The 57,671-nt window shown below is 41.3% G+C and carries 54 protein-coding genes and 2 pseudogenes; 33 read left to right on the top strand and 23 right to left on the bottom strand.

What is annotated here, in order from left to right:
* Nucleotides 1–100 precede the first annotated feature (100 nt).
* Complete coding sequence (locus FTU71_RS05970; RefSeq protein WP_180111698.1) at nt 101–1,042, top strand: hypothetical protein; 942 nt, start codon at nt 101–103, stop codon at nt 1,040–1,042.
* 210 nt (nt 1,043–1,252) lie between these two features.
* Here FTU71_RS05970 and FTU71_RS05965 read toward each other — a convergent pair whose 3' ends face one another.
* From FTU71_RS05965 to gatC, 5 genes are all read right to left on the bottom strand, one after another.
* Nucleotides 1,253–1,858 carry a hypothetical protein gene (locus FTU71_RS05965; RefSeq protein WP_180111660.1) on the bottom strand — a complete coding sequence of 202 codons (606 nt, stop codon included), beginning with the start codon at nt 1,856–1,858 and terminating at the stop codon, nt 1,253–1,255.
* Nucleotides 1,859–1,860: 2 nt separating this feature from the next.
* Nucleotides 1,861–2,937, bottom strand: coding sequence for a hypothetical protein (locus tag FTU71_RS05960; RefSeq protein ID WP_180111658.1), 1,077 nt, complete (start codon nt 2,935–2,937; stop codon nt 1,861–1,863).
* Between the two features lie 61 nt (nt 2,938–2,998).
* Nucleotides 2,999–4,474: an Asp-tRNA(Asn)/Glu-tRNA(Gln) amidotransferase subunit GatB gene (gatB, locus tag FTU71_RS05955; protein ID WP_154320433.1), complete on the bottom strand. Its 1,476-nt coding sequence runs from the start codon at nt 4,472–4,474 to the stop codon at nt 2,999–3,001.
* Nucleotides 4,474–5,952 (bottom strand): Asp-tRNA(Asn)/Glu-tRNA(Gln) amidotransferase subunit GatA, encoded by a 1,479-nt coding sequence (gene gatA, locus FTU71_RS05950; protein ID WP_004975402.1) that lies wholly within the window; start codon nt 5,950–5,952, stop codon nt 4,474–4,476. Before gatA ends, gatB begins: the two co-directional genes overlap by 1 nt.
* 52 nt (nt 5,953–6,004) lie before the next feature.
* Nucleotides 6,005–6,319 carry an Asp-tRNA(Asn)/Glu-tRNA(Gln) amidotransferase subunit GatC gene (gene gatC / locus FTU71_RS05945; RefSeq protein ID WP_004975405.1) on the bottom strand — a complete coding sequence of 105 codons (315 nt, stop codon included), beginning with the start codon at nt 6,317–6,319 and terminating at the stop codon, nt 6,005–6,007.
* Between the two features lie 137 nt (nt 6,320–6,456).
* Here gatC and FTU71_RS05940 point away from each other — a divergent pair, with 137 nt between their 5' ends.
* The 6 genes from FTU71_RS05940 (at nt 6,457) to FTU71_RS05915 (ending at nt 11,218) form a co-directional block, all read left to right on the top strand.
* Entirely contained in the window at nt 6,457–7,503 is a 1,047-nt protein-coding gene (locus FTU71_RS05940) for a rod shape-determining protein (RefSeq protein WP_004975408.1), read from the top strand.
* A 16-nt stretch (nt 7,504–7,519) separates the two neighbouring features.
* Complete coding sequence (mreC, locus tag FTU71_RS05935; protein ID WP_180111656.1) at nt 7,520–8,377, top strand: rod shape-determining protein MreC; 858 nt, start codon at nt 7,520–7,522, stop codon at nt 8,375–8,377.
* Nucleotides 8,364–8,870, top strand: a complete 507-nt coding sequence (gene mreD, locus FTU71_RS05930; protein WP_154320436.1) for a rod shape-determining protein MreD — start codon at nt 8,364–8,366, stop codon at nt 8,868–8,870. The genes mreC and mreD overlap by 14 nt, the downstream gene beginning before the upstream one ends.
* Nucleotides 8,858–9,424 (top strand): Maf-like protein, encoded by a 567-nt coding sequence (locus FTU71_RS05925; RefSeq protein WP_004975413.1) that lies wholly within the window; start codon nt 8,858–8,860, stop codon nt 9,422–9,424. Before mreD ends, FTU71_RS05925 begins: the two co-directional genes overlap by 13 nt.
* A gap of 39 nt (nt 9,425–9,463) precedes the next feature.
* Nucleotides 9,464–10,918: a ribonuclease G gene (rng, locus tag FTU71_RS05920; protein WP_104852376.1), complete on the top strand. Its 1,455-nt coding sequence runs from the start codon at nt 9,464–9,466 to the stop codon at nt 10,916–10,918.
* Between the two features lie 129 nt (nt 10,919–11,047).
* Nucleotides 11,048–11,218, top strand: coding sequence for a PA1571 family protein (locus FTU71_RS05915; protein ID WP_004975418.1), 171 nt, complete (start codon nt 11,048–11,050; stop codon nt 11,216–11,218).
* Between the two features lie 59 nt (nt 11,219–11,277).
* On the opposite strand, the gene FTU71_RS05910 is transcribed toward FTU71_RS05915, so the two are convergent.
* Nucleotides 11,278–12,657 carry a wax ester/triacylglycerol synthase family O-acyltransferase gene (locus FTU71_RS05910; RefSeq protein ID WP_179994117.1) on the bottom strand — a complete coding sequence of 460 codons (1,380 nt, stop codon included), beginning with the start codon at nt 12,655–12,657 and terminating at the stop codon, nt 11,278–11,280.
* Between the two features lie 178 nt (nt 12,658–12,835).
* A complete protein-coding gene (locus tag FTU71_RS05905; protein ID WP_179994118.1) occupies nt 12,836–13,567 on the bottom strand; it encodes a phosphoadenylyl-sulfate reductase in 732 nt (243 codons plus the stop codon).
* Nucleotides 13,568–13,757: 190 nt separating this feature from the next.
* Between FTU71_RS05905 and thrH the strand changes: the two genes are divergently transcribed.
* Complete coding sequence (gene thrH, locus FTU71_RS05900; RefSeq protein ID WP_096901782.1) at nt 13,758–14,375, top strand: bifunctional phosphoserine phosphatase/homoserine phosphotransferase ThrH; 618 nt, start codon at nt 13,758–13,760, stop codon at nt 14,373–14,375.
* A 72-nt stretch (nt 14,376–14,447) separates the two neighbouring features.
* Here thrH and FTU71_RS05895 read toward each other — a convergent pair whose 3' ends face one another.
* The 6 genes from FTU71_RS05895 to FTU71_RS05870 form a co-directional block, all read right to left on the bottom strand.
* Nucleotides 14,448–15,668 (bottom strand): OmpP1/FadL family transporter, encoded by a 1,221-nt coding sequence (locus FTU71_RS05895; protein ID WP_180037853.1) that lies wholly within the window; start codon nt 15,666–15,668, stop codon nt 14,448–14,450.
* A gap of 309 nt (nt 15,669–15,977) precedes the next feature.
* The gene (locus FTU71_RS05890; RefSeq protein WP_180111654.1) at nt 15,978–17,525 is read right to left on the bottom strand and encodes an outer membrane protein transport protein; all 1,548 of its coding nucleotides are present in this window, start codon (nt 17,523–17,525) and stop codon (nt 15,978–15,980) included.
* Between the two features lie 355 nt (nt 17,526–17,880).
* Nucleotides 17,881–19,503, bottom strand: coding sequence for an iron ABC transporter permease (locus FTU71_RS05885; RefSeq protein ID WP_180111652.1), 1,623 nt, complete (start codon nt 19,501–19,503; stop codon nt 17,881–17,883).
* Nucleotides 19,504–19,590: 87 nt separating this feature from the next.
* Complete coding sequence (locus FTU71_RS05880; protein ID WP_180111650.1) at nt 19,591–20,607, bottom strand: extracellular solute-binding protein; 1,017 nt, start codon at nt 20,605–20,607, stop codon at nt 19,591–19,593.
* A gap of 21 nt (nt 20,608–20,628) precedes the next feature.
* Entirely contained in the window at nt 20,629–21,747 is a 1,119-nt protein-coding gene (locus FTU71_RS05875) for an ABC transporter ATP-binding protein (RefSeq protein WP_180111648.1), read from the bottom strand.
* A 283-nt stretch (nt 21,748–22,030) separates the two neighbouring features.
* Nucleotides 22,031–23,386 carry an amino acid permease gene (locus FTU71_RS05870; RefSeq protein WP_178867000.1) on the bottom strand — a complete coding sequence of 452 codons (1,356 nt, stop codon included), beginning with the start codon at nt 23,384–23,386 and terminating at the stop codon, nt 22,031–22,033.
* 321 nt (nt 23,387–23,707) lie between these two features.
* On the opposite strand from FTU71_RS05870, the gene prpF reads away from it, so the two are divergent.
* Nucleotides 23,708–24,898, top strand: coding sequence for a 2-methylaconitate cis-trans isomerase PrpF (prpF, locus tag FTU71_RS05865; protein ID WP_180111646.1), 1,191 nt, complete (start codon nt 23,708–23,710; stop codon nt 24,896–24,898).
* A gap of 157 nt (nt 24,899–25,055) precedes the next feature.
* Complete coding sequence (locus tag FTU71_RS05860) at nt 25,056–25,991, top strand: polyprenyl synthetase family protein (protein WP_180111696.1); 936 nt, start codon at nt 25,056–25,058, stop codon at nt 25,989–25,991.
* A 124-nt stretch (nt 25,992–26,115) separates the two neighbouring features.
* Here FTU71_RS05860 and FTU71_RS05855 read toward each other — a convergent pair whose 3' ends face one another.
* Entirely contained in the window at nt 26,116–26,472 is a 357-nt protein-coding gene (locus FTU71_RS05855; protein WP_004975444.1) for a hypothetical protein, read from the bottom strand.
* A gap of 440 nt (nt 26,473–26,912) precedes the next feature.
* On the opposite strand from FTU71_RS05855, the gene ndhC reads away from it, so the two are divergent.
* The 16 genes from ndhC (at nt 26,913) to FTU71_RS05775 (ending at nt 43,788) form a co-directional block, all read left to right on the top strand.
* Nucleotides 26,913–27,458 (top strand): NADH-quinone oxidoreductase subunit A, encoded by a 546-nt coding sequence (gene ndhC, locus FTU71_RS05850; RefSeq protein WP_004975445.1) that lies wholly within the window; start codon nt 26,913–26,915, stop codon nt 27,456–27,458.
* A gap of 6 nt (nt 27,459–27,464) precedes the next feature.
* Nucleotides 27,465–28,142, top strand: coding sequence for an NADH-quinone oxidoreductase subunit B family protein (locus FTU71_RS05845; RefSeq protein WP_004975447.1), 678 nt, complete (start codon nt 27,465–27,467; stop codon nt 28,140–28,142).
* Between the two features lie 85 nt (nt 28,143–28,227).
* On the top strand, nt 28,228–30,015 hold the full coding sequence (nuoC, locus tag FTU71_RS05840; RefSeq protein WP_180111644.1) for an NADH-quinone oxidoreductase subunit C/D: 1,788 nt from the start codon (nt 28,228–28,230) through the stop codon (nt 30,013–30,015).
* 14 nt (nt 30,016–30,029) lie between these two features.
* Nucleotides 30,030–30,539 (top strand): NADH-quinone oxidoreductase subunit NuoE, encoded by a 510-nt coding sequence (nuoE, locus tag FTU71_RS05835; protein WP_004975451.1) that lies wholly within the window; start codon nt 30,030–30,032, stop codon nt 30,537–30,539.
* Nucleotides 30,536–31,873, top strand: coding sequence for an NADH-quinone oxidoreductase subunit NuoF (gene nuoF, locus FTU71_RS05830; RefSeq protein ID WP_180064450.1), 1,338 nt, complete (start codon nt 30,536–30,538; stop codon nt 31,871–31,873). Before nuoE ends, nuoF begins: the two co-directional genes overlap by 4 nt.
* Nucleotides 31,874–31,884: 11 nt before the next feature.
* Nucleotides 31,885–34,569, top strand: a complete 2,685-nt coding sequence (nuoG, locus tag FTU71_RS05825) for an NADH-quinone oxidoreductase subunit NuoG (RefSeq protein ID WP_168418691.1) — start codon at nt 31,885–31,887, stop codon at nt 34,567–34,569.
* 3 nt (nt 34,570–34,572) lie between these two features.
* Nucleotides 34,573–35,592 carry an NADH-quinone oxidoreductase subunit NuoH gene (nuoH, locus tag FTU71_RS05820; RefSeq protein ID WP_004975457.1) on the top strand — a complete coding sequence of 340 codons (1,020 nt, stop codon included), beginning with the start codon at nt 34,573–34,575 and terminating at the stop codon, nt 35,590–35,592.
* A gap of 18 nt (nt 35,593–35,610) precedes the next feature.
* On the top strand, nt 35,611–36,153 hold the full coding sequence (gene nuoI / locus FTU71_RS05815; RefSeq protein ID WP_004975460.1) for an NADH-quinone oxidoreductase subunit NuoI: 543 nt from the start codon (nt 35,611–35,613) through the stop codon (nt 36,151–36,153).
* Nucleotides 36,153–36,671, top strand: a complete 519-nt coding sequence (nuoJ, locus tag FTU71_RS05810; RefSeq protein WP_171062597.1) for an NADH-quinone oxidoreductase subunit J — start codon at nt 36,153–36,155, stop codon at nt 36,669–36,671. Before nuoI ends, nuoJ begins: the two co-directional genes overlap by 1 nt.
* Complete coding sequence (nuoK, locus tag FTU71_RS05805) at nt 36,671–36,979, top strand: NADH-quinone oxidoreductase subunit NuoK (RefSeq protein WP_004975463.1); 309 nt, start codon at nt 36,671–36,673, stop codon at nt 36,977–36,979. Before nuoJ ends, nuoK begins: the two co-directional genes overlap by 1 nt.
* Nucleotides 36,976–38,871, top strand: a complete 1,896-nt coding sequence (nuoL, locus tag FTU71_RS05800; RefSeq protein WP_096901802.1) for an NADH-quinone oxidoreductase subunit L — start codon at nt 36,976–36,978, stop codon at nt 38,869–38,871. Before nuoK ends, nuoL begins: the two co-directional genes overlap by 4 nt.
* A 1-nt stretch (nt 38,872) precedes the next feature.
* On the top strand, nt 38,873–40,486 hold the full coding sequence (nuoM, locus tag FTU71_RS05795) for an NADH-quinone oxidoreductase subunit M (protein WP_180062190.1): 1,614 nt from the start codon (nt 38,873–38,875) through the stop codon (nt 40,484–40,486).
* Nucleotides 40,487–40,489: 3 nt separating this feature from the next.
* Nucleotides 40,490–41,983, top strand: a complete 1,494-nt coding sequence (gene nuoN, locus FTU71_RS05790) for an NADH-quinone oxidoreductase subunit NuoN (protein WP_180111642.1) — start codon at nt 40,490–40,492, stop codon at nt 41,981–41,983.
* Nucleotides 41,984–42,109: 126 nt separating this feature from the next.
* Nucleotides 42,110–42,745 (top strand): uracil phosphoribosyltransferase, encoded by a 636-nt coding sequence (upp, locus tag FTU71_RS05785; RefSeq protein WP_004975475.1) that lies wholly within the window; start codon nt 42,110–42,112, stop codon nt 42,743–42,745.
* A gap of 81 nt (nt 42,746–42,826) precedes the next feature.
* Nucleotides 42,827–43,120 carry a cold-shock protein gene (locus FTU71_RS05780; RefSeq protein WP_004975478.1) on the top strand — a complete coding sequence of 98 codons (294 nt, stop codon included), beginning with the start codon at nt 42,827–42,829 and terminating at the stop codon, nt 43,118–43,120.
* A gap of 86 nt (nt 43,121–43,206) precedes the next feature.
* Nucleotides 43,207–43,788: a cold shock domain-containing protein gene (locus FTU71_RS05775; protein WP_179994129.1), complete on the top strand. Its 582-nt coding sequence runs from the start codon at nt 43,207–43,209 to the stop codon at nt 43,786–43,788.
* A 34-nt stretch (nt 43,789–43,822) separates the two neighbouring features.
* Here the strand turns inward: FTU71_RS05775 and gigC are convergent, their stop codons facing one another.
* Complete coding sequence (gene gigC, locus FTU71_RS05770) at nt 43,823–44,704, bottom strand: LysR family transcriptional regulator GigC (RefSeq protein ID WP_004975482.1); 882 nt, start codon at nt 44,702–44,704, stop codon at nt 43,823–43,825.
* Between the two features lie 85 nt (nt 44,705–44,789).
* On the opposite strand from gigC, the gene FTU71_RS05765 reads away from it, so the two are divergent.
* Together FTU71_RS05765 and FTU71_RS05760 are read left to right on the top strand one after the other, a co-directional pair.
* Nucleotides 44,790–45,551 carry a ferredoxin--NADP reductase gene (locus tag FTU71_RS05765; RefSeq protein WP_179994130.1) on the top strand — a complete coding sequence of 254 codons (762 nt, stop codon included), beginning with the start codon at nt 44,790–44,792 and terminating at the stop codon, nt 45,549–45,551.
* A 58-nt stretch (nt 45,552–45,609) separates the two neighbouring features.
* Complete coding sequence (locus FTU71_RS05760; RefSeq protein ID WP_179994131.1) at nt 45,610–46,116, top strand: hypothetical protein; 507 nt, start codon at nt 45,610–45,612, stop codon at nt 46,114–46,116.
* 199 nt (nt 46,117–46,315) lie between these two features.
* Here FTU71_RS05760 and FTU71_RS05755 read toward each other — a convergent pair whose 3' ends face one another.
* Nucleotides 46,316–46,738 carry a hypothetical protein gene (locus tag FTU71_RS05755; RefSeq protein ID WP_004975486.1) on the bottom strand — a complete coding sequence of 141 codons (423 nt, stop codon included), beginning with the start codon at nt 46,736–46,738 and terminating at the stop codon, nt 46,316–46,318.
* A gap of 201 nt (nt 46,739–46,939) precedes the next feature.
* On the opposite strand from FTU71_RS05755, the gene FTU71_RS05750 reads away from it, so the two are divergent.
* The 4 genes from FTU71_RS05750 (at nt 46,940) to FTU71_RS05735 (ending at nt 49,797) form a co-directional block, all read left to right on the top strand.
* Entirely contained in the window at nt 46,940–47,218 is a 279-nt protein-coding gene (locus FTU71_RS05750) for a hypothetical protein (RefSeq protein WP_004975487.1), read from the top strand.
* Nucleotides 47,219–47,472: 254 nt separating this feature from the next.
* The gene (locus FTU71_RS05745) at nt 47,473–49,194 is read left to right on the top strand and encodes a mechanosensitive ion channel (protein ID WP_179994132.1); all 1,722 of its coding nucleotides are present in this window, start codon (nt 47,473–47,475) and stop codon (nt 49,192–49,194) included.
* 95 nt (nt 49,195–49,289) lie between these two features.
* A complete protein-coding gene (locus tag FTU71_RS05740) occupies nt 49,290–49,460 on the top strand; it encodes a hypothetical protein (RefSeq protein ID WP_004975491.1) in 171 nt (56 codons plus the stop codon).
* Between the two features lie 169 nt (nt 49,461–49,629).
* Nucleotides 49,630–49,797 carry a hypothetical protein gene (locus tag FTU71_RS05735; protein ID WP_004975492.1) on the top strand — a complete coding sequence of 56 codons (168 nt, stop codon included), beginning with the start codon at nt 49,630–49,632 and terminating at the stop codon, nt 49,795–49,797.
* Between the two features lie 179 nt (nt 49,798–49,976).
* Here FTU71_RS05735 and FTU71_RS05730 read toward each other — a convergent pair whose 3' ends face one another.
* From FTU71_RS05730 to FTU71_RS05710, 5 genes and pseudogenes are all read right to left on the bottom strand, one after another.
* On the bottom strand, nt 49,977–51,173 hold the full coding sequence (locus tag FTU71_RS05730) for an NAD(P)/FAD-dependent oxidoreductase (protein WP_167846177.1): 1,197 nt from the start codon (nt 51,171–51,173) through the stop codon (nt 49,977–49,979).
* Between the two features lie 53 nt (nt 51,174–51,226).
* Complete coding sequence (locus FTU71_RS05725) at nt 51,227–52,099, bottom strand: 1-aminocyclopropane-1-carboxylate deaminase/D-cysteine desulfhydrase (protein ID WP_131261522.1); 873 nt, start codon at nt 52,097–52,099, stop codon at nt 51,227–51,229.
* A gap of 67 nt (nt 52,100–52,166) precedes the next feature.
* Nucleotides 52,167–52,359, bottom strand: a pseudogene (locus FTU71_RS05720) (HlyD family secretion protein); the annotation flags it as partial.
* A pseudogene (locus FTU71_RS05715) lies at nt 52,354–52,740 on the bottom strand (IS4 family transposase); the annotation flags it as partial. The pseudogenes FTU71_RS05720 and FTU71_RS05715, both read right to left, overlap by 6 nt.
* Before the next feature lie 135 nt (nt 52,741–52,875).
* The gene (locus tag FTU71_RS05710; protein WP_087545413.1) at nt 52,876–54,498 is read right to left on the bottom strand and encodes an oleate hydratase; all 1,623 of its coding nucleotides are present in this window, start codon (nt 54,496–54,498) and stop codon (nt 52,876–52,878) included.
* A 356-nt stretch (nt 54,499–54,854) separates the two neighbouring features.
* On the opposite strand from FTU71_RS05710, the gene FTU71_RS05705 reads away from it, so the two are divergent.
* Nucleotides 54,855–55,478 (top strand): LysE family translocator, encoded by a 624-nt coding sequence (locus tag FTU71_RS05705; protein ID WP_180111640.1) that lies wholly within the window; start codon nt 54,855–54,857, stop codon nt 55,476–55,478.
* 57 nt (nt 55,479–55,535) lie between these two features.
* Here FTU71_RS05705 and FTU71_RS05700 read toward each other — a convergent pair whose 3' ends face one another.
* Entirely contained in the window at nt 55,536–56,504 is a 969-nt protein-coding gene (locus FTU71_RS05700; RefSeq protein WP_179994135.1) for an MBL fold metallo-hydrolase, read from the bottom strand.
* Between the two features lie 28 nt (nt 56,505–56,532).
* Nucleotides 56,533–57,492, bottom strand: coding sequence for a hypothetical protein (locus tag FTU71_RS05695; protein ID WP_179994136.1), 960 nt, complete (start codon nt 57,490–57,492; stop codon nt 56,533–56,535).
* Between the last annotated feature and the right edge of the window lie 179 nt (nt 57,493–57,671).

Here is a 57,671-nt window from a genome sequence, read left to right as displayed (position 1 = left end):
AATCAAGGTGTTAGATTTGTTATTTTCCGCTAATTCATATATTTTCATTCCTATAAAAACAATTGAGAATTGAAACGTGACCTGCAAAAAAATACTTTTGATGGGGGGGGTGGGCAGCCTATTATTTGGTTGTGCAACAGTCGATCAATATAGCCCAAATTCGGTGAAGCATTTTGCATCTGCACAAGAACTGATTGTTCAAAAAAACTTAAATCAGCCCAGTGGTGCCGCTAAAGAATATGTCTATTATTGGGGGCCACAGCGCAAAGATCAGCCTGCTGAATCTATGATTCCACGTAAATATATGGGCAGCTATTGTCAGTCACAACATGGACGCTTAACGCTGGCCTATAAAAGCTCAATGAGTTTAGTCAAAAATGCATGGTCTAAAAAACTACTCAATACTTATCGAGATGTAAAACAGGGGATTGGGGCATACCGCTGTGTAGGTAATCAGGGCGAAAGTTGGATTGTATCGATTGAGCCAGTGGCGGAGCGCCAGTTGGAACAGCGTGGTGAAGCGCGAGTAGTGAGTTTGGTCACTAAAATAATGTCTGAAGATGAAGCACGACGTTTTTACCGCGCGGTTTCTACACCTGCAAAGGCTGCACCTAAAGCAGCTCAAAGTAATCCAAAAACAACAAATGCAACCAAAGTTGCTGAAATGAAAGAAAAACCTGAAGAGAAAAAAGAGCCTGTAGTTGCGCCAGTAAAAACAGCTCCACCACGCGTGGTTGAGACACCACAACAGCAACAGACACGTTTATATGTGGCGGCACGTCGTGATTTAAACAGTGGGCGTAATCAAATTAATGCCTGTAATAATGCGCAACGTGCTTATAACTATGGCAAGTTACAGGGCGCAGAGGGTACGCGTATTTATACAGAATCTGGCATGTTGGTGGCACGTTGTTTAACCAGTGTGTCGAGTTATCGCAGTCGTTTTCCAAACGCAGAAGTGCAAGCCAAGCGCATTTTGCAGAATTTAGCCAAAAATTATAATCATGCAGGGGCTAAGAATATGTTGAGAGGCATGAAATGAGGAGCGCATAATTTCTGATCTGCTCTTCATTTTAAAATTTAAATATTTATCTCTCCCTTGCACCACAGTGCAGTTTATCACTAGTGCTTGTTTTAAAGACCTTTCCAATATTAAAGTTTTGATGGCATTTAATTTGTAATGGAAGCTCCTTCTCCCACTTGGATGAGCAGTACTGCTGCGCAAGGGGGAGGGGTAATTTAAAAGGTAAAACTAAATAAGATCAGGATAAAACTGCTCAAATTCTTTATTTATCGCCTCACCACGTAATAAATAGCCTTTGGGCTGAATATAACTATAAATTTCTCGTGCAGGCTGTTCATGCCAGCCAATATTAAATGCACAAAGTTTTGGGAAAAATTGTAGATGGTTGTAATTCAAATTATTATGAATCCAATAGGCGAGTTGTTGCCAATTGACTTGATCTTTTTCATACAGTGCTAAAAATGATGGAATGACAATACACGCCGTTGCCCCATAACCTTTTGCATCGGGATAGTCCCAAATGTGACTGGCAAAGTTTTTCTCATTACTTGCGCAGTTATGTCCTTTTTCATTTCCGAGTTGGTTCACGCTTGGTGAGCGATAAGCGGAGCGAATCGCAATTCGTCCAAATTTATCTTGGAGTGGTTCGAGCAGTTGTTGGCAGAGTTCTTTGCCTGTGTAGATGGCTTTTTCAGGATGGTCGGGGAAGTTAGGTACTCCATACCAATTGGCGATTTCGCTATACAGAAAGTCACGCATAAAAAAGGACTTGGAGAGTTTGATGCGTCCTAAGTCTTCGAGTTGGGCGATGGAGGATACTTTTTTGATAGTCATATTTATTCTTTTAATCTCTTAATTATGGTTAGGCCTTTATATTGATCAAATTGGAAATAATAAGAGGGTAAGTTAACATTGAAAATGCATTCCGAAATCTGATTTTTGATGTATTGATTTACTGATTTAAATAGTTCTTCTTGAGGATTCTTAATATCTGTCAATAAATTAGAATATTGTTGTTCTAGATCTTGAGTGATAGCTTTAGTACCTAAAATTGCAATTTGACCTTCGGGTAGAAGATGCTTTTCTGCAATTAATTTTCCATTAGGCACTCCAAATTCATTCTCAATAAATTTCGGGCGATATACATATATTTCATTTTTGTTCTTGGATGGGCAGTATATAGTTACTGCAAACTCAGCAATAATATCCTTTTCTCTTATAGCTGTATTGGCTTTTAAATTACTTAGATTTTTTCTAATCCTTTCATATCCTGCATTAATAGAGTGTTCAATAAATTCAGATACTTGTTCTCCTGTATATAATATTTTTTCATTATAGTTTCCAAATAAACTTTCGTCCCAACCTGTTGTGTCAGAATTTACTTCTAAAGGGTTGTTTTTATCACAATGTTTTCGAATGTTATATTCAATAGGATGAAAATCCTTACAAGAAATACGTAATTGTTCTAAATGTTCTCGTATATAAGCTATGCATAATTTAGCTAAATTTACATTTCCAGCGAATCCTATGGCAACCTTTCTAGTGAGATATACAGAATTATAACTGTGAAAGTATTCTCCTACAAAATATGGTTGATAGAGTTTTAAGTCTATACTTTCAACTTTGAAAAAATTGTCGATATATGCCAGATTATTTCCGACAGAAATTCCAGAATCACATAAATAAAATGTACTTTTATAATAATCATCTAAAACTAATTCATAATTTTGATGATTAAGCTCGGGTCTTTCATATTTTTTTCGCCTAGACATATCAGCTAATTCATTCCCATCAGCATCTATAATTTTTCGATCCTGAAATGACCATTGCTCTTTATTTACCTCAGACCAAATTTGCGCATAGTCAATTTTTTCTTTTAGCTTATGTGTGTATCCACAAACAATAATTGTCATACAAAAAACCCCGCATTAAGCGAGGTTTTTATAACATAAAATCAATTAATTATCGAATAAATTATCCAATCAATTTCTTCATTAATTCATTCACTTGAGCAGGGTTGGCTTTACCCTTAGATGCTTTCATCACTTGACCGACTAAACCGTTGAAGGCTTTGTCTTTACCAGACTTATATTCTTCAACCATTTTTTCGTTGGCAGCAAGCACTTCCTTAATAATTGCTTCAATCGCACCTGTATCAGTTTCCTGTTTCAAGCCTTTTTCCGCAATAATTTCGTCTGCAGTTTTGCCTTCATCCCACATAAAGCCGAACACTTGTTTTGCAATCTTACCGCTAATGGTGTTGTCTACAATACGTGCGATCATACCGCCAAGTTTCTCGGCAGATACAGGTGAGTCTGCCAAATCTAAACCTGCTTTGTTTAAAGCACCTGAGAATTCACCCATCACCCAGTTTGCTGCAATTTTACCGTGTGCCGCACCACCTGCTGCAGCAACTACAGCTTCGTAAAATTCTGACATTTCACGAGTCAATGTAAGCACGTGAGCATCGTACTCAGTTACACCAAAGTCCGCCACGAAACGTGCACGACGTGCAGCAGGAAGCTCAGGCATAGTCGCTTTAATGGCTTCAATTTGCGCATCAGGAATAATCACAGGCAACAAGTCTGGATCAGGGAAGTAACGGTAATCGTTGGCTTCTTCCTTCGAACGCATTGAACGCGTTTCCATCTTCACAGGGTCAAACAAACGTGTTTCTTGGTCAATCGTACCATCCCATTCCAAGATTTCCATTTGACGTTCAATTTCAACATTGATTGCCTGTTCAATGAAACGGAATGAGTTCAGGTTTTTAAGTTCACAACGTGTACCGAAGGGTTGACCCGGACGACGTAACGACACGTTACAGTCGGCACGGAATGAACCTTCAGCCATGTTGCCGTCAGAAATACCTAACCAACGAACCAGTGTATGAATCGCTTTAATATAAGCTACGGCTTCTTCAACCGAACGCATATCGGGTTCAGATACGATTTCCAATAAAGGTGTGCCTGCACGGTTGAGGTCAATACCTGACATGCCTTCAAATTGATCATGAATCGACTTACCCGCATCTTCCTCAAGGTGTGCACGGGTTACGCCAATGCGTTTGGTTGTGCCATCTTCAAGTTGGATGTCGATATGACCCAAGCCTACAATCGGGTTATCCATCTGGCTGATCTGGTAGCCTTTTGGAGAATCCGGGTAGAAGTAGTTTTTACGTGCAAATACAGAGGCTTGGTCGATGTAGGCATCAATACCCAAGCCAAAACGGATTGCCAAATCCACCACTTCTTTATTCAACACAGGCAAGACGCCCGGCATAGCTAAATCAACAAGGCTGGCTTGCGTATTTGGGTCTTGACCAAATTCGGTTGATGAGCCCGAGAAAATTTTAGAATTGGTTGCAAGCTGAGTGTGAATCTCAATACCAATTACGACTTCCCAGCCATCAATCAGGTTTGATTTGGGTTTAGCAGTATTCTTCGCCATTATGCGTTCTCCTCAGCAATTGCAGCGCGTTGAGTATGCCAATCGGTCGCTTGTTGATACTGATGTACCACAGATAACAGTTGTGATTCAGACCAGTAATTGCCAATCAATTGTAAACCTACAGGCAAGTGATCTTGGTCAAAACCAACAGGCGCACTAATTGCAGGTAAGCCCGCTAAGTTCACCGCGATGGTGTAAATATCACCCAAATACATTTCAACAGGGTCTAAAGACGCGCCAATTTTGTAGGCAGTTGTTGGTGCAGTTGGTGCTGCAATCACATCGACCTGTTCAAAGGCTTTTAAGAAGTCTTGCTGAATTAAACGACGGACTTTTTGTGCTTTCACGTAGTAAGCATCGTAATAACCCGCAGAAAGGGCATAAGTACCAATCAAGATACGACGTTGCACTTCTGCACCAAAACCTTCAGAACGCGAGCGTTTGTAGAGGTCTAAAATATCTTGAGGATTTTCTGCACGGTAGCCATAACGCACACCATCGTAACGAGAAAGGTTAGATGATGCTTCTGCAGGGGCAATCAGATAGTAAGTTGGCACGTAGCTTTCAGTCATGTTGAGATCAATCTCAACCAATACTGCGCCCAATTCTTCTAATTTTTTTAGTGATTCTTCAACACGTGCTTTCACCGCAGCATCTAAACCAGCCACATTGAAGTATTGTTTCGGAATACCAATGCGTAAGCCTTTGAGCGTTGTTGCATTCAGGTTCGCCACATAATCTTCAACCGCTTTATCCATAGAGGTTGAGTCTTTGGCGTCATGACCAGCCATTACATTCATTAAATATGCGCAGTCTTCTGCAGAGCGTGCCATTGGGCCTGCCTGATCTAAAGATGATGCATAAGCGATGATGCCGTAACGTGAAACACGTCCGTAAGTTGGTTTGAGACCAGTCAAACCACAGAAAGACGCAGGCTGACGGATTGAACCACCTGTATCTGTACCTGTAGCAAATGGTGCAAGGTCAGCCGCCACGACAGCAGCAGAACCACCTGACGAACCACCAGGTACGTGATCTAGCGCCCATGGGTTTTTGGTCGCGCCATAGAACGAACTTTCAGAGGTTGAACCCATTGCGAATTCGTCCATGTTCACTTTACCCAAAGTGACCAAACCTGCATTTTTACCTTGTGCCACCACAGTTGCGTCATAAGGCGAGATAAAATTGTCCAGCATTTTTGAACCCGCAGAGGTTTTAATGCCTTGGGTACAAAAAATATCTTTATGTGCAACAGGAATACCTGTCAGTGCTGTCGCTTGACCCGCCTGACGTAATGCATCGGCTGCATCCGCCTGTGCCAGTGCTACTTCATTGGTCACGGTGACATAAGAGCGCACTTGCGGATCAATTTTGGCAATACGTTTTAAATAATGTTCTGTTAGTTCGCGAGAGGAGAATTTGGCTGCCGCTAAACCCTCAGAGATTTCACGAATCGATAAGCGATGTAAATCTGTCATGAGAAAAATTCTTTTACCTTTTTATGAAGTCAAAATGTAACAGCCGAATAAATTATTCAATCACACGTGGAACAAGGTACAAGCCATCCTGAACTGCAGGGGCAACAGCTTGATATTGCTCACGATGATTCTGTTCGGTTACGACGTCTTCACGTAATGGTTGAGGGTGGTCAAATGGGCTTTTTAAAGGCTCAACGTCATCGGTATTTATGCCTTTTAAGCTTTCCATCATGCCTAAAATTTTATTTAGACTTTGAGCATACTCAGCAGATTGCGTATCATTGAGTTTAAGACGAGCAAGATGGGCAATTGCTGAAACTGTTTGTGCATTTAAATCTGCAGAATGCTGAGCATCCGAGGTAGACATAACATCACCTAAAATCAGTATTAATAAAAAATTTCAAAATATCGTGCGTTATAATAAGCGATTGACTTGTTCAACGCACCACATTTAGTTAAAGTTGCCAACTTGCGTCCACATAAAGTTTAATCGAGAACGACTCCGTGATTCTAAAACGACTAATTGGCTTGTTTTCGCCAGACCTAGCCATTGATTTAGGTACAGCAAATACACTTATTTATGCGCCAGGACGAGGCATTATATTAAATGAACCGACAGTTGTGGCAATTCGTCACAGCGGTTCACAGAAAATTGTTGCCGCAGTCGGTCTTGATGCCAAACAAATGTTGGGTCGTACCCCTGCAAACATTTCTGCAATTCGCCCAATGAAAGATGGTGTTATCGCTGATTTTGAAGTGACTGAAACCATGCTGAACCAATTTATTGGCAAAGTGCATGAAAAACGTTTATTCCCACCTGCACCGCGTGTAGTGGTGTGTGTACCATGCAAATCTACTTTGGTAGAGCGCCGTGCCATTCGTGAAGCCGTGTTTAATGCGGGCGCACGTGATGTACGTTTAATTGAAGAGCCAATGGCAGCAGCAATTGGTGCAGGTATGCCTGTCGAGCAAGCTTGTGGTTCAATGGTGGTAGATGTTGGTGGTGGCACGACAGAAATCGCGATTATTTCATTACAAGGTTGTGTTTATTCAGATTCATTGCGTATTGGTGGCGATGTGTTTGATGAGCAAATCATTAACTACGTGCGCAAGGCACATGGTTGTGTGATTGGTGAAACCACAGCAGAAACTATTAAGAAAGAAGTTGGCATGGCATTGCCAGATGAAGGTGCTAAACCACTGGAAATTGAAGTACGTGGTCGTAACTTGGCAGAAGGTGTGCCACGTGCCATTACTGTAACTTCTGATGAAATTACCCAAGCCATTTCTGATCCGTTACAAAGCATTGTATCGGCAGTAAAATCTGCACTGGAACAAACTCCACCAGAACTTTCTTCCGATATTGCAGAGCGTGGAATTGTGCTCACCGGTGGCGGTGCGTTATTGCGTAACCTAGACAAGCTTTTGGCACAAGAAACTGGCTTGCCTGTGGTAGTCGCTGAAGAACCATTAACTTGCGTTACCCGTGGTGGTGGCAAGGTCTTGGAATTCTTTGATAATCCAAACCACGATATGTTATTTGTTGGCTAATACATAGGATTCGGCGGTGCAAACAAATCTGTTTTCCAGACAACCGCCATCTTTTCGCTCTTTTATAATTGCGGTCATTACTTGCTTGGTCATCCTGTTCTTTAACTGGCGTGTCCCGCATGTAATTCAACCTGCACGTGATGTTTTGTATGCGGCATATAATCCAATTTATGCCCTTGCAAGCTATCCTGTATTGTCGCGAGAATGGCTAAGTCAACAAAGTAAGTCTGAGGCTCAATTGCGTCGTGAAAATACCGCGATGCAGGCAGAGCTATTACAGGCTCAAGTCCGTTTGCAAAAATTGTCTGAACTCTCTGCAGAAAATACCCGCCTGCGTGGTCTACTCGATACGCCTCTAATCATTGATGGACGCATGGAAATTGCTGAAGTAATTGGTACCGATGCCGATCCTTTGCGCCACATTATTGTGATTAACCGTGGTTCACAAAATCAGCTCAAAGTCGGGCAAACCGTTTTGGATGATAAAGGCATTATGGGGCAGATCATTGCGGTGTATCCACACAGTAGCCGTGTCATGTTGCTTTCTGACAAAGAACACTCACTTTCAGTGCGTTTGGAACATACAGGCATGCGAGCCATTGTGTCGGGTACGGGCGATTTAGGGCGTTTGAAAATGGAATATGTACCGACCAGTGCCAATATTCAGGTTGGAGAGAAAGTCTATAGCTCAGGCTTGGGCGAGCATTTCCCTGCAGGATATTTGGTTGGAAGCATTGCCAAAATCAGCCGACATAATTCTGGTGAGTTTGCACAAATTGATGTGATACCTGCAGCACAATTGGCGGGTGGTCATCATGTGGTGGTGCTGTTCTCAGAATCTTTAGCGAAGGAGCAGCCAAATGCCAATCGCTAAAATTGGACAAACCCGACTCGGACAAAACAAGAATAAAGATCCACTATTTCCGATTATTTTTTCTGTAATTGCTGCATCTGTACTCATGGTGTATCCGCTGTCTTATACAGGCTCGGGTTGGCGACCATTGTTTATGTTGATGGTGACCTTGTTTTGGGTGCTTGGGCAACCAACTTGGTGTGGTATTTGGTTTGCCTTTGGTACAGGCTTGTTTGCAGACTTGCTCCTCGATGCACCTTTGGGCATGAATGCCTTGAGTTTTGTGGTGATTACTTTTGTGGCGCGTTTCCTGACTCGTGAGCGCCGTATTATGACGTTTGCGAATTTATGGGTCATTAGTGTAATCGCAATTTTGGCTCACCTCGCCCTGATTTGGGTGATGCAAGTCATGGGTGGGATTCAGTTCCCATTTGCCCGTCATTGGCAACCTTTGCTGAGTAGTATTTTGCTCTGGCCTGTGCTGTATTATTTCTTGCGAAAATGGCGCATTTAATTCTTGCCTCAAGTTCACCGCGCCGTCGGGAACTCCTGCAACAGCTTGGGCTGGAATTTGAAATTTACAGTCCAGACATCGATGAATCTATTTTAGCGGGCGAAGATGTTGCCGCGTATGTTGAGCGGTTGGCATGTGCCAAAGCCGATGCGGTTTTACGGCTATTTCCTGATGCTATTGTGATTGCTGCCGATACCAGTCTAGGCGTAGATGGGCAGATTTTGGGCAAGCCAGAATCCAAAGCACATGCCTTTGCCATTTGGTCACAACTTTCTGGTCGAAAACATGATGTTTTTTCAGGGGTTTGTGTGCGTACAAAACAGAAAAAATCCAGTATAGTGGTACGTACACAGGTTGAATTTCAATCGCTTAGCCTAGATGATATGGAAAGCTACTGGGCAACAGGTGAGCCGATTGGAAAAGCGGGTGCTTATGCGATTCAGGGCATCGCAGCACGTTATATTCCGCGTATTGAGGGCAGTTATAGCAATGTTGTCGGCCTGCCACTCTATGAAACCGTACAGTTATTACAGACAGTTAAGGCACTAAATTAACTGCTGCACAAAAATTTTTATAATGTTTTGAGTTTTATTATGTCTGACGAGTTGTTGATTAACGTCACACCGATGGAGTGTCGGGTGGCGTTAATTCAAAACGGCACGGTCAATGAACTATTCGTTGAGCGTACAGCCAAGCGTGGTTTGGTGGGCAATATTTATAAAGGCAAAGTGGTGCGCGTGCTGCCAGGCATGCAAGCCGCTTTTGTCGATATTGGTTTATCGCGTACTGCTTTTTTGCATATCAATGACATGATTTGGCCGCGCAGCCAACCTACACCGAATGTCTTTGAATTATTGCAGCCTGGGCAAATTCTAACCGTGCAAGTGATGAAAGATATGCTCGGTACTAAAGGCGCACGACTGAGCACTGATCTTTCCATTCCTTCGCGTTATTTGGTTCTAATGCCGTATGGCAGTCATATTGGCGTATCACAACGCATTGAATCGAGTGAAGAACGTGAGCGTCTACGCGGGATCATTGAAACCATTCAGGCTGAGCATAAATTACCAGGTTCAGTGATTGTACGCACAGCAGCCGAAGGCGTCGATGAAGCGGCCTTAGTGCAAGATATGTGTTACTTGGCAAAATTGTGGGAATACATTCAGCGTAAACAAAAAAGCATTGCTGTGCCTTCTTTGATTTTTGAAGAGTTGCCGTTACCGCAACGCGTAATTCGTGATTTGGCGAATGATAACACCGCCAAAATTTATGTCGATTCACGTGAAATTCACGCCAAATTAAAAGAATTTGTGGATGAGTTTGTGCCCAATATGCACAATCGCCTGATTCATTACCCAGGCGAGCGCCCACTGTTCGATTTATACAATGTCGAAGAAGATATTCAAAAAGCGTTGCAAACCCGTGTGGCATTAAAGTCAGGCGGTTATCTGATGATTGATCAGACCGAAGCCATGACCACCATTGATGTGAATACGGGTTCTTATGTCGGTGGTCGGACTTTAGAAGACACTGTTTTTAAAACCAATATGGAAGCGACACAGGTCATTGCCCGCCAGTTACGTTTGCGTAATTTGGGTGGCATCATCATTATCGACTTCATTGATATGCAAGAAGTACAGCATCGTGATGAAGTCTTGAGTCAGTTTGAGCGTATGCTTGAACGAGATCATGCCAAGACCAAAATTACCCAAGTGTCTGAACTGGGCTTGGTCGAGATGACCCGTAAACGCACCCGTGAATCATTAGAACATTTACTTTGTGAAGCCTGTCCAACTTGTCAGGGACGGGGATATGTCAAAACAGCAGAGTCAGTATGTTACGAAATTTTTCGAGAAATTTTAAGATATGCACGCGCATTCGAATCACAACGTGGCTTTACTGTCGTTGCGCACCCATCGGTGATTGACCGATTGTTAACTGCCGAAGCGCCAGCAGTGGCGGATTTAGAGCACTTTGTCAGCCGTGTGATTAAATTTCAGGTGGAAAATTTATATACGCAAGAGCAATACGATATCATTTTGAGCTGAAATTGTAACAGGATATCGCTAAACAGTTGTTACATCTGAAATTTTACTTTTTTGAGCGAATTCTCAATACTAAGCATACAGAGTAGCCAAAGCCGAACATCTCCCTCGGTTTAGCAAATGAGGTATGCCATGGGTATGAGTAAAGTTGTGATTCAAAAGAGTTTAAAAGTATTAGATCGTAAAGTGACACATAATGGTTATATTGTGGATGAGCAAGGTAAAGAAACTCAAATTACCACTGCAATGGTTAGTGCAGTTTGTCAGCAATTATTAAAACAGTGTCGTACTATTCAAAAATAAGGGGCAGCAATTGCCCCTTAATTGATTCTATTGAATTGTTTTTCTAATGGATTGACGTATCAATCCACGATTTTATTGACCCCTTCAGGCGCATCAATAATCTGTTCAAAACGCTGAATTTCATCTTCCAAGTGTTGCAATAAGTTTTGCATTTTCGGTAAGGCATGACGACAAGCAGTTAAACCAACTTCTAATTTGTCTAAATAGCTGGTCATGGTAATGTTTAAAGCTTGTCCATCTAACACGATTGAAGCAGGGTATAGTGCATCTAGCTTTGCACCATTCCAATACAAAGGTTCACGTGGGCCAGGTACATTGGAAATCACCAAGTTAAAGGCCTGACGCTTTGGCATAATGCCTGACAAAATATTTAAACCAGCAGCGCCGTAAACAAAAGCACTATAGTTCATAATTTGATTGGCATTCATGCGCTTAAAACGCTGCTTGGCATTTTGTACACTGCGGCGCACAATTTTTAAACGCTCAAGCGGATCTTCTTTGTGCGTACCTAAGTTGGCTAAAATCATGGTGATTCGATTGGATACTTCAGAATCGTCATCACGAATAGAGGCAGGCACCATTGCAATAAGAGGTTTTTTAGGTAATGCATATTGGCTGAGTAAGTACTCACGCAATGCGCCTGAGCAAATTGCCAGCACCACATCATTAATAGTTACACCCAAAGCTTTAGCAATACGGTGCAAACGTGCAAACTCAAAAGATTGAGCGGCAAAACGACGTGAGGCGCTCACACGTTGGTTTAAGATGGTGCTTGGTGCTTGGAAGCTGGAGACATAATCAGGATTACGTCCCATATCTTTGGCAACAGTTTGTGATACTTCATAAACTGCGCGAGGGGTTGCTTCAACATGACCTTTAACCCCACCAAAAATTTTCTTTAAACGGCTGACTTTCGGTTCTTTCAGACGTTTAGCACGTGGGCCTTCCACACACCAAGGCGGTACAATTCTTTTTGCATTTTCGTCATGCGATAGGGATTTTTCCACCAAACGCATGCCTGCAATGCCATCTACCATAGCATGATGAATTTTAAAGAACATCGCAAAACGATTATCTTCAATACCTTCAATAATATGGCAAGTCCATAAAGGTTTGGCGCGATCAATCAGTGAACTGTGTTCTTGTGAAATATAAGTTAATAATTCACGAATGCGACCCGGTTTTGGCAAGGCAATATGACGGAAGTGATGATCGAGATCGAACTCTTCATCTTCATCCCAAAACAGACCATTGAGCTTATTGTTAAATGGTGCAATAGGCATCGACTTTGAATTGCGAATATCGGCAACCAAGTCTTGAATAAAAGTGGCTGGCGCATGTTCTGGAATTTGGAATAAGAATAATCCACCCACATGCATGGGCTGTTGACGTTTTTCGAGTGATAGGAAAATAAAATCAATAGGGTGTAATGGACGCATATTGTGGATTGCCTCACTGCAATTTCTACGCTTGTTCTTATCTGAACAAGGTTTTTAGAGTTATATAAGATTTAATTCAGTATATCTTTTTTATCAAACAAATATAGTGATTTTTGCGCCATCGCAAGTCAATAAAAATCACAGTAAAACTGTGATTTTTATTGTAGTAACAGATTTGTTATTTTAAATTTCCAGCATGTAGACCGCATTCTTTGTGCGTTGCTTCTTCCCACCACCAACGACCTTCGCGTTCATGTTGGTTTGGGAGCACAGGGCGGGTGCAAGGTTCACAGCCAATAGAAATAAAACCTTTTTCATGCAAACGATTGTATGGAATTTCCATCATGCGAATGTAATTCCACACGTCACTGCTTGACCAGTTTGCCAGTGGATTATATTTGATTAATTGCTTGGCTGGACCTGAAAAGCCTAAATCTGTTTGTATGACAGGAATATCTTGGCGTGTACCCGGGCTTTGGTCTTTACGTTGTCCTGTAATCCAACCATCTAAAGTTGCCAGTTTTTTGCGTAAAGGTTGAACTTTGCGAATTCCGCAACATTCCTGATGTCCATCTTCAAAAAAGCTAAACAAGCCTTTTTCTTGAACTAATTGTTGTACCCCTTCGGTTTCGGGAAAGCAAATCTCGATCTCAATATTATAATATTTGCGTACAGTTTCTAAGAATTGATAAGTTTCAGGATGCAAACGTCCTGTATCTAAACTAAATACACGAAATGGCAAACCTAAATTGGATGCCATATCAATTAGCACCACATCCTCTGCACCTGAAAATGAAATTGCGACTTCACCTTGCTGACTCAAAGCAAGCTTTAAAATGTCACTTGGTGATTTATCTGCATATTCAGTCGCGAGTGCATCAACAATGTCTATGGTGGGAATGGTATGCATAAGTCTTCCTGCAGTCGGCTTGAGGGCTAATCTTTATACTTGAGTGGATTATTTTAATGGAATTCCTAATAAGGTCTTATCACTAAAAAATAAATGCTTATGAATGAAATAGATTTAAAAAAGATCAAGGCAAATACCAAATCTTCGGCTATGATAGGGAAAAATTTTTACAGGTATTTTGGGAGAGCCCATGGAAATCGTATGTCTTGATCTTGAAGGTGTGTTAGTTCCAGAAATTTGGATTAACTTTGCAAAAAAAACTGGCATTAAAGAACTTGAAGCAACTACACGTGATATTCCTGACTACGATGTGTTGATGACTCAGCGTTTAAATATTCTAAAACAGCATGGCTTGGGTTTGAATGATATTCAAGCGGTGATTGCGGATATGGGGCCATTTCCTGGCGCGAAAGAGTTTGTAGAGTGGGTGAGCACACACTTCCAATTGATTATTCTTTCAGACACGTTCTACGAGTTTGCACATCCGTTGATGAAGCAGTTGGGTTGGCCAACCATTTTCTGCCATAAGCTAGAAACAGATGAAAATGGCATGATTACAGCATACAAATTGCGTCAACCCGACCAAAAGCGCCAGGCGGTTAAAGCATTACACGGTTTAAATTTCCGTGTAATTGCTGCAGGTGATTCGTATAACGATACAACGATGCTAGGTGAAGCGGACAAAGGTTTCTTATTTGATGCACCTGATAATGTGATCGCAGAATTCCCACAATTCCCTGCAATTCATGGTTATGCAGCATTAAAAGAAGCAATTCGTGGTGCTTCGGTACGAGATATTCCTGCTTAATCTGAAGCTGAATACAATAAAGGGCATCATTTGATGCCCTTTGTTTTTATGCAATATTAACAGTGCATTGATTTAGAAGCGGTAGCCAATATTTAATCCATATGCAACAGCGTAATTATTTTCAAACTTGCCTGCTTCCGTGTGTGCACCTGTGACGGCATCAGCATCACCTAACCAGAAGTATTTAAATCCTGCACCAATGAAATAATTTTCGGTAGGTGAGTAGCGAACACCTGTACCCACACTCCAGTAGCCTTCAGTTGGACCTAAGGTCGTAACAGGGTTGCCGGCACCAGAATCCCAGCCTACAGATACATTACCACCCCAACGATCATTGAACTTACGTCCTACACCAACAGTTGCAGAAATTTGGTCATCTTTATAGTCAATAAGGTTAAATCCATTGGGTTTGGTGGGTACATAACCAGCTTGGCCTAATATTTGAGTAAGCTTGCCAAATTTGTATGGTTGTACTTTAAAATTTGACCAGTCCACCCAGCGAAGGTTTGCAAATGCAACGGTGTTCGCCATAATTCCCGTTTGGAAATCTAGATTGACAGATTGTGGTGTTGTTAGTTGTGTTTTACCTGGTGTAGAACTAATTTGCGTCATAGTTGCATCTAGTGTAGGGATTTGGGTAAATCCTATTGCACCAAAGTTTTCATAAGCAGTCATTTCATGCTCAATTTCAGAGCGGTAAGTAACAGAAGCTTTAAGTGCGATTTCAGGGATTTGATAAGCAACACCCGCTAACCAACCCACAGACTCATCTTCACCTGTTTTAAAATCATAACCATTAAAGGCTGAATATGCAGTACCACGTAAAATAACAGTACCATCTACTGTCTGATATACAGCACCAGCATATAGATTCCAATTTTCATTAGGTTGATAACCCACTAACAGGTTTAAATTTTGGGTATCAACCACAACAGAAGTACTGCCTTGAAATGGTACAGGTCTACTTTCAACAAAATTATTGTTCCCAAAATATTCAGCATCGGCGCCAAAAGGTTGATCGTAAATTAAACCAATCGACACTTTGTTAGTTGCTTGAACTTTTAATGCAGCGTGTGGGAAGTAATAATCACCTGCCATGTCATCTGCTTGATGTTTATCTTTGTCTTGACCAGATACATTTGGATCTAAAATAGAAATACCTGCTTCTGCATAATTACCCGGTTGTAAAAATGCAGCAATAGATTGACCGGAACGGTCTAAACCAGCAGCAAGCGCAGGTGTAAGTGGGAGAGTGCTAAGTAAAATAGCCGAATAAATTCTATTGAGCTTCATGGTCGTTCCCTGATGCTTTATGTAACAAAAAGTGCAGGAAAAGTAACACATTTGAAAAAAGAGTAAATGCTCAATTTCGCAGAATAAATGAACTGAATAAGTTATAAATAGCAGTTGATTAGAGTAAAAGTACTATTTTAAAGTCTTAAGTAAATGAATTTTATTAAATAATTTATTAGGGTGATGTTTGGGTAAATATGAGTTTAATTGCTTTAAATTTAAACATTAGTTAACACTTGTATAAAAACGAGTAGTTTTAAGTGCAAAAAAGCCACCCCCGAAGGGTGGCTCTTTTGAAAAAAAATTGAATTAGAAGCGGTAACCGATTTTTAAACCGTATGCCCATGCATCGTTGTCTTCAAACTCTGCAACATAATCAGAATCGCCTGCTTGAGCACCAGTTTGGGCTTTTGCATCACCTAACATGAAGTATTTTACACCACCTGCAATAAAGTAGTTTGGAGCAGGTGAGTATTGAACCCCTAAGCCAACGTTCCAATAACCTTCAGTAGGACCAAGAGTTGATACAGGGTTACCTGCGCCAGAGTCCCATCCTACAGACACGTTACCAGCCCATTGGTCATTTAATTTGCGACCAACACCTACAGTTGCAGAAATTTGGTCATCTTCATATTGAACTAGATTAAAGCCATTAGGACGTTGAACTAGAGGACCTACAGCCTCACTTACAAGACCAAATTTATGTGGGCGGATCGAGAATTTAGACCATTCTACCCAGCGTAAGTTTGCAAATGCCACAGTATTTGCCATGATTCCAGTTTGTAATTCTAAATTTACAGACTGTGGCGTAGTAATAGTGGTTTTACCTTCTGACGCTGCGATAACACCTGCTGCTGCTGTACCATTCGGTAATAAAGCTAATGCCCCAAGCGTTGGTAGTTTTTCTCGCACATTAACATCGTGATCAATTTCTGAACGATATGTCAAAGATGCTTTTAAGGCAATTTCAGGAATTTGGTATGAAACACCAGCTAACCAGCCCATTGCACTATCTTCAGGGATTGATGCATCATAACCATTGAATAGGCTATATGCTTGTCCACGAAGTGCTACATTACCTTTAATGGTTTGGTAAACGGCACCACCATAAATATTCCAATTTTCAGTAGGTTGGAAACCAGCAATAAAAGAAAGGTTTTGTGTATCAACTTCTACGCTAGTATTTCCTGTTCCTAATAGGCCATTTACGTTAGCCAAACCAGCATCAACTGCTTGAGTCACCGCATTTTGAACATTTTGAGTGATTGCAGCTGTAACGCCATTTTCAATCGTTGTCATCGCAGCAGTATTACTACGAATTACAGACTCTGCAATTGCTTGAGTAGGGGCAGCACCACTTGCAACAAGTCCAGCAGCTTGGGCAGAAACAGTACTATCTATGCCTGCTTGTAGATTTTGAGCTAATGCTCCAGGAAGATTGGCAGCAACTTGTGTATCAATGGTGGTTTGACGAATCCCAGCCAAAGCTTCAGGCGCTAGAATTGTATTGGTCGCATCTGAAACGAAAACATTGCTACCAGTATATGCAGCATCAGCACCGTATGGTTGATCGTATAAAATACCAAATGAGAAGTTTTTTGTTGGTTGAAGTTTTAGGGCTGCGCTAGGGAAATAATAATCGCCCGCCATATCACCAATTTGACGATTTGTTGTGCTTGAGCCAGCTTCCTGTCCAGATACATCTGGGTCTAATACAGAAATACCTGCTTCAAAGTAGTTACCCGGTTGTAAGAACGCAGCCATAGATTGACCAGAACGATCTAAAGCTGCAGCAAAAGCACCTGTCATTGGTACAGTTGCTAGAATCATTGCTGTGCTAAGTGCTTTTAATTTCATTATTCATTTCCCTTGGGCTATAAAGTCTTTTATGACAGTTTTTGTTGATGCTTTAAGCTTTCATTTAGGATGATTTCGGCTTGTATTCACCGAGACCATTTGTTACTCCATGTGACAAAAATATCACAATTAAAATAAGAGTAAATGCTCTAGAAAAAACTATTCAGTATAAAAATTAAACCAAATAGAGTATTTGTTCTAATAAAGAGGTGTTTTTTATCTATTAGTATTTGATAAATAAGAAATAAAATTAATAAATTCGCATTTGGTAGGGTGTTTTTGATTGGTTAAAAAAAATACTATTTTTATTCTAAAACCCATTGTTGCTCTGCATATTTAGCAACAATGGGACAGATCAACGTGTGGTTTTTCCAAGCTTTGCCAATAAAATAACAGGAATAAGACCGACCAATACAATTAGCAAGGCAGCCACAGCACCATCTTCATAGGTTCCTCTAGAAGCTTCTGCATACAATTGGGTAGCGAGTGTTTCCATATTTAGAGGACGGAGCAATAAAGTTGCTGGCAGCTCTTTCATACAATCTACAAAAATTAATAAAGCTGCAGAAATAATGGCAGGACGCAATAATGGCAAGTGCACACGCCATAAAATCGCAAAGCTGTTTTGTCCTAAATTACGTGCAGCATCATCAAAAACACCATGAATACGGTTATAGCCTGACTCAATGCCACCTACTGAAATAGCTAAAAAACGCACAGCATAAGCATAAATAAGGGTAAAACTGGTGCCGAGGAATAATAAACCTGTGTGTATCCCTAATTTAAATTCTAAAAAGTCGGCAATGGTATGATCAATTTTACCCAAAGCCAGCATGAGACCAATCGCTAAAACGGTTCCTGGAATGGCATAACCTAAGCTAGAAATGCGGCTAAACCAGTTATGTTTGCTAAAACGTGCCGCACTGACAATAAAGAAACCAATCAAAATAGTTACCACAGTTGCAAGACTGGCAAGGATTAGTGTGTTGATTGAGGCTTGAAATAGGAAATCTGAAAAGCCTGCATATTGAATGCGTTTATAAGATTCTACAAGTAAGTGACTGGTGGGAATTAAAAAGCCAATACAAACAGGAATTAAGCCCAAGCCTAGTAACACAAGCGCTTTAAGCCCTTTGACCGATTGTGCAGGCATTAAACGGCTGCGTTGAGCCGAGTTCATATAGCGCTGTTTACGTCGACCTAAACGTTCCACCAAAACCAATAAGGTAATGATCATCAACATGAAAATGGCAATTTGCGCTGCGCCAGCCAAGTCAGATTGATTAGTCCAGGTTGAATAAATCGACAAAGTTAAGGTTTTAATGCCTAAAAATTCTGTTGCACCAATATCATTAATGGTTTCCATTAAAACCAGACTAGTACCCACAGCAATCGCAGGACGTGCCAGTGGAATTGCAACACGTAAAAACACTTGATCGGGTTTTAATCCTAATGTACGAGCAACCTCAATTAAACTGGCTGATTGCATCAGAAACATTGCACGGGTGCTTAAATACACATACGGATACAGCACAAAGCTAAGCAAGAAGATGCCGCCCCAAACGGTACGAATATTAGGAAACCAAAACTGTTGTAATTCTAAATTAAACCCATCCCGCAGGATACTTTGCACAGGGCCAATGGGATGCAAAATGTCGATATAACTATATGCAATAATGTAAGTTGGTACAGCTAAAGGCAGCAGTAAGGCCCAATCTAAAAATGCGCGACCTCGGAATTGATATGCTGTTACAATCCATGCGCTGCCTGTACCAATCAGGATGGTGAGAATCCCCACACCCAATAATAAAATCCCTGTTTCTGCCAACGTGTGTGGAATTACATAACGCAGCAGATGCCCCCAAATTTCGCTATCACCTTGTAATGCTGTCCAAATTAAAGCGACCACAGGTAAACAGGCGAGTAGTGTCAATAACCCACTGAGCGAAAATAAAAAATTAAATTTATTTTTAAGCATTGCGATAGAGGTACTAAATAAGGGGGAGGGAGCAGCAGAGCATCTTACAGTGCAAAGCGCTGCACTGTAAGACAAAAGCAGGAAATTTTAGCGGTTAAACTGGACTTTATCGACCAATAAGTTGGCGGCTTTACGGTGACGTGCAATATCGCTTAAGCGAATCGAGTCGATATTGAGTTTACCGAAGCTGGCAATAATAGGGTCAATTTTTACCCTAGGTTTGACTGGGTATTCAAAGCCGTTTTGTGCGTAGATGGCTTGTGCGTGATCAGAAGCTAAAAACTCGAGCAGTTGTACAGCTTCTTTACGGTTTGGTGCATGTTTAGAAACCACTGCACCCGATACGTTTACATGCGTTCCACCATTTTTAAAACGTGGTAACACAACATTAATCGCATTGCCCCAGCGCTTTTGTTCCGCATCACCTGTACGCATCGTGCCGACATAATAGGTGTTGGCAACGCCAATATCACAAATTTTACCTAAAATATCACGTGCCACATCACGGTCACCACCGCTGGCTGGGCGAGCTAAATTGGCTTTCACACCACGCAACCAAGTTTCGGCTTGTTTTTCACCATGATGGGCAATATAAGCCGCAATTAAAGCAGTGTTATATGGATGGTTGCCTGAGCGAATACAGATTTTATTTTTCCATTTTGGATTGGCTAAATCTTCATAAGTAATCGCATTAAGCGGTGTACGGTCTTTAGAGGCGTAGACTGCACGTGCACGCATCGACAAAGCATACCAATGACCATTGGCAGCTCGTAAATTGGCAGGAATTGCGCTATTTAAGGTTTTAGAACTTACGCGCTGGGTTAAACCACTTTCTACTAAATCAACCAAATTGCCAAAATCTACAGTCAGCATCACATCGGCAGGAGAACGACGACCTTCTGCTTTTACACGTTCCAAAAAACCATCTTTAATAAAAACCGTATTCACTTTTACCCCAGTTTTTTGGGTAAATTCGGTTAATAAGGTTTGAATCAGCACAGGTTCGCGCGTGGTGTATAAATTGACTTCCGCTGCTTGTGCGACACTTGCACCAAATGCAAGTAAACCTGTAACAAGCAATGATAGTTTCGACAATGGTTTCATACAGTATTCCTAATTAAAAATTTAAACCTGAACAGCAGCTTGAGTAGAAGATGAGGTAGTGGATGATTGTTCATCAGACGCCAAGAAATAACAGCTGTTTAAATCGACAGAAACATAGACCTGATCAGTAGGTTGAATATCTTGAAGGTGGTTCACTTGTGCTAAAAGCGTGAGATCATGATCGCGTAGTTTTAGATGCAGTTGTTGTGCATGACCCATAAAACTGGATGACACAACGCTTGCGGGCAACGCATTTTCACTTGGTATTTGGCTGACACGCAAGTGATGCGGACGGAAGCAGCAGACCAGTGAATCTTGAGCGGTGGTATGTTCTGGCAAATCAATTTTGCCAAATACGGTATGAATTTCTTGGTGATCGATTTGCGCTGGGATTTCATTCAATGCGGAAAAATAGCGTGCAGCAAACAAGGTTTTAGGCTGTAAATAAAGTTGTTTCGGTGAACCAATTTGAATAATTTGCCCTTGATGCATCAAAATAATTTGATCGGCAATTTGCAATGCTTCTTCTGGGTCATGTGTCACGATAACCGTAGTCGTTACAGTTTGTTTGAGGAGTTGAATGGTATTTTGACGAATTTGATCACGCAGACGATGATCCAAATTTGAAAAAGGTTCATCCATCAACAAAACTTGCGGTTCTGGTGCTAAGGCACGTGCTAAGGCAACGCGTTGTTGTTCGCCGCCCGAAAGTGTATATGGATAGCTGTCTTGATGATGCAACATGGAAACATGCGCTAAAGCTTGTTTGGCAATGGTTTCCCGCTGCGCTTTGGGAAATTTCTTTAAGCCAAACATAACATTGTCTAACACACTTAAATGTGGGAAAAGTGCGTAATCCTGAAACACTAAACCAATATTGCGTGCTTCCGCAGGAATCTGTACTTGCTCACTCCACAAGGTATTTTGTTCCAGTTGGATTGTGCCGCTGCTTGGTGTTTCCAAGCCTGCAATCAGACGTAGCATTGTGGTTTTGCCGCAGCCTGAATGACCTAATAAACACACAATTTGTCCACTCATCGCTGACCATGTTGCTTGTTGCACTGCAAAACGCGAACCAAACTTTTTACTGAGCTGTTGGATCGTCAAGACATTGGCAGGTTGAGCAGCGTACGCATTCATAGTTTATTCACACGACAAATTTTGTGCTCAAATGATAACTAAGAATTCTTCTCATGTAGAGTCTTTTTATCATTTAGAATGTAAATGATTAGAATGTAAATGATGTAGCTTTTGCTACAAAAAAGTTGAAATATCAACTGAAAAGAATGGGTTGGAATTTAAATTATTTTAAGTGCAGCACTTTATTTATGGGCTATTAAAAGGGGGGCTTAAAAGCAAAAAGTTACTGCCGAAGCAATAACTTTTTAATTTTTAGAAATCTGTACTATGCGTACTATGCAAATTAAGGTTTTTTCGCATTAAGCACTCTAAATAAAATGTACATCAAGACCACCCATAGAGGAATCATAATGACTGATTCTTTAAAGCCTTGTGTCCACATAATATAAAGTACCACTGCAATAAACGCTAAAACCAAATAGTTGCTGAATGGTGACCAGAGTGCAGGGAATTTGGTTGGAATCGCTAATTTTTTCAGTGTGCTGGTAAATTTGAGGTGAGTCAAACTGATCATTGCCCAGTTTAAAACCAATGCACCAACGACAATATACATGAGGTGGCTTAAAGCTTCTTCAGGTACAAAGTAGTTCAACAATACACAGCCAAAAATCAATACTGCAGAGAATAATACTGCTGGAATTGGCACACCTTGTTTATTCACTTTTAGGAAAATTTTTGGTGCGTTACCTTGTTTGGCCAAACCAAACAGCATACGGCTGTTGGCATACATCCCACTGTTATACACAGAAAGTGCCGCAGTCAAAATCACGAAATTCAGTAAGTGCGCTGCCCATTCAATGCCCATTTGACTAAAAATCATTACGAATGGACTTTTATCTAAACCACCTAAATCGAGCTGATTCCAAGGCACTAAAGACAATAGAATGGTGAGTGAACCGATATAGAAAATTAGAATACGGAACACCACTTGGTTAATGGCTTTAGGAATGGTTTTTTCAGGATCTTGCGCTTCTGCGGCAGCCATACCAATCAACTCAATGCCGCCAAAGGCAAACATGAGGAATGCAAGCATGAAGAACAGACCTTCAAAGCCATTCGGGAAGAAACCACCATGCGCCCAAAGGTTGCTGAATGATGCGGTTGAATTGGCATCTGCAGAAAGTAAGAGATATAAACCAAACACAATCATCGAAACCACAGCAGCGACTTTAATGATTGCTAGCCAGAATTCTGACTCACCATAGAACTTTACATTGCCCAAGTTAATAATGGTAATCACAATGAAAAAGAACAGTGCCGAAGTCCAAGCAGGAATATGCGGCCACCAGTAGTTAATATATTTGGCAACTGCGGTGAGTTCTGCCATTGCCACCAAAATATACAAAATCCAGTAGTTCCAACCTGCTAAAAAGCCAGGGAATTTACCTGCATATTTATAGGCAAAGTGACTGAATGATCCTGCAACGGGCTCATGAACAATCATTTCCCCCAATTGGCGCATAATTAAAAATGCAATAAGACCACCAATGGCGTAACCCAAAATAATAGAAGGGCCAGCAGATTGGATGACCTGCGCGGAACCTAAGAATAAGCCTGTACCAATTGCTCCACCCATGGCAATCAATTGAATATGGCGGTTCTTTAAGCCACGCTGAAGTTGTGAAGACTCGTTGTTCAAAGTATTCAGCCCGACAAGGAAAAAGTGACAAGATTGTAATAGATCAAATTTCATTAGCCTAGTAGCTAGACAATAATGAAATAAATTTATGATAAATATTAAAATATTTTATGGTTTTTATTTGTATAAAAGATAAGTGAATCAATATATTAATTTTATTTTTGCCTTATAAATCAAGATGACTGGTTAGGGTAAAATTTACCAAATGTTGTTTTTTTATACTTAAGTCAAGACCGCGATACCTTTTGAATAAAAACCGTTATGATGCAAAAGGGTCTTTTTATATGGCCATAACAATCAAAAAACAAGGGAATAAAATTCATGCGTTTTGCACCACAAGTTAAAATTCCAGCGACTTATATGCGCGGCGGTACCAGTAAAGGCGTATTTTTTAAACTTGATGATTTACCTGCAGCGGCACAGCAGCCAGGCAAAATTAGAGATCAAATTTTATTACGTGTGATTGGCAGTCCAGACCCTTATGCCAAACAAATTGATGGAATGGGTGGTGCAAGCTCGAGTACCAGTAAAACCGTAATTTTAGCCAAAAGCACTCAACCCGATCACGATGTCGATTATTTGTTTGGGCAAGTTTCGATTGATCAGCCATTTGTAGATTGGAGTGGCAACTGCGGTAACTTAACAGCTGCAGTCGGTGCATTTGCGATCAGCAATGGCTTGGTCGATGCCAGTAAAATTCCAGAAAATGGCATTTGTACCGTACGCATTTGGCAAAAAAATATTGAAAAAACCATTATCGCGCATGTGCCTGTGACGCATGGTCAGGTGCAGGAAACGGGTGATTTTGAGTTGGATGGCGTGACTTTTCCTGCCGCAGAAGTACAAATTGAATTTTTAGACCCTGCCGATGATGGCGAAGAAGGTGGGGCAATGTTCCCCACTGGAAATGTGGTGGATACTTTGCATGTGCCAGATATTGGTACATTCCAAGCGACCTTTATTAATGCGGGTATTCCAACAATTTTCCTAAATGCAGAAGAAATTGGTTATACAGGCACAGAACTGCAAGATGCAATCAATGGTGATGCACAAGCTTTGGCACGTTTTGAAACCATTCGTGCTTATGGCGCTAAACAAATGGGACTAATTCAGGAAATTGCCGAAGCTGAAAAACGCCAACATACGCCAAAAATTGCCTTTGTTTCTGCGCCAAAAAGTTATGTATCTTCAAGTGGTAAACAAATTCAGGCTGAAGATACCGATTTATTGGTACGTGCATTGTCGATGGGTAAATTACACCATGCCATGATGGGCACAGCAGCAGTCGCGATTGGTACAGCTGCAGCCATTCCGGGAACATTGGTCAACTTGGCTGCGGGCGGGGGTGAGCGTGAAGCTGTACGTTTTGGACATCCATCAGGTACGCTTCGTGTGGGTGCGCAAGCCGTGCAGGAAAATGGACAATGGCAAGTCAAAAAAGCTGTGATGAGCCGTAGTGCACGTGTATTAATGGAAGGTTGGGTGCGTGTACCTGCGGAAACATTAGAATAAGTTTTGCTGTCGAACAGACCCTAATTAACTAAATGCAGCCTCTATTTCGATAGGGGCTTATTTATGGCTGAAATGTTATATCAGTTCAGTTAAGGCTTAAAAAACTTTGAATTACAGGTACAATGCTGCAACACAGGCAGCTTACTGCTTATTAGACATGAACCAACAACTCGAGGCGAATGTGTCATCACTTCACGATTTACAGGCGCATGCATTAACCGCAGCCCAACAACGTATTCAGCAAGACTTGCTTACCGCTTTAGAGGCTTTTGCATTGCCAGAACCGTTAAAGTCTGCCGTGCATCATGCCGTCATGTTGGGTGGTAAGCGTGTGCGTCCAGCTTTGTGTTATGCCACAGCTGCGTTAAGACCTAATCAGAACTATGCGGCAGTACGCCGTGCTGCAGTTGCAATTGAGCTGATTCATTGCTATTCACTGGCACATGACGATTTACCATGTATGGATAATGACTTGTTGCGTCGTGGGCAGCCCACTTGCCATGCAGCGTATGGTGAAGATACAGCATTGTTGGCAGGCGATATTTTACAGTCGATGGCATTTGAGGTTTTAGGCAGCCGTTTGTTTGATCAGTCTGCTGCGGTAGATCAAGGGATTGTACTCAAGCAGATGCAAATTTTAGCGACAGCATCTTCAAAAATGGTGTGTGGTCAGGTTATGGATTTACAATCTGAAGGCAAACAAGTCGATCAGGCGACTTTGGAAAGTATCCATCGTAATAAAACAGGTGCCTTGATTTCTGCAGCGGTGATGATGGCAGCTGTGACCGTGTTTGATGGGCGAGATAAAGCGATTCCGCAATTGCGTGAATATGCACAGGCGATTGGTTTAGCCTTTCAGGTACAAGACGATATTTTAGATATTATTTCGGATACTGAAGTACTAGGTAAAACTGCAGGGAAAGATGAACAAGTTGAAAAATCGACCTATCCTGCACTCATGGGCTTGGAAAAAGCACAGGCTTATGCACAAGAATTGCACGATCAAGCCTTTGCTGCATTGGCATATTTTAAAACTGATACCGTCTTAGAGTTACAGCAGATTTCAGAGTTTTTATTGTCACGTAAAAGCTAAATTATTTTAGATGTGGTTCTTGTGATAATAAATACTCAAAAGCGAGCAGATGCTCGCTTTTTTTTGCTTTATGAAAGTGTTAGCTGTTTTAAGCGACACACTTTAATGCAGATTCTATACGGCTTTATTCTTGCAGCGTTGCATCAGGTGGCAAAATTACTTTGCCTTGTTTTAAGCTGTCTAAAGCCTCACGGTTAAAATCTACCAATAAAGAATTGTTTTGTGGATCAATCGCATAACGGCTAATTAATTTTTGATCGCCTTGTAAGGTTTCAAGGCGGTATTCATCTGCAATATTCATAATGCCGTCTAAATTAATGGTGGCAGATGCTTTGTCTTGGCGAAATAATTCGTAAATATCACGCAGGTCAAAAATTGCATTTTGTGCGTCAGGATGTTTTTCAAAATAATTTTGCAAATGACGAATAAATAATTGCGCAAACATAAAGTAATTTGGTTTGTGGGTATAGTCTAAGCTCATGTGTTTACTCCTTATTATTCAAATTTTTAATGCTTACTAGGAATAGCACACTCTGGGTGAAAAATTAAAGAAACTCAGGGTCTAAGTTGCAAAAACTACACAAAATTTTGTGCGGCTTAAACTAAGCTGAAACCTGAAGTTGCGATGATCTCTCTATAAATTTAAAAACTTTGCAACGAACCGCTCAATTGGTGTTTTGGAAAAAATAATCACAACTGACTTATCTATTTGTTAAAGCGATTAAGAGCCCTACGGAGTAGTGGAATTCTAAAATATCAAGTATTTGAATAAAAAATCATCCGAAAGACTAAGACTTATGAACTAGCAAGTGAAATCATAAATCAGGTACAATTGGCGTGATTAATTTTGTGTTTGGTGTATTTGAAGGCCAATACATACATTCTTTGTTAATAAATAGGCCTGCCAGGAGTTATCCCCGCATGAGTGCCATTACTCCATACGAATGGGCAATTATTGCCTTCGTGATCGGCGTTACATTTTTATGCGTCTTTATGCTGACCGTTCCTTTACTCCTTGGGGGTAAATCATGGGGGCGTGCTAAGCAAGAGCAGTTTGAGTCGGGTGTTGTAGGTGCTGGTGGAGCACGTATCCGCTTATCTGCAAAGTTCTATTTGGTTGCAATTTTCTTCGTTGTTTTCGACTTAGAAGCACTTTATCTATACGCATGGGCAGCTTCTGTTCGTGAAGTAGGTTGGGTGGGCTTTGCAACGGCTGCTGTATTTATTTTAGTTTTGCTCGTTGGCTTAATTTATGAATTATCAACTGGTGCGCTGAACTGGGCTCCATCTGATAAGCGTAAAGCAGCAGGGATTAAACCTAAAATTGGTTCGCCAAATATGGATCTTGCAGAAATCACACGCTTTAACTCAATTGAAGAATTGGTAACGGACCCTACCGGTCAAATTCCAGCTCAATCCTCTGGTCGTGTAAAAAAATCTGCGACTACCTCATCTGACAAGGAGTAACTCGGGATGAAATATACCTTAACCCGTGCGAATCCCGATGCTGATCAATATCCACTTCAAGAGCGTCAGATCGTAACCGATCCGCTTGAAGAAGAAGTGAATAAAAATGTGTTCATGACTCGTTTAGAGGACTTGGCACATACAGCAGTAAACTGGGGACGTAAGAACTCAGTTTGGCCGTTTAACTTTGGTACATCGTGCTGCTACGTAGAGTATGCAACTACCTTAACAGGTGTGCATGACTTGTCACGTTTTGGTGCAGAAGTTATTCGTGCTTCACCGCGTCAGGCAGACTTGATGATTGTTGCAGGTACGTGTTTTGTGAAAATGGCACCTGTAATTCAACGTTTGTACGAGCAAATGCTTGAGCCTAAATGGGTTATCTCAATGGGCGCATGCGCAAACTCAGGTGGTATGTACGACATTTATTCAGTTGTACAAGGTGTGGATAAAATCATTCCTGTGGATGTGTACATTCCAGGTTGCCCACCACGTCCTGAAGCATTAATTCAAGCATTAATGTTATTACAAGACCAAATTCAATTAGAGCGTCGTCCGTTGTCTGCGGTGATTGGTGATGATCTTAAGCCAGTGTATAAGCCGAAGATGATGCCAGAACGTGACCGTAAGAATGCACAGCGTATTGCGGTGAAAAACTTACGCTCTATGGATGAAATTAAATAATTTAAACGTACAAATATTGATGCACCCGAAGGGTGTAGTTGTCGTTTAGGTTGACTGAATTTGTATTAAATAGGAAGCCAAGCCAATGGCTGAAACTGACATTGCTATGCCAGAATCAACAGCAGTTGATTCACGCCCAGCATTTGCAATTGTAGAAGAGCTCAAAACCAAATTTGGTGAGAACTTCTACGTGCAAACGACTTTTGAAGATTTTCCAACAGTCTGGGTTGAGCGCGCACGTGTACAAGAAGTTTTAATGTTCTTGCGTACAGTGTCACGTCCATACGTGATGTTGTTCGACTTGTCTGCGGTAGATGAGCGTTTGCGTACTCACCGCGATGGTCTACCTGCGTCTGACTTTACTGTGTTCTATCACTTGTTATCGCTAGAGCGTAACACGGACATTCGTATTAAAGTTGCGTTGAATGAGAGTGATCTCAATATTCCAACAGCAACCAACATTTGGCCAAATGCCAACTGGTACGAGCGTGAAGCTTACGATATGTTTGGTATCAACTTCGAAGGGCATCCAATGCTTCGTCGTATCTTGTTGCCAACATATTGGGAAGGTCATCCGTTACGCAAAGAGTATTCTGCACGTGCAACGGAATATACACCGTATATGCAGAACCAAGCCAAACAAGACTTCGAGCAAGAACACCTTCGCTTTGTGCCTGAAGATTGGGGCTTAAAGCGCGGTAATAAAGACGAAGACTTCATGTTCCTGAACTTGGGTCCTAACCACCCATCTGCGCACGGTGCGTTCCGTGTAATTTTGCAGTTGGATGGTGAAGAAGTGAAAGACTGTGTGCCAGATATCGGCTATCACCACCGTGGTGTGGAAAAGATGGCTGAACGTCAAACTTGGCATTCATTCATTCCGTATACTGACCGTGTGGACTATTTGGGTGGTTGTGCTCAAAACATGCCGTATGTGATGGGTGTGGAGCAACTGGCAGGTATTACTGTGCCAGATCGTGCACAATGTATTCGTGTCATGATGTCGGAATTATTCCGTATCAATAACCACTTATTGTTCATTGGTACTGCAATTCAGGATGCGGGCGGTATGACCCCTGTATTCTATATGTTCGCAGACCGTCAAAAAATCTACGATGCGATTGAAGCCATTACTGGTTACCGTATGCACCCAGCATGGTTCCGTATTGGTGGTACCGCACACGACCTACCAAACAACTGGCAGCACCTGATTCGTGAAATCTTGGAGTGGATGCCAAAACGTATGAATGAATACTACACTGCGGCATTACGCAACTCAGTATTCATGGGTCGTACGCAAGGCGTTGCACAGTATGATGCGAAATCTGCTTTGGCGTGGGGTGTAACAGGTACTGGTCTACGTGCAACAGGTATCGACTTTGACGTGCGTAAATACCGTCCATACAGTGGTTATGAGAACTATGACTTCGAAATACCTGTAGAGTACGAAGGCGATGCTTACGCACGTGTATTGGTTCACTTCCGTGAAATTGAAGAGTCATTGAAAATCATCAAACAATGTCTAGATAACATGCCTTCTGGTCCATATAAAGCGGATCATCCATTGGCTGTTCCACCACCAAAAGACAAGACATTACAAGATATTGAAACCTTGATTACGCACTTCTTAAGCGTGTCTTGGGGTCCTGTAATGCCTGCTGGTGAAGCATCTGTAATGGCAGAAGTGGTGAAAGGTGCATCTAACTATTACTTGACTTCAGATAAGTCGACGATGAGTTACCGTACCCGTATTCGTACACCAACTTTCACGCATTTACAGCAAATGCCTTCTGTGATTAACGGCAGTCTGGTATCTGACTTAATCATTTATTTAGCGACCATTGACGTCGTAATGGCAGACGTGGATCGCTAAGGGGTAAACGCATTATGATGATTTTGACTGATAAAAAGCCACGTGTGAATGTTGAAGGGATTTTAACTGCGGAAGAAATCCATGAAATTGAACATCACATTGGTCATTATCCGTACCCACGTGCAGCATCTTTAGATGCCTTGAAGTGTGTACAGCGCCGTAATGGCTGGGTAGATGACGCGCAGTTAAATGCAATTGCACAACTTCTCACCATCAGCGTTGCTGATTTAGAAGGTGTTGCAACATTCTATAACCGTATTTATCGCCAGCCTGTAGGTCGTCACGTGATTTTATTGTGTGACTCAATTGCATGCTTCTTGATGGGTGCAGAAACACTGGCAGAAGCATTCCAGCGTGAATTAGGCATTCAGTTTGGTCAAACGACTGCAGATGGTCGTTTCACGTTATTGCCAATTTGCTGTTTAGGAAATTGCGACAAGGGACCAACCTTGATGATTGATGAAGATACTCACGGTTTAGTTGAGGTGACATCGGTGCAACAGTTATTGGAGAAGTATGTATGAATACCGAACCAAGACCAATTTATGGTGACGGTAACCCAGAAACGCATCCATTAACTTGGCGTTTAAGCAAGCAAGAGCACGTGCGTAATGCAGATGATTACGAAGCGCTAGAAGGTTATGCGGGCTTTAAGAAAGCGATTTCTATGCCGCCTAAAGATGTGCTTGAAGTCATTAAAGCTGCGACAGTAAAAGGTCGTGGTGGTGCAGGCTTCCCAGCAGGGATCAAATGGTCACTGATGGCGCCAAACGACAATTCAGGTCCACGTTACCTGATTTGTAATGCCGATGAGATGGAGCCAGGTACTTTCAAAGACCGTTTGTTGATGGAAAAACTTCCTCACCAACTGATTGAAGGTATGTTGATTGCAGCTTATACGCTTGAAGCTACACACGGTTATATCTTTATTCGTGGCGAATACATCGAAGCTGCACAGTACTTAAATGAAGCGATTGAGCAAATTCGTGCCAAAGGTTATTTGGGCGAAAACATTTTAGGTACAGGTTGGGGCTTTGAGCTATACGTGCACACAGGCGCAGGTCGTTATATCTGTGGTGAAGAAACCGCATTGATTAACTCGCTTGAAGGTCGTCGTGCAAACCCACGTACTAAACCACCATTCCCGCAAGTTGCAGGGGCATGGGGTCGTCCAACGATTGTCAACAACGTAGAAACCTATAACAACTTACCTGCAATCATGTTGCGTGGTGCAGAGTGGTATATCGGTTTATCTGCAGGCAAATCGAAAGACCCTGGCACAAAAATTTACGGTGCTTCTGGTAAGGTGAAATTCCCAGGTCTATGGGAGCTTCCATTTGGTACGACTGCACGTGAAGTAATTGAAGACTATGCGGGTGGCATGCGTGATGGTTTGAAGCTAAAAGCATGGTTACCGGGTGGTGCATCTACCGACTTCTTGGCAGCAGAACACATTGACTTGCCAATGGATGCAGAAAGCATCATGAAGGCAGGTTCACGTTTAGGTACGTGTTTGCTTATGGTGGTCGATGAAACCCAGTGTATGGTTTCTGCAACCCGTAACTTAGAAGAATTCTTTGCGCGCGAATCATGTGGTTTCTGTACCCCATGTCGTGATGGTTTACCGTGGGCTGTAAAAGCACTCAAAGCAATTGAAAATGGCGAAGGGAAAGAAGAAGACATTCAACATCTTCAAGAACTCACCAAAAAATTGTGGATTGGTAAGACCTTCTGTGCTCACGCACCAGGTGCGATGGAGCCATTAATGGGCGCACTCAAATATTTCCGTGGCGAGTTTGAAGCAAAAGTGGCAAATAGCCGTCCTGCTGCTCAAGCTAGTAACGTAGAACAAGCTTAAGGAATTCGACTATGGCTACAATTCATGTCGATGGAAAATCGTACGAAGTCAATGGCTCGGAAAACTTGCTGCAAGCATGTTTGAGCCTTGGGATCGACATTCCGTACTTTTGTTGGCATCCATCCTTAGGTTCTGTCGGTTCTTGCCGTCAATGTGCCGTGACCCAATATGCGAACCCTGAAGATACTCGTGGTCGCTTGGTGATGTCATGTATGACACCTGCTGCTGACAATACCTATATCTCAATTGAAGACAAGGAAGCGACTGAGTTCCGTGCTTCAATTGTAGAGTTCTTGATGACTAACCACCCACACGACTGCCCAGTCTGTGAAGAAGGTGGTCACTGTCATTTACAAGATATGACTGTAATGACACAGCATGACCGTCGTCGTTACCGCTTCACCAAACGTACTCACTATAACCAAGAGCTAGGTTCGTTCATTGCACATGAAATGAACCGTTGTATCGCATGTTATCGCTGTGTGCGTTACTACAAAGACTATGCAGGCGGTACAGACTTTGGCGTTTATGCCAACGCATCACGTGTGTACTTTGGTCGTCCTGAGTCGGGTACTTTAGAATCTGAATTCTCTGGTAACTTGACTGAAGTATGTCCAACAGGTGTATTTACCGACAAAACGCACTCTGCACGTTATAACCGTAAGTGGGATATGCAATATGCGCCAAGCGTATGCCAAGGCTGTTCTTCAGGTTGTAACATCTCTCCGGGTGAGCGTTATGGCGAATTACGTCGTGTAGAAAACCGCTTTAACGGTGAAGTTAACCAATACTTCCTGTGCGACAAAGGTCGTTTCGGTACAGGTTATGTAAACCGTGAAGATCGTCCACGTCAGCCACAGTTCCGTAATGGTGCGAGTGTAGAAACCATTTCTGTAGATACTGCACTTGATACGATTATTGCCAAAGTTCAAGGCAAAAAAGTTTTGGGTATTGGTTCGCCACGTGCATCGCTTGAATCAAACTTTGCTTTGCGTGAGTTAGTGGGTCAAGACAACTACTCAACAGGCTTATCGCAAAAAGAGCAAAACTTGGTAGAGCTTGCAGCTTCAATCATGCAAACCGAAGGTATTTACAACCCAGGTATGCGTGAAATTGAAGATTACGATGCTGTGTTAATTTTGGGTGAAGATTTAACCCAAACTGCACCACGTATGGCCTTATCTGTCCGTCAAGCGGCGAAAAACAAAGCCAAAGAAATGGCTGCAGAGCGTCGTACCCCAGACTGGCTGGCTGAACCAGTGCAACGTATCGCACAAGATGCAAAATCACCAATTTACATTTTGGCTGCAACGCAAACGCGTTTAGCCGATGTAGCAACCGGTGAAGTGGTTGCATCTCCAAACGACATCGCACGTTTAGGTTTTGCGATTGCAGCTGCAGTAGCAGGCGATGTAATCACTGGTTTAGATGACGATGCCAAAGCATTTGCACAAACTATTGCCGACACGTTAAAAGCTGCGAAAAAGCCATTGGTGATTTCAGGTACAAGCTTACAAGAAGCTGCCATTATGGAAGCGGCTGCACAAGTGGCACAAAACTTGGGTGAGAACGCAGGTTTAACCCTAACTGTGCCAGAAGTGAACTCAATGGGCTTGGCAATTTTAGGTGGTCAAAGCTTAGAGCAAGCATTTGCACAAGATTATGATGCTGTGATTGTGGTTGAAAATGACTTATACCGTCGTTTACCTGCGGCACAAGTTGATGCCGCTTTGGCAAAAGCACAAGATGTAATCGTGCTTGATCATGCTGAAACAGCAACAGTGCAAAAAGCCAACATCGTACTTTCTGCAGCAAGCTTTGCTGAGGGGGATGGTACTGTAGTGAGCCAAGAAGGTCGTGCTCAACGCTTCTTCCAAGTGTATGACCCAAGCTACTACAAACCTGAACTAGCAATCAAAGAATCTTGGCGCTGGTTACACGCACTTGAAACAGGCTTAAAAGGTAAAGCAATTTCTTGGACTGTTTTAGATGACGTGATTGAATCTGTTGCGAAAAATATTCCAGCACTAGAAGCAATTCAGGATGTTGCACCAGATGCAGGTTTCCGTGTACATGGCTTGAAAGTTGCGCGTGAACCACGTCGTTACTCAGGTCGTACTGCAATGCGTGCGCCGTTATCTATTCACGAGCCAAAACAACCGACCGATGTCGATTCTGCATTAACTTTCTCTATGGAAGGTTATGTTGGTAACCAAACACCATCGGCACTTGTACCATTTGCATGGTCTGCAGGTTGGAACTCACCACAAGCTTGGAACAAATTCCAAGACAATGTGGGCGGTCACTTAAAAGGTGGTGATTCAGGCATTCGTTTATTCGATCGCTTAGCAAAACGTCCTGCACGTAGCTATGTGGCACCAGCACCTGTGCTAGCTAATCCTGAAAGCTTCCGTTTAATTCCAATGCATCACATTTTTGCATCGGGTGAATTTACGGTGAAAACACCTGCAATGGAAACGCGTATTCCTGAAGCTGTATTTGCTGTAGGCACTCAAGATGCGCAGCGTTTGAATGTACAAGATGGTCAAACAATTACCGTACAAGCAGGTGAAACGTCTATCGTACTGCCAGTACAAGTGATTGAATATTTACCTACAGGTTATATTGGCTACCCAATTGGTCTTGCACCAACGGTATCTCTTGCAGAGCCTGTTTCAGTCGCGGTAGGAGTGTAATTCATGCAACAAGAATTAATCCGTCAGACGCCGCTGTGGGCTGAGAACTGGCCAATTGCCTATTCAGTCATTCAAGCGATTGTCATCTTACTGGTTGTAGTATTGATTGCTGCGCTCATGTCTTTTATTGAGCGTCGTTTACTGGGCTTATGGCAAGACCGTTATGGTCCGAACCGTGTAGGTCCAGGTGGTATGTTCCAGATTGTAGCCGACATGCTTAAAATCATGTTCAAAGAAGACTGGACACCTAAATTTGCCGACAAACTAACCTTCCGTATGGCACCAGCAGTTGCAATGGCAACTGCGGTACTGTCGTTCATGGTTATTCCTGTATCACCTTATTTAGGTGTTGCAGACATGAGCATTGGCCTGTTGTTCTTTATGGCAATGGCTGGTATTGCAGTCTATGCGGTGTTATTTGGTGGTTGGTCATCAAACAACAAATACGCATTGCTTGGTGGTCTACGTTCAGCAGCTCAAACCATTTCGTATGAAGTGTTCTTGGGTATTTCACTCATGGGTGTGGTTGCAATTGCAGGCTCATTCAACATGCGTGAAATTGTTGAAGCGCAACGTGATGTTTGGTTTGTGATTCCACAATTCTTAGGTTTCTTGATTTTCGTGGTTGCTGGTGTTGCGGTAACACACCGTCACCCATTTGACCAACCAGAAGCAGAACAAGAATTGGCAGAAGGTTATCACGTAGAATATGGCGGTATGAAATGGGGTATGTTCTTCGTTGCAGAATATGTCAACGTGGTACTGATCTCTGCGCTTATCGTGACTTTATTCTTCGGTGGATGGCTTGCGCCGTTTAACCTTGAAATTCCATTCATTCCAGCAGCTTTCTGGTTCATTATCAAAACAGCATTCTTTGTAATGATGTTTGTCTTGGCACGTGGTTCTTTAATGCGTCCACGTTATGACCAAGTGATGAACTTTGGTTGGAAAATTTGCTTGCCATTGGCGCTTGTTAACCTTTTGGTAACTGGTGCTGTGATTCTTATGAATCATTCGGCCTAAGACAGCAGGGAGAACAATATGTTTAAGTTTCTAGCTGGGTTTGGGTCAATTGTACGTTCACTGTGGATGGTTTTCTCACACGTGACACGTAAACGTGACACCATTTTGTATCCGGAAGTACCAGCCGAAGAAATTGTACCTCCACGCTTCCGTGGTCGTATTGTGTTAACACGCGATCCAGATGGCGAAGAGCGTTGTGTTGCATGTAACCTCTGTGCAGTTGCTTGCCCAGTGGGTTGTATTTCACTACAAAAAGCAGAACAGGAAGATGGCCGTTGGTATCCGGAGTTTTTCCGTATCAACTTCTCACGCTGTATTTTCTGCGGTATGTGTGAAGAAGCATGTCCAACGACTGCAATTCAGTTAACACCTGACTTTGAGTTAGGTGAATATGTGCGTCAAGACTTGGTGTATGAGAAAGAACACTTACTCATTTCAGGTCCTGGTAAATATCCTGACTACAACTTCTACCGTGTAACGGGTATGGCTGTTACAGGTAAAGACAAAGGTCAAGCGCAACGTGAAAGCGCACCTATTGATGTACGGAGTCTATTACCATGATGTGGCCGTTTTATTTGATGGCACTCGTGGCCATTGTTTCTACGGTTCGTGTAGTGACTAACGCGAACCCAGTACATGCTTTATTAAGCTTGATCGTGTCATTACTTGCGGTTGCAGGCATGTTCATGATCGTGGGTGCACCATTTGCTGGCGCCTTGGAAATCATTGTTTATGCGGGTGCGATCATGGTCTTGTTCGTATTCGTGGTGATGATGCTCAACCTTGGTCAGCAAACTGTTGAGCAAGAGCGTAAATGGTTGACTTCATCAACTTGGGCATACCCAGCTTTGATGAGCTTCCTGATTGGTTTGGTTTTAGTGTGGTCATTAAGCTCAGACTACACTGCACCAAGCGCACTTATGGGCACCGAAATGGTGGGTCCAAAAGCAGTGGGTCAAGCACTCTTTACTCAGTACTTATTGTTGGTTGAAGTTGCCGCAATGTTATTACTTGCAGCTTTGGTTGCAGGCTTCCACATCGGTAAACGTGAACCAAGTGCAGAAGAGGAAAAAGAATAATGGGCAACATCCCTTTAGAACATGGTTTGATTGTCGCAACCATTCTTTTTGCACTCGGTTTTTACGGTGTGATGGTGCGACGCAACCTACTATTTATTTTAATGGGCCTTGAAATCATGATGAACGCTGCGGCATTGGCGTTTGTCTTGGCTGGTAGTGCATGGGTACAACCAGATGGTCAGATCATGTTTATCCTGATCTTGACACTTGCTGCGGCAGAGGCGTGTATCGGTCTTGCGATCGTCCTTCAGTTCTATCATCGCTTCCATCATTTGGATGTGGATGCTGCTAGTGAGATGCGCGGATGAGTTATTTATATCTAACAGTATTGTTTCCGCTCATTGGTTTTATCCTTTTAGCGGCAGGGCGTAACAACTTACCTGAAAAAGTTGCTGCGATTATTGGCGTAGGTTCAGTGGGTCTGTCTGCATTATTTGCGCTAATTGCAGGCATGGACTTTGTGAACAACGGTTCGGTTGCAACGACTCAACATTTATGGACTTGGTTCAATGTGGGTGGTTTTGCACCTGCGTTTAGCTTGCACTTAGACGGTTTATCTTTGCTCATGCTGGGCATGATTACAGGCGTGGGTTTCTTAATTCACATCTTTGCATCATGGTATATGCGTGGTGAAGAAGACTTTGCACGTTTCTTCTCTTACTTCAACTTGTTCGTTGCGAGCATGTTGTTGTTGGTACTTGGCGATAACTTGGCGTTATTGTTCCTAGGTTGGGAAGGTGTAGGTTTGTGCTCTTACTTGCTGATTGGTTATTACTACCAAAACCCTGCAAACGGTTTTGCAGCAATCAAAGCATTTACCGTAACACGTGTGGGTGACGTTTTCCTACTGATCGCGTTGTTCTTGTTGTATCAACAATTTGGTACGTTGAACACACAATACATCGTAGAAAATGCAGCCAATGTAATGACTCAAAGCTCGTCGATCACCATTTGGACAGCGTTAATGTTGTTCTTGGGTGCTGCGGGTAAATCTGCACAAATTCCGTTGCAAACTTGGTTAGCCGATGCGATGGCAGGTCCTACACCTGTATCTGCATTAATCCACGCTGCAACCATGGTAACTGCGGGTGTTTACTTATGCTGCCGTATGTTCAGCGTATTTGAACTTGCACCTGAAGTGATGTTATTCATTTCAATTACAGGTGCTGTGACCTTGCTAGTTGCTGGTTTTGCAGCATTGGTTCAAACCGACATCAAACGTATTTTGGCTTACTCAACTATGAGTCAGCTGGGTTATATGTTTATGGCAGTTGGTGCAGAAGCATACCAAGCGGGTCTATTCCACATGTTAACTCACGCATTCTTCAAGGCATTATTATTCTTGTCTTCTGGTGCGGTGATTTTGGCTTACCATCACGAACAAAACATTTTCAAAATGGGTGGCTTGTTCTACAAGAACAAATTCCTATTTGCATGTTTCGCAATTGGTGGCGGTGCATTGGCAGCGATTCCATTCTTGACCATTGGTTTCTTCTCAAAAGACGCTATTTTGGCAGCAGTTTGGACGCAAAGTCATATCGCAGGTATTCCGCTATATAACACCTTATATTGGGTGGGTGTAGCAGGTGCATTCTTAACGTCAATTTATACATTCCGCTTAATTTGGGTTGTATTCTTTGGTAAAGAAAACACACCGTATCACGAGATCAAAGGCGCAACTTACTGGTTCCCATTGGCAGTGCTTGCAGTACTTTCAACTGGTTTAGCGATTGTATTAAAAGCACCAGTGATGAGCATTCTTGATGCTGCAAAAATCCCAGCATTTGTGATTCCTGAAGCATTAGAAGCAGGCGCACATGGTGCAGAGTATGTTGCAATTGGTGTGGCTTTGGCTGGTTTAGCAGTAGGTGTGGTGTTATTTGCCTTTGCTTACAATGCTGTAAAAGGTTTTGCGCAAACTTCATTGGGCGCAGGCCTTGCCAACATTTGCCGTAATGCACTTGGTTTCGATGCGTTGTATGACATCGTATTTGTAAAACCATTCTTGCTGATTGCCAAACTATTAGGTCGTGATCCAGTTGATGGTATGTGGTTGGTACTGCCTGCACTGGTGAAAGGTGGTCATAGCTTCACAAGTTCACGTCAAACAGGTTCATTGCGTGAGTACGCATCGAGTATGGCACTTGGTGTGGTGGTCTTACTAATGATCTTGATCGTGATTCAGGTCGTGGGGAAATAAGATGGATACTCCAAACAATTTAATTCTACCCGCGCTGATCCTTGTTCCGTTCATTGCAGGTTTTATTTGCTGGTTGGTCGATAAACTCGACGATAAATTACCGCGTTACATTGCTTTAGTGGGCATGCTCGTTACTTTGGGCTTAACTGTCGCATTGTGGCAAGGTGCTAGCTATAACTATGAATTAGGCGCTCAAGTTCCAACTTGGTCGGCTGAATTTATGCTGCCTTGGATTCAAACCCTAGGCATCAACATTCACTTAGCGGTGGATGGCTTATCTTTACTCATGGTGGGTTTAACTGCATTACTGGGTATTTTAGCGGTAGGCTGTTCATTTGGTGAGATTCAAAAGAACGTCGGTTTCTTCCACCTTAACCTTTTATGGTCTTTGGGTGGGGTAATTGGCGTATTCCTTGCGATTGACTTGTTCCTGTTCTTCTTCTTCTGGGAGATGATGCTTGTACCAATCTACTTCCTGATTGCGTTATGGGGTCATAAAGGTTCAAATGGTCGTTCACGTGTTTACGCTGCAACCAAATTCTTTATCTACACGCAAGTTGCTGGTTTAATCATGTTGATTGGTATCTTAGGTCTAGTGATCTATGGATACATGATGTCAGGTACTATTTCATTCAACTACAACTATTTATTGGCTGTAGCGAATACCCTTGACGCACAATTACCAGCAGTCGCTTATGCCTTGATGATCTGTTTATTCATCGGTTTTGCGGTAAAACTTCCAGTTTTCCCATTACACGGTTGGTTACCAGATGCACACGCACAAGCGCCTACAGCGGGTTCTGTCGACCTTGCAGGTATTTTGATTAAAACTGCGGCATACGGCTTATTACGTTTCGTGATTCCATTCTTCCCAGCGGCTTCTGCTCAGTTTGCAGACATTGCCATTATTTTGGGTTTAATTGGTGTGTTCTACGGCGCGTGGTGTGCTTTCCAGCAAACCGATATGAAGCGTTTACTTGCCTATACCTCAATTTCGCACATGGGCTTTGTATTACTTGCAATTTATGCAGGTAATATCCTGACTTACCAAGGCTTAATGATCATGATGTTGGCACATGGCTTGTCATCTGCAGCATTGTTCATTATGTGTGGTCAAATTTACGAGCGCGTACATACACGTGACATGCGTTTAATGGGCGGTATTCGTGGTCAATTCCAATACCTTTCATTCTTCCTGATGTTCTTTGTGGCTGCGTTAGTCGGTATTCCTGGTTTAGGTAACTTTATTGGTGAATTCCTGATTTTAATGGGTTCATTTGAACAGTTCCCAGCCTTCACAATTATTGCGGCAATCAGTTTAGTTTTTGCAGGTGTTTACGGTTTAATCCTGATTCACAAAGCCTTATTTGGTGTACCAAATGAAGAGCAAAAACAACACTATGCAAATCCGTTAAAAGATTTAAATGCACGTGAAGTTGTGATTCTTTCAATTTGTGCGCTGGGTCTAGTATGGCTTGGTCTGTATCCACAAACCTTCCTTGATATTTCAAATTCAAGTATGGCGTGGTTAGCAAATAGCTACATCCCAGTTCAAGAAGTAGTTGAAGTTACACAAGAAGTAACAGCTCAACTCGAAAATGTGGAGATCCAATAAGCCATGAACTTCACAATGTCATTTTCTGAGCTTATGCCTTTAGCTCCTGTGATGATCGTGGCTTTAACTGCGATTATCGTGATGATCCTTACTGCAATTAAGCGTAACCATAACTTAATTGCTACAGCATCAGTGGTGGGCTTGAACCTCGCTGCGGCTTACCTTTTACTCATGATGTTTGGCGGGAATTTTGCTCCTGCCAGCGTGATGGGCATGTTTATGATTGATCCGTTCACCTTGTTATATCAACTGGTGATTCTGATCGCTGCATTAGCATGTTCTACTTTGTCACATGCGTATATTGAAACGTATAAAGACAACCGCGAAGAACTCTACATCTTAATGTTGTGTTCAGTGGCGGGCGCTATGTTGATGGTGTCAAGCTCGCACTATGCGTCGTTCTTCATTAGCCTTGAGTTAATGTCAATTCCTGTTTATGGCTTATTGGCATACACTCACCAACGTTCTAAATCTTTAGAAGCAGGCGTGAAGTACTTAGTCTTGTCTGCAACCGCATCTGCAATGTTGCTTATGGGTATGGCGTACATTTATGCATACACTGGTTCATTGTCTTTCTATGACTCTGTACAAGCATTAATGCAAAATATCCAACAGCCATTGGTAGTTTTAGGTCTAGGCTTAATTGTCTTTGCTGTTGCATTTAAATTGTCGTTGGCACCATTCCACAAATGGACGCCAGACGTTTATGACGGTGCGCCTGCACCAATCGCAACCTTTCTTGCGACTGCAGCAAAAGTAGCAACCATTGGTTTGTTTGTACGTTACATTTTGGGTTCAGGTGCAATCCTGATCGAGTCAATTGTAACCATCATGACCATTATTGCTGTGCTTTCAATTTTGGTGGGTAACTTCCTAGCTGTACGTCAAGTTAACTTGAAGCGTATTTTGGCTTACTCATCTATTGCGCACTTTGGTTATTTGTTGATTGGTTTAATCAGCATGACCTATGCAAGTTTGGGCAATGTCAGCGTATATGTGATCACTTATGTATTGACCACCATTGGTGCGTTCGGTGCAGTGGCATTAATGTCTAGCCCGTATAACAACGTAGCTGAAGCAGAAAGCTTAGCAGACTACCGTGGTTTGTTCTGGCGTCGTCCTGTATTGACTGCTGTATTAACTGTCATGATGCTTTCTCTAGCAGGTATTCCACTCACTGCAGGCTTCATTGGTAAGTTCTTGGTGGTGATGGCTGCTGTTACGACTCAGCACTGGTTCTTAGCTGCGATGATCATCGTAGGTTCAGGTATTGGTTTGTACTATTACTTACGTGTAATGGTGGTGATGTATATGACACCGCCAGATGAACCAAAAATGGACGCTGTTGATCATTGGGGTCAAAAAGTGGGCGGTATTATGGTATTGGCTGCAGCTTTAGCGGTATTGGTGATTGGTGTTTATCCAGACCCAATTATCAAAATTGCACTTGAAGCTGAAATTTTGTCACCAATCCATTTCATGCTGTCACAGCAATAATTTGAAAGAAGTTTAACTTTCAGTCAAAAAGCCTTCATAAATTGAGGGCTTTTTGGTTTATATACACAATAAAAACAGCATATAATAAAATGATATTTGCTTTTCTTTCCTTTTAGGTGTTCTCCCGTGGCTATTCATGAAATCCGACATCCGCTTATTCGTCATAAATTAGGGCTATTACGTCGTGCTGATATCAGCACCAAAAACTTCCGTGAATTGGCACAAGAAGTCACCATGTTGCTGACTTATGAAGCGACCAAAGATTTGCCTATGGTCGAGCACGAAATTGCGGGTTGGAATGGTGCAGTCACTGTAGACCGTATTGCGGGTAAAAAAATTACGGTTGTGCCTATTTTACGTGCAGGTATTGGCATGTTAGATGGTTTCTTAAACTTGATTCCAAGTGCCAAAGTGTCTGTACTTGGCTTGGAACGTGATGAAGAAACTTTAGAAGCGCGTACGTACTACAAAAAATTAGTACCAGATGTACAAAACCGTATTGCGATGATTATTGACCCTATGCTTGCCACAGGTTCATCTTTAGTGGCAGCGATTGATTTGCTCAAAGCCAGTGGTTGTAAAGACATTCGTGTGATGGTTTTGGTTGCAGCGCCAGAAGGCATTCAACGTGTAGAAGCCGCGCATCCAGATGTGGTGATCTTTACTGCATCGGTAGATGAAGGTTTAAACCAAGATGGTTATATTGTGCCTGGCTTGGGTGATGCAGGCGATAAAATTTTTGGTTCAGTGCAAAAAGATTAAGCCGAATGTCGGTGAAAAAGAGGCATTAACTGCCTCTTTTTTATATACTCATATAAAGTGCAGCTCGTAAAAGGTTAAGCCATGAAATCTGAACAATATCAAGGGAAAATCAAACAATATAATGCCGAAAAAGGCTATGGATTTATTGCCGCACCTGAAGGTGAAGTGTTTTTCCATATCTCGGATTTTCCTGCGGCTGAAGGCGAGCCAAAGCGCAATGATCGCGTTAAATTTAATGTGGTTCAAAATGGTGATCGTTATAAAGCCATTAATATTGAACCTGTAGAAGATAAATCCAAAAAAGCAAAAAAAGCCAAAGCGGTTGCTGCGAATACGTCGATTACGTCTGCATTGTTATCAAACTTAAAGCGTTAGTTTTAAATGTTTTCATGCACAGAAAAGAGGCATTTTCGCCTCTTTTTTTGTACAATAATCAAAAATTAACGTGAAAAGAGTAATTTATGTTTTTAGAAGGGAAAATAAAAACTTATAACGAAGAACGAGGCTTTGGTTTTATTCAAATAGAAGGAGAGCCTAAAGATTTATTTTTTCATATTAAAGATTTTCCCAATAAAAATATTCCACTAAAAGTGGGAGAAAATCTAAAATTTCGTAAAGTAGAAGAAAATGGCAAGTTCAAAGCAGATAATATTGTCCGTCTAGATATTAAGGTTGCAGTCGAAAGGCATACACCTCAATCAAGGGCAATTCATACGACAAAGCAGAATCATAAAAGACAGCAGAAGTCTGAAAATAACTCATCCAATTTTGTGACTTATATGGGTATATTGATTATATTCGGCTTGGCTTATGCAGTATTTAATAAGTACCAAGCTTGGCAAAATAGTCAGCCTGAAGCTTTATCAGTACAAAAAGTAGTAGAAGTTCCTGTTGTTGAACAGAACTTTACTTGTGATGGGCGTGAGCACTGTAGTCAAATGACGTCTTACGAAGAAGCATTATTCTTTATACGAAATTGTCCAAATACTAAAATGGACGGTGATGGTGACGGCATACCGTGTGAGAGTCAGTTTAATCGCTAAAAAAAGAGTACCATCATCGGTACTCTTTTATAAACTATTTCGCGTCGCAAAACTTCATAAATGCCTTTAAGCCAGGCCCTTGGTATTTCTGACGATGCACCAACATGAATAACGGGCGCGTCAGTTGCCAGAAAGGTGTATCTAAAATCACCAATTGACCTTTTTCTAGTAAAGGTTCAATCGCCAATCGTGAAATACACGACATACCAATCCCACCTGCGACAATTTTTAAAATCGCTTCGTTATGACCCAAAGTTAAACGAATATTGGCATCAGGCAGGTCTTTTAAAATTGCATTGTCAAACACTTCACGGGTACCTGAACCTTCTTCACGTAAAATCCACTCGGCATCTTCAAAATCTGCAATGCTTAAAGCACGGTTTAACTGCGCTAGAGGATGACTTGGCGCACAGCACACTGCAAGTTCATCATCACGCCAATGAATACATTGGAGTTGGGGTAAGTGACAAGAACCTTCAATCAGTGCTAAATCTAGCTGAAATTGGTTTACAGCTTCAATCATTTGGCGGGTATTGCCCACTTGTAACTGTAAATGCGCCTGCGGCTGAATTTGCAAAAAGTCTGCCATTAAATCAGGCATCAAATAGTCACTAATGGTAAGAGTTGCACCTAAACGCAAATCAATACTTTGTAGCTCGCCTTTAGCGGCTTGCTCAAATGCTTCACAACGACCCAAAATTTCTAAGGCTTGTGGCAATAAAAAACGACCTAAATCGTTCAGCTGTAGGCGCTTACCCAAACGGTCAAACAGTGGAGCGCCTAAGCCATCTTCCAAATCTGCTAAGGCCATGCTTGCAGCACTTTGGGTGAGTTTAACGGCATCACTGGCTTTGGTTACTGTCCCTTCTTGGGCAACTGCTACAAAAACCGCCAACTGGCGTAAAGTCATGCGCATGAATCAAGCCTTAACATTTAAAAAATATTCATAAATTACCCCGACATGCTAACATGAGCACAGTCTTTCATGCCACGCTCAAATCATGTCAATTGAAAAATTTACTTTAGAAAAAGTGCTTTCGGTTCATCGTTGGACCAACACCTTGTTTAGCTTCACCATGACCCGACCTGCGCATTTTAAATTTACCGCAGGGCAGTTTGCACGTATCGGGTTAAAAGTGGGCGATGAATTGGTAGTACGTGCTTATTCGGTGGTGTCATCACCCTTTGATGAAACTTTAGAGTTTTTCTCGATTGTCGTGCCAGATGGTGCATTTACTTCTAACTTGCAGCACCTTCAAGTGGGGGATGAGCTGTACTTGGAAAAAATCCCTTATGGTTTTTTGACCTTGGCGCGTTATCAGTTGCCTGCGCCACACGATTTATGGTTGTTGGCCACAGGTACAGGTCTTGCACCGTTTTTATCCATGCTGCAAGATTTTGAAACGTGGACAAAATATCAATATATCTATTTGGTTTATAGTGTGCGCACCGAAGCCGAATTAGCTTATGTCGATAAAATTCACGAAATTGCCGAAACTTTTGGCGAAGGGCATACAGGCTTTGAGTTTATCCCAATTATCACTCGCGACCCTCAAGCTGCTTTGCATGATCGTTTGCCTGTATTAATTGCGAATGGCGAACTGGAACAGGCTGCAGGCAGTGTACTCAACCCTGAAACTAGCCATGTGATGTTATGCGGTAACCCTGCCATGGTTGATGATACCAAAGAAGCCTTAAAAGCACGTGGTTTAACCATGAATCGCCGCGGGGAAGGTAATATTGCAGTTGAAAATTATTGGTGAGGATGTGATACAACTATTCAAATATCAACTGTTCAAATATATAGCCAGCGCAGGGCTGATGTTTATAGTCGCACAAACCGTACAGGCTGAAACGGTGGAAACTCAGGTTGCTGTGCAAGATCACGTACTCATTTATGATGGGCCACTTAGCCCTGAAGCCAACGCACGTGCAGCGGAATTACTTAAACAGTCAGATAAAATTGATACCTTAAAAATCAACAGTCGGGGTGGCGAGATCGGCTTAGGTATTGATTTGGGCAATTTGGTCTTTGACCATCAACTTAATGTAGAAGTTGCGCAGTATTGCTTTTCTTCTTGTGCTAATTATGTGTTTCCTGCGGGCAAAGTAAAATATTTAAACTTGCGTAGTCAGTTGGGTTGGCATGGTGGCAGTTTGCAAAAAATGCAATTTGAAAGTGCCGAAATGGAACAAATGTATAATGAATATATTGGCCCAATCCGTGCAAAGGAAACCGCTTTTTTTCAGAAAATTAAAGTTCAGCAAAGCTCAACCATTGCAGGGCAGACTCCTGAATATGAAAAATATCAAGCGCTATACATCTAAGAAAATGCGAAGTTTTGGCATAGATCAGGTGCGTTATAAACAATGGCTATGGTTGCCTAAAGCGCGCTTTGAAAATAAGTGTATTTTCACCATTCGCTAAAACATGGTTGTTCAAGTTATTTCATCATCTACAAAAAACCTCATCTACTGTTTGGCAGATGAGGTTTTTTGATATTCGTGCGGCTCAATTTTAAAATAATTAATGCACAAACATATCCATATATTCGCGGATTTCCTGAATCGCGCTATCGACATCGCTACTTAGCCAAGTCGGTTCAAAAAAACCTGCATAATGCTCTAAGCGCTCTTGAGGAACCACCAAACGCACAGGACATTCTTCTTCAAGTAAGCGCCACGGTAAAATTGGCACTTCATTATCCAGAAATGCAGCAATGTTGCGAATATCAATGATCATGGCATTCACACAATCTGGAAATGGCATGACCGAAAATTCTTCGGTACGACGACGGAAATATTCCAAATCGCCCCATTTGAGCAGATAGCTGGGCTTGCTAAATTCAATAATACCAATGAGATGCCCATCACGGGTATAGTGCAAGGCACATTGATGAGTGACGTCAGTGTCAAGATCAAGCGATACACTTTGTTGACGATACGCCATAAAGTTCAAAGTACACAAAAAAACGGTACGTGATTATAGCGCATTTCCCCGTGAGAGGCAGCTTTGTCGATATTGGGCAACATAGGTGGTACTTGAGGTATATTACATCTTTTCACCATCTTGCTATGTATTGTCACACAATAAGCGTGAGGAGCTTGTTAGTATGAAAATTCATCAGATAAATACATAAGTGAGGGGAACATGCCGCATGATTTCAATAAACCACCTCATGTAAACTCAGCTGAAGACATTAAGCGAAAAAAACGTATTCCAGTCTATATGCTTCTACTGGTGGGAATCTTTTTATTGGCATTGCTGATTTACATGATGGCGGATCGCAATCCGAGTCCGAGCGAAGCACCTCCTGGACATCCTAATCCAACCGTACAACAAGCAACGCCAAATAGCACGACAACGGGCACAGCTGGAGATGAAGCACGTGCAGAGGACAGCAATACTGCAACAGCAACAGATCGGTAGTTTAGCCTAAGCGTCAAAAAATCGTATTTACAAATTCAGCCTTGCCTAGATGCAGGGCTTTTTTGTGGATTTTCGCAAGGTTTATTATCCCTCCTTTGTAGAATTGTTGCGATTCTGCATCCCAAGGTTGAATAAAAAATATGCAAATTCTATGGTGGGTAGAGCTTTACTCAATAATTTGAATCGATAAAAAGCAGTTTTGCGCTGTAGTGCAAACCTAAAAATGAAGCTAATCACCATGAGGATTAAACAAGATGAATGATTATTTTAATGGGAACCTACATGGCAGAGGTTTTGATGCCATGTATTATTGGGAGCAATTTCAACCCATTTTAGCTGCAGTCGCAATTTTACTTGTCGGGTGGGTGATTGCATTATTGGTTGCGGGTGGAATTAAAAAGGTTCTACAAAAATTAGGTACCGATCAAAAATTATCAAATGCAACGGGGCATCGTTCAAATATTGAAGTGATTGTGTCGCGGGTCGTGTTTTGGGTGATTTTAATTATTGCGGTCATTGGTGCGCTGAATGTGTTGAATCTGACCAGTGTCAGTGGGCCATTCAGTAATATGATTCAGCAGTTCTTACTGTTTATTCCTTCTTTACTGGCTGCTGTAGCCGTTGCTTTTATTGGGTGGATTTTGGCAAATCTGGTCAAAGTGGGGATGCAAAAACTGTTGGCACGTACTCAGTTGGATGAAAAACTCAGCGCCGATGTGGGTGTGAGTGGCTTAAGTCAAAATATCAGTGAAATTGTTTATTGGCTGATTTTATTGCTGTTCTTGCCAATTGTGCTGTCAATTTTAGGCTTAAACGGTCTGTTGTTCCCTGTGCAAAACATGGTGAATGAAGTTGTGCTGTATTTACCGAACATCTTCATTGCAGGTGTGATTGTTTTTGTAGGATACATTCTGGCAAAAATTGTTCGTGGCATTGTCGAAGGTTTATTGGGTAGCTTGAATATTCAACAGCATGCTGAAAAAGTTGGCATCTTCAAAAATTCAAATTTACCTAAATTACTCGGTTCGTTTGTTTTCGCCTTGGTGATCATCACCGCCTTGATTATTGGTTTTGAGGCACTTGGAATTGAAGCCATTTCGCAGCCTGCGACAGCCATGCTGTATGAAATTATGAATGCGATCCCGCATATTATTGCGGCAGGTCTGATTCTTATTTTGGCTTATGTGGTGTCGCGTTTTGTAGCCAATATTGTGGTGGAAGTGGTTGCAGGTACAGGAGTCGATGATATTCCTGCCAAACTCGACTTACAGCGCTTTTTAGGTACGACTAAAATTTCATGTGTGGTTGGTTATCTGATCGTATTCTTTACCATGCTATTTGCGGTATCTGAAGCGGCGAACCGTTTGGGCTTTGATCAAGTCAGCGGCTTGATTGCCATGTTTATCCAATTTGGTGCAGATATTCTGCTGGGTGCTGTCATTTTGGTGGTGGGTTTCTGGCTTGCGAATTTGGTTGCCAAAGTGGTACAGCGCGGTGAATATAACAGCTCGCGTTGGTTGGCAAACTTAGTCCGTATTTTAATTATGGGCTTGGTGGTTGCCATGGGCTTACGCGCGATGGGTATTGCAGACTCGATTGTGAACTTGGCTTTTGGTTTAACCCTCGGTTCTGTTGCAGTGGCTTTCGCACTTGCCTTTGGTTTAGGTGGTCGTCAACCTGCAGAACGTGTGTTAACTGATTTGATTGATAAAGCTAAACGTGAGGCAAATCAACCGAATCCTTTGCACAAGACAGAAACGGCAACGTCAGCATCAAATGTGATGACACCTATTGTATCTGAGCAGCCACAAGCGTCTGTAAGTGATGTGACTACAACACCTGAAGCGGCAACTGATCATGCTGTGCCAGATACGTTAAAGGTTGATCCTGAACATCCACCAGTCAATAACCCATTTGGTTCGACAGGTGAGGCTGAACCAGATGTTGATGAACATCCAAAAAATGACCCGAAATAACCTGTTCAAATTTTGATTTGAATCGCTAAGATGATCGACCAATCACCGTATTGGTCGATTTCTTTTCGGTATTCATTAAAAAAGAGGAAACGATAATGTCCAAATCAGCACCCGATAAGTTTTTTGCCCCAATCGTGATTGCTGGCATCACCATCGGCTTTTTTGTTGCAGCCTATAAATTTGTTTTTGCCAAGCCAGAAGCCACCGCAAAACCAACTGAAAATGTTGAGAAAAATCATCCAAAAGAGGATAGACCAAGCTCTTAAATTATGTTAAAAATTAATCAACTTTGGCAGGAATGAGCCAAAGACTGATTTGGATAAATCAGATCAATAACTTGGAAAGCTTGATGAGGGTTTAAGGGAAAAATAAAAAACTTGGGTTTTAACCAAGCTGAAATATTTGAGTCTTAAAATTCGCGCAAGGATGACAATAATGAGAGAAATCAATATGCTAAACAAATTACGTATCAGTTTAAAAGTTCAAGTGGCAAATTCGTTACCTATGCATCAACAAAATGCTGTGCTTAAAATGCAGCAAACTGAATCACGTTTGGCAAATACGCCAAAATTGGTATTATTTCGTACCGATTATTTAGAATAAAATAACAGGATTCACGTATTGCTAAGTCTTTATAGTACGTGACGGTGTTAAAGAAAAAGCCAGTTTAGAAAAACTGGCTTTTGTCATTTTGCAATTTGATTAGCAAGATCAATATTGCTCTGTTTAGACTGGAGGCATTCCTAGTTCATACCTTATTCGCATGTCATTTGGAAGCTAGCTTAAACGTACTCCGATGCCGCATGTGCAGATGACCACGCCCATTGGAAATTATAGCCGCCCAAATGTCCTGTTACATCTAAGACTTCTCCGACAAAATACAAGCCTTTTTGTTTTTTACTTTCCATGGTTTTAGAGGAAACTTCTTGGGTATCGACTCCGCCTAAAGTGACTTCGGCAGTACGATAACCTTCTGTGCCCGATGGTTTGACTTCAAAGGCATTTAAACGTGCTGCAATCTGTTCTAGTTTTTCATCACTGATATTGCCAATTGCCGTTTCAGAGAGCGTAGGCCAGATCAGTTGCTGCAATTCAGCCACTACACTTTTTGGCAAATGTTCGCTGAGCAAGGTGCGTAGTAAAACTTTAGGACTGCTTTGCTTTTTGTTTTTAAAAAAGTCATAGAGTTCTAAGTATGGCAAAAAGTTAATTTTAAAACTTTGTCCGACATCCCAATAATTAGAAAGCTGTAAGGCGCTTGGCCCACTCAAACCACGATGGGTAAATAGCAATGCTTCGGTAAAACTATTTAATGAATTTGATAAAGTCGCATCCACCGCATTACCGCTTAAACGTGTAGTGACTTCTTTAAAGCTGTCTGAGAAGGTAAAAGGCACTAAACCTGCACGGGTCGGGTAAACACGATGACCAAACTGTTTAGCAATTTCATAGCCAATTCCAGAGCCACCTAAAGTTGGAATAGATAAACCACCTGTGGCTACAACCACAGCGCTTGCTTGGAAATACCCTAAAGTCGTTGCAATTTGGAAACCTTGATCATCTAGGGCATTCACAGCTTTGACTTCACAATTAGTTTGAATATTGACCAGATTGGTTTTTTCACATTCGGCTAAGAGCATGGCTAAAATTTCTTTAGCGCCGTTTAAGGTGAATAATTGTCCGTGTTTACGTTCTTCATATTCAATGCCGTATTCGCAGACCAAACCAATAAAATCCCAATTGGTATAACGGGTGAGTGCAGAAATGACAAAGTGTGGATTATGTGAAATATAATGGTTTGGCTCGACTTCTAAGTTGGTAAAGTTACATTTACCACCACCCGACATTAGAATTTTTTTGCCCACTTTATTGGCCTTTTCCAGTACCACAACCGAACGCCCACGTTTGCCTGCTTCAGCAGCCAACATCAAGCCTGATGCACCTGCACCTAAAACAACAACATCAACCTGATGAACCATGAGTATTACTCGGTAGACGAAAAGCGAGTAATTATAAAAGATTTGTGGGGGTTTTAATATGCTTTAAGCTTTCCTTGCAAGCCACCTGTATGAATGGCCAGGATTCGAGTGTGGGCAGGGAAATGATTGTGCTGGATTAAATCAAGAAGTCCCATCATCATTTTACCTGTATAAATGTGTTCGAGTGGAATTTGATATTTTTGCTCAAAATTTTGAATAAATTTCAATAATTCAGGTGTAGTTTTGGCATAGCCGCCACCACAATAGGCATCGGTTAAAGACCAATTGCTTTTATCGGTCCATTGTTGAATGTCCTGTTTGAGAAAATCACCTTTCAAGGCTGAAAACCCTAAAACTTGCTGTTGTTCCGAGCTACTTTCAATGATGCCCACAATTGTTCCACCAGTACCCACAGCACAACAAATTACGTCATAATTTTCTAAATCATCAGGGGAGAGGATTTCCTGTGTCCCTTGAATGGCAAGGGAATTGCTTCCACCCTCTGGAATAATAAAGGCTTGAGGATATTGCTGTTGAAGTTGTTGTAAATATTCCACTTCATGGCGCAGACGATATTCGGCTCGGCTGACAAAATGCAGTTGCATGCCAAAATCTTGCGCTGTTTGTAGGGTAGGATTTAAGTCTTGGGTCGCAAGTTCTTGACCACGAATGATGCCAATACTTTGAAAGCCAAAGCGTTGAGCTGCATAAGCCGTTGCTGCAATATGATTGGAAAATGCACCGCCAAAAGTGAGGACTTGAGAAAAACCTTGCTGTTGTGCTGCCAAGAGGTTGTATTTGAGTTTAAAAAACTTGTTGCCCGAAATCTGGGGATGAATCTGATCAAGGCGTTTGATGGTCAGTTGAACAGGCTGGGGAAGTTCTAATGTTTGATAAGGGGTAGGAAAAGCAATGTGATCAAACATTTTTTGCGAACGAGAAATGAATTTGACCACATTGTAAATGTATTTGATTGAGAATGTCAGTGTTGGTTTATGAGTCGGTATCCACCGACGTGATCACCGACATACCAGGGCGTAGATTTTCGATCCCTTTTTGATTCGGATCAATGGTGATACGTACCGCTATACGTTGAACGACTTTGGTAAAATTTCCTGTGGGATTGTCAGGTTTAAGTACACTGAACTCTGAACCCGCAGCGGGGGGAAATCTGTTCCACATGGCCTGGCTCATTGAGCAATGTCCAAACAATAGGTATCGCTATTCCACGATAGACGATAGCTAACATCAAGATATTGATATCTCGTTTTCCCCATTTCCAGTTGGTTCTATCCAAAGTTAATTGGACTTTATCGAATAAAAATATATTGAAAATTAATTGAGAAATTTGACGATAATCGAAATACTGATCTGCAAAGAAGCGTTGTATACGTCGATAAAATGATTGTGGTAAGCACGTGATGGGTAAGGCTTTAGATGCAGAAGAAAGATTACATGTCTGTTTTACAATTAATGCAAGCATAATCAGTGTAAAACATTTTACATGTGACTTGTTTCACTTTAGATATTTGTTTAAGATGAGATGTAACTCATTGAAATGTGTCATCATATTCGTCGTTAGAAAACAAGTATTATGCCATTATTTAAATGAGTTATCTTTTTTTGTCGTGTACAAAGATCATTTTATCAAAATAAGTTGAATAACCATAGGGCAGCAATTTACCCTATGGCTTTTTAAAATTTAATGAAAAACTGCTTCCAAAGCATTTAAGCCAACTTTAGGATCGAGTAAACCATTGTAAATCTCTGGAATTTCACGTTCGACACCTAAGAGCTGATAAATGGCAATCATGGCACAACGTACGGAATATTCCACAGTGAAAACCACATCATCTTCAAGCTCTACGAATTGACCTAAGAAAGCAAAGTTGACCGCATTTTCTGGAATGACCAATGGACGATCACCTGCTTTACGACATGCAAATAGGGCAGAAGCATAAGGCATCATTACTGTGGTAATGTCGGTATGTGCCAACACATGATCCAAGATGTCATCGAAACCAAGTTGATGAATCAACTCAATTAAAATCTCTTGACCCGTCGCTTCACTCATCGGTTTTTTAATGTAATCGCCGATATGGTCAATTTCAAAACCATAACCCCATAAGGTGAATTTACCTTCTGGTAAGTCAGCAAAATGCGGTTGAGCTGGAACGACCACAGATAGATGCCAACCAGATTCAAACCAAGTCATGAGTGCACCAGTACCCGGTTCATTTCCTGTGTAATCAATAATCCGTTTTAGCAGCACATCATCATGCATGGTGAGCGTAAAGGATTTCCATTTATGCTCATCAATGTTGCCATAGAAGGTCATTGGACGACCAAAATCAGGAGCTTTTTGAGCCAATGTTTCCCACAAACGCCAGCCATGATCTTGTCGATCACGAATCAGCTCAGGAACATCGAATTTATCGCCATAACGTGAATCAGCCGTAATCGAACCTAAAGTAAAGAGCGCAAGATCATGCTCACCCAGTTGAATTTGTTCAGTGCCTTCTGGAATGTTGACATAAAGTTGGGTTGCCTTACGTTCCTTCGTTTGGGCATCTTCGACAAAGTCTGCATCTGTGACATAACTACCGAAACGAACATCAACGCCTTGTTCCACCAACCAGCGTTGTAGAGGATGAATCATTGAATCATATTGATTGTATTTAGTTCGTTTCACACCTGCTAAGGTATGGATGCGTGGTAATTCTTGAATGAAACGTAGAAAATAACGGCGTAATTCCGCTGCGCTATGCCATTTTTGAAAGGCAAACGTGGTTCGCCACATCCGCCAAAAATTACTTTGGAAAAATGCATCATCAAAAAATTCATCAATACGGCGACTACCGATACGATCTTCTTTTAATGCCAGTAGACGTAACATTTGAGCACGGTTGAGCGTTGATAATCCCAATTTTTGAGCTTCTGCAATAATATGATTTGAGTCGATCAAACGTGCTTGAGCATTGGTTTTAACTTGTTCGTTAAATTCACGACATTCTTCACGAACAGAAATGTCTGGATTTTCTAAAGATGGGATGCTTGAAAATAAATCCCAAGTACACAAATAAGTTTCATCAGTTAGCATACGTCCACCACGTGTGACCCATGCTTGGTTCGGATTAAGTGGATTATGTCCACCATCCATCGAACCACCAGAAACATTCAATTCTTCTAAAATATGGATATGTTCGGCTGGCACTTTAGCATCACGAATCGCAAAAGCAGCAGCAGCCATACCAGCTATGCCTCCACCTACAATCCAAAGATGTGATTTAGAGCGGTCTAATGTTTTCAGTCTTTTATTTTGCATCTGATGTGCCTCGTTTGTAGTTCTAAAGAAAATTAAAGCCGTAATTTTATTATGGGATTATGTGTTTTAAAAATATATGAAAGTTCTGCTAAAAATCGATGATAAATTATTATCAGAAAAAAACTTTAATAGAAAAAATGGATGCACAATAAAATTTTACTGTTCATATGCTATGGTTTAACTGTTTGATATTGAAATTAAATTGAGTTTTTACTCTATTTTTGGTTTTTTACTAAATATCAAATTGCTTGAAAAATCCGTAAATTTATAAACAGAAATCAAAAAAATTATATCTTCTATTATGGTTTTTTAAGTAAAATAAATAGTTGAAAATTATTCTAATATTGAGGTTTATCTTGGAATCATTATTGATTTTAGGCTCTATTACTTTGGCATTAATGTTGGGGGCAATTAGTCCTGGTCCTACGTTTATTTATGTTGCCAAAAACTCAATTGCGATTTCACGTAAACATGGCTTATTTACTGCGCTTGGTACGGGCACGGGTGCAGCATTATTTGGTTTGCTTGCGGTGATGGGATTACAGGCAATCTTACTTGCAGTGCCTTCAGCATATTTGGCTTTAAAAATCTTTGGTGGTCTGTATTTACTTTGGCTGGCATATAAAATTATTAAACATGCAAAAGAACCCATGGAAGCTGTAAATGGTGCAGTCAAGACCATGAGTTATACGCAAGCATTTCGTTTAGGACTGATTACCCAACTCAGTAACCCTAAAATTGCGATTATCCTTGCCAGTATTTTTACGGCGTTATTGCCGAAAGAAATCCCAACTTATTTCTATGTGGTGTTGCCAGTTTTGTGTTTCTTTATTGATGCGGGTTGGTATTCTCTAGTGGCTGTTGCATTGTCAGCAGAAGGACCATGCAAAGTGTATTTAAAATCTAAAGCTGTTTTTGATCGTATCGCAGGTGGAGTGATGACTTTGCTTGGATTGAAACTGATCTTTGGAATGAAGTGATAAAAGAAGCGACCAAGAAGGTCGCTTTTTTTATGGGCTAATTCTAAATAAAAACATTTAATCTTGGAAATGAGTTGGAATCCATTGATAGCTTTTTCCATCAGCTGAATAAATATGCCCAATACCCGGAAATGGTAAATGTGGTGCAGCAATGGTTTGACCATTTTTAGCAAAATTTGCAAATTGCTTTAAGCGAGTTTCAACGGCTTTTTTCGGGTCAATATCATATTCGATTGCAGTTTCAGGTCGATCAAACTGAACAGTGTGTGAATGAACAATATCTCCAATAAACACGATGCTTTCACCTTTGCTTTTTAGCTCATAGCTAAAATGCCCCGGTGTATGTCCAGCCGTATTAATGACTTTAAAACCTTGAATGTCGTCACCGAGTTTATAAGTTTTGAAGCGTTGCTTGTCTTGGTACGGGGCAATGGCTTGTTTAATGTGTTTCACAGTTCCTTCGTAACCCGCTTGTTTTTCTTTTGGAAGCTTGGCTGCCTGTTTGGGATCTAACCAATAACCGGCTTCGTCACTAGAAACATATACGGTTGCATTTGGAAAGTTGGCTTTCCCATCTTTACTGATGCCACAGACATGATCAGGGTGTAAATGTGTGAGTAGAATCGTATCAACTTGCTCTGGTTGATAGCCTGATGCTTTTAGGTTGGTCAATACTGAACCTAGATGTGAGCCGAAACAACTCGCTGCACCACTATCGACTAAAACCAGTGATGTCCCTGTATTGACGAGGAAGGCATTTACTGAGGTCTGTATACCTTTCTCTTGATCTGCATAGTATTTCTTTAAAATCTCGTGAACTTGTTGTTGTGGGATACCTTTAAACAAGCTTGGTGACATAAAATTTGTACCATCGAGCAGGGCAGTGATTTGTAGATCACCGACTTGGTGTTGGTAAAAACCTGAGACTTGTTTCGGTGCTGTGATGGTTGTTGGTTCAGTTGCTTGGGTGCTGAGGGATGTTGTACCAAGGGTTAGGGTGAGGAAAAGAAGTTTTAAAGTTTTCATAGGATTTTTACATTTTTGAAATTTAAGTTTAGAAGTTAGCAATTTCAGAGGGAATATAAATAAATTTTTGTATTTCATCAGATGTAATTATTGCATCTTCACCATCATTGTAATTATAAAAAAACTCTTCAGGAATACGATATTCTTGATTTTCAAGGGTAAAACTATAATCTAAAACATGTACTTTAGCATTTTTCATGGTGACCCAATTACCATTTTTATCTTGATATGGAATATCATGTAAAGTTTTTAATCTTCTTAGTTTGTAACCGTTTTCTAATTTTTCTGGTTCTAAAGCTTTAACTATATTTCTATCATTTGTATTATAAATATTCCAAGGTTTATTATTTTCCTCTAAGCCATTAAATTGATAGGAAATGTCACCATTTTTCTTTTTTTCAATATAGTTTGCTAATTTTAATTCATTTTTTAATCTATGATATAAGTTATTTAAAATAATTTGATTATATAGATATTTCATATTATTTTTTAAACTATACCAAACTAAATAAACTAGTGTATTTAATCCTTTAAGCGAAATAATAATTTGTTCCTGATCATCTTGGCTTATTACTAAATCATTCGAGTCCCATCTTAAATTATCTGTTTTATCATGTTGAAATTTATTTCTTATAATTCTTATTAACTCATAGCATTGTGGAATTATAATTTCATCACCAAAATGCTCTTTGATTCTTTCTAAAATTTTAATAAATTTTCCACCATTAAGATCAGGAAATTGTTCAGTAATTTGAGAATTTAGACTATGAAATGCCATTTCAAGTTTGGCTAAAGCCTGTACTTTTTCATCAATAGGGAAAGTTGTTGGACCAGACATAGTGCTTGAAACAGAAATGTTATGTCTTGATACTAGTGTTCCATTTTCATCCACGCTAACTTCAATATGAGAAGTATCTTTGAAGATCTTTTGAGGATTTAGAAAATCTAAAAAATTAGTGTATAAATTATTTGAATTATATATGAACATATTTTTCCGCTTTTTAGGAGACTAATCTAACAAATAAATATTTAAGCATAAATTAACCCCAGTTACGGATAAGCCAAAGATTTAATCACATGAATTTTAGGCTTATTCTTTTGGCAAAGTTGATACGCACATAGTGAAGAAAATACGCCTGCTAAAAAACCAGCAATCGAACGATGTTT

Source organism: Acinetobacter sp. YH12136 (assembly GCF_013418545.1).
Lineage (GTDB): Bacteria > Pseudomonadota > Gammaproteobacteria > Pseudomonadales > Moraxellaceae > Acinetobacter > Acinetobacter towneri.
Note: the sequence above shows the minus strand (reverse complement) of the source record. Positions and strands in the feature narration are given on the sequence as shown.

Coding starts and splice junctions, on each gene's coding strand:
- nuoF (WP_180064450.1), top strand. CDS start 30,536: ATGAATACCGAACCAAGACCAATTTATGGTGACGGTAACCCAGAAACG.
- nuoG (WP_168418691.1), top strand. CDS start 31,885: ATGGCTACAATTCATGTCGATGGAAAATCGTACGAAGTCAATGGCTCG.
- FTU71_RS05965 (WP_180111660.1), bottom strand. CDS start 1,858: ATGACTATCAAAAAAGTATCCTCCATCGCCCAACTCGAAGACTTAGGA.
- FTU71_RS05915 (WP_004975418.1), top strand. CDS start 11,048: ATGGGTATGAGTAAAGTTGTGATTCAAAAGAGTTTAAAAGTATTAGAT.
- FTU71_RS05780 (WP_004975478.1), top strand. CDS start 42,827: ATGAAATCTGAACAATATCAAGGGAAAATCAAACAATATAATGCCGAA.
- FTU71_RS05755 (WP_004975486.1), bottom strand. CDS start 46,738: ATGGCGTATCGTCAACAAAGTGTATCGCTTGATCTTGACACTGACGTC.
- gigC (WP_004975482.1), bottom strand. CDS start 44,704: ATGCGCATGACTTTACGCCAGTTGGCGGTTTTTGTAGCAGTTGCCCAA.
- nuoK (WP_004975463.1), top strand. CDS start 36,671: ATGGGCAACATCCCTTTAGAACATGGTTTGATTGTCGCAACCATTCTT.
- FTU71_RS05970 (WP_180111698.1), top strand. CDS start 101: ATGGGGGGGGTGGGCAGCCTATTATTTGGTTGTGCAACAGTCGATCAA.
- nuoM (WP_180062190.1), top strand. CDS start 38,873: ATGGATACTCCAAACAATTTAATTCTACCCGCGCTGATCCTTGTTCCG.
- gatC (WP_004975405.1), bottom strand. CDS start 6,319: ATGTCTACCTCGGATGCTCAGCATTCTGCAGATTTAAATGCACAAACA.
- FTU71_RS05710 (WP_087545413.1), bottom strand. CDS start 54,498: ATGCAAAATAAAAGACTGAAAACATTAGACCGCTCTAAATCACATCTT.
- FTU71_RS05735 (WP_004975492.1), top strand. CDS start 49,630: ATGAGAGAAATCAATATGCTAAACAAATTACGTATCAGTTTAAAAGTT.
- FTU71_RS05745 (WP_179994132.1), top strand. CDS start 47,473: ATGAATGATTATTTTAATGGGAACCTACATGGCAGAGGTTTTGATGCC.
- FTU71_RS05750 (WP_004975487.1), top strand. CDS start 46,940: ATGCCGCATGATTTCAATAAACCACCTCATGTAAACTCAGCTGAAGAC.
- rng (WP_104852376.1), top strand. CDS start 9,464: ATGTCTGACGAGTTGTTGATTAACGTCACACCGATGGAGTGTCGGGTG.
- prpF (WP_180111646.1), top strand. CDS start 23,708: ATGCGTTTTGCACCACAAGTTAAAATTCCAGCGACTTATATGCGCGGC.
- nuoJ (WP_171062597.1), top strand. CDS start 36,153: ATGTGGCCGTTTTATTTGATGGCACTCGTGGCCATTGTTTCTACGGTT.
- thrH (WP_096901782.1), top strand. CDS start 13,758: ATGGAAATCGTATGTCTTGATCTTGAAGGTGTGTTAGTTCCAGAAATT.
- FTU71_RS05905 (WP_179994118.1), bottom strand. CDS start 13,567: ATGCATACCATTCCCACCATAGACATTGTTGATGCACTCGCGACTGAA.
- ndhC (WP_004975445.1), top strand. CDS start 26,913: ATGAGTGCCATTACTCCATACGAATGGGCAATTATTGCCTTCGTGATC.
- FTU71_RS05960 (WP_180111658.1), bottom strand. CDS start 2,937: ATGACAATTATTGTTTGTGGATACACACATAAGCTAAAAGAAAAAATT.
- FTU71_RS05695 (WP_179994136.1), bottom strand. CDS start 57,492: ATGTTCATATATAATTCAAATAATTTATACACTAATTTTTTAGATTTT.
- FTU71_RS05885 (WP_180111652.1), bottom strand. CDS start 19,503: ATGCTTAAAAATAAATTTAATTTTTTATTTTCGCTCAGTGGGTTATTG.
- FTU71_RS05860 (WP_180111696.1), top strand. CDS start 25,056: ATGAACCAACAACTCGAGGCGAATGTGTCATCACTTCACGATTTACAG.
- FTU71_RS05845 (WP_004975447.1), top strand. CDS start 27,465: ATGAAATATACCTTAACCCGTGCGAATCCCGATGCTGATCAATATCCA.
- FTU71_RS05855 (WP_004975444.1), bottom strand. CDS start 26,472: ATGAGCTTAGACTATACCCACAAACCAAATTACTTTATGTTTGCGCAA.
- FTU71_RS05925 (WP_004975413.1), top strand. CDS start 8,858: ATGGCGCATTTAATTCTTGCCTCAAGTTCACCGCGCCGTCGGGAACTC.
- gatB (WP_154320433.1), bottom strand. CDS start 4,474: ATGGCGAAGAATACTGCTAAACCCAAATCAAACCTGATTGATGGCTGG.
- FTU71_RS05775 (WP_179994129.1), top strand. CDS start 43,207: ATGTTTTTAGAAGGGAAAATAAAAACTTATAACGAAGAACGAGGCTTT.
- FTU71_RS05700 (WP_179994135.1), bottom strand. CDS start 56,504: ATGAAAACTTTAAAACTTCTTTTCCTCACCCTAACCCTTGGTACAACA.
- FTU71_RS05760 (WP_179994131.1), top strand. CDS start 45,610: ATGTTTATAGTCGCACAAACCGTACAGGCTGAAACGGTGGAAACTCAG.
- FTU71_RS05765 (WP_179994130.1), top strand. CDS start 44,790: ATGTCAATTGAAAAATTTACTTTAGAAAAAGTGCTTTCGGTTCATCGT.
- gatA (WP_004975402.1), bottom strand. CDS start 5,952: ATGACAGATTTACATCGCTTATCGATTCGTGAAATCTCTGAGGGTTTA.
- nuoL (WP_096901802.1), top strand. CDS start 36,976: ATGAGTTATTTATATCTAACAGTATTGTTTCCGCTCATTGGTTTTATC.
- FTU71_RS05910 (WP_179994117.1), bottom strand. CDS start 12,657: ATGCGTCCATTACACCCTATTGATTTTATTTTCCTATCACTCGAAAAA.
- FTU71_RS05725 (WP_131261522.1), bottom strand. CDS start 52,099: ATGTTTGATCACATTGCTTTTCCTACCCCTTATCAAACATTAGAACTT.
- mreD (WP_154320436.1), top strand. CDS start 8,364: ATGCCAATCGCTAAAATTGGACAAACCCGACTCGGACAAAACAAGAAT.
- nuoE (WP_004975451.1), top strand. CDS start 30,030: ATGATGATTTTGACTGATAAAAAGCCACGTGTGAATGTTGAAGGGATT.
- FTU71_RS05880 (WP_180111650.1), bottom strand. CDS start 20,607: ATGAAACCATTGTCGAAACTATCATTGCTTGTTACAGGTTTACTTGCA.
- FTU71_RS05730 (WP_167846177.1), bottom strand. CDS start 51,173: ATGGTTCATCAGGTTGATGTTGTTGTTTTAGGTGCAGGTGCATCAGGC.
- nuoC (WP_180111644.1), top strand. CDS start 28,228: ATGGCTGAAACTGACATTGCTATGCCAGAATCAACAGCAGTTGATTCA.
- nuoN (WP_180111642.1), top strand. CDS start 40,490: ATGAACTTCACAATGTCATTTTCTGAGCTTATGCCTTTAGCTCCTGTG.
- FTU71_RS05740 (WP_004975491.1), top strand. CDS start 49,290: ATGTCCAAATCAGCACCCGATAAGTTTTTTGCCCCAATCGTGATTGCT.
- nuoH (WP_004975457.1), top strand. CDS start 34,573: ATGCAACAAGAATTAATCCGTCAGACGCCGCTGTGGGCTGAGAACTGG.
- FTU71_RS05890 (WP_180111654.1), bottom strand. CDS start 17,525: ATGAAATTAAAAGCACTTAGCACAGCAATGATTCTAGCAACTGTACCA.
- nuoI (WP_004975460.1), top strand. CDS start 35,611: ATGTTTAAGTTTCTAGCTGGGTTTGGGTCAATTGTACGTTCACTGTGG.
- FTU71_RS05895 (WP_180037853.1), bottom strand. CDS start 15,668: ATGAAGCTCAATAGAATTTATTCGGCTATTTTACTTAGCACTCTCCCA.
- FTU71_RS05875 (WP_180111648.1), bottom strand. CDS start 21,747: ATGAATGCGTACGCTGCTCAACCTGCCAATGTCTTGACGATCCAACAG.